At 70.2% G+C, this 54695-nt stretch carries 45 protein-coding genes, 1 tRNA gene, 1 rRNA gene and 2 pseudogenes; 15 read left to right on the top strand and 34 right to left on the bottom strand.

Annotated elements, in window-relative coordinates; translation table 11 throughout:
• Positions 1-135 precede the first annotated feature (135 nt).
• Positions 136-837 (bottom strand): annotated as a pseudogene (gene tcmP / locus IEY61_RS27800) (three-Cys-motif partner protein TcmP); the annotation flags it as partial.
• Between the two features lie 226 nt (positions 838-1063).
• Here tcmP and IEY61_RS27795 point away from each other — a divergent pair.
• The 4 genes from IEY61_RS27795 to IEY61_RS27780 all read left to right on the top strand — a co-directional run bounded on the left by IEY61_RS27795 (position 1064) and on the right by IEY61_RS27780 (position 2931).
• Positions 1064-1447, top strand: coding sequence for a hypothetical protein (locus tag IEY61_RS27795; RefSeq protein ID WP_189049602.1), 384 nt, complete (start codon positions 1064-1066; stop codon positions 1445-1447).
• A gap of 126 nt (positions 1448-1573) precedes the next feature.
• Positions 1574-1870 (top strand): hypothetical protein, encoded by a 297-nt coding sequence (locus tag IEY61_RS27790; RefSeq protein WP_189049600.1) that lies wholly within the window; start codon positions 1574-1576, stop codon positions 1868-1870.
• A 7-nt stretch (positions 1871-1877) separates the two neighbouring features.
• The gene (locus IEY61_RS31595; protein ID WP_229706496.1) at positions 1878-2408 is read left to right on the top strand and encodes a hypothetical protein; all 531 of its coding nucleotides are present in this window, start codon (positions 1878-1880) and stop codon (positions 2406-2408) included.
• A 307-nt stretch (positions 2409-2715) separates the two neighbouring features.
• The gene (locus IEY61_RS27780) at positions 2716-2931 is read left to right on the top strand and encodes a hypothetical protein (protein ID WP_189049598.1); all 216 of its coding nucleotides are present in this window, start codon (positions 2716-2718) and stop codon (positions 2929-2931) included.
• Positions 2932-3228: 297 nt separating this feature from the next.
• Here the strand turns inward: IEY61_RS27780 and IEY61_RS27775 are convergent, their stop codons facing one another.
• Positions 3229-3642: a DUF4913 domain-containing protein gene (locus IEY61_RS27775; RefSeq protein ID WP_189049596.1), complete on the bottom strand. Its 414-nt coding sequence runs from the start codon at positions 3640-3642 to the stop codon at positions 3229-3231.
• Positions 3643-3988: 346 nt separating this feature from the next.
• Here IEY61_RS27775 and IEY61_RS27770 point away from each other — a divergent pair, with 346 nt between their 5' ends.
• Positions 3989-4819, top strand: coding sequence for an IS5 family transposase (locus IEY61_RS27770; RefSeq protein ID WP_189049594.1), 831 nt, complete (start codon positions 3989-3991; stop codon positions 4817-4819).
• Positions 4820-4825: 6 nt separating this feature from the next.
• On the top strand, positions 4826-5233 hold the full coding sequence (locus tag IEY61_RS27765) for a hypothetical protein (protein WP_189049592.1): 408 nt from the start codon (positions 4826-4828) through the stop codon (positions 5231-5233).
• Between the two features lie 265 nt (positions 5234-5498).
• Here the strand turns inward: IEY61_RS27765 and IEY61_RS27760 are convergent, their stop codons facing one another.
• Complete coding sequence (locus tag IEY61_RS27760) at positions 5499-5858, bottom strand: hypothetical protein (RefSeq protein WP_189049590.1); 360 nt, start codon at positions 5856-5858, stop codon at positions 5499-5501.
• Entirely contained in the window at positions 5855-6043 is a 189-nt protein-coding gene (locus tag IEY61_RS31590; RefSeq protein WP_229706495.1) for a hypothetical protein, read from the bottom strand. Before IEY61_RS31590 ends, IEY61_RS27760 begins: the two co-directional genes overlap by 4 nt.
• An 847-nt stretch (positions 6044-6890) precedes the next feature.
• Here IEY61_RS31590 and IEY61_RS27750 point away from each other — a divergent pair.
• Positions 6891-7400 carry a DUF4839 domain-containing protein gene (locus IEY61_RS27750; RefSeq protein WP_189049586.1) on the top strand — a complete coding sequence of 170 codons (510 nt, stop codon included), beginning with the start codon at positions 6891-6893 and terminating at the stop codon, positions 7398-7400.
• Between the two features lie 814 nt (positions 7401-8214).
• Positions 8215-8996: pseudogene (locus IEY61_RS27745) on the top strand (transposase family protein).
• A 548-nt stretch (positions 8997-9544) separates the two neighbouring features.
• On the opposite strand, the gene IEY61_RS27740 reads toward IEY61_RS27745, so the two are convergent.
• The 4 genes from IEY61_RS27740 to IEY61_RS27725 form a co-directional block, all read right to left on the bottom strand.
• A complete protein-coding gene (locus IEY61_RS27740; RefSeq protein WP_229706494.1) occupies positions 9545-14467 on the bottom strand; it encodes an NAD-glutamate dehydrogenase in 4923 nt (1640 codons plus the stop codon).
• 94 nt (positions 14468-14561) lie between these two features.
• Positions 14562-17954 carry a tetratricopeptide repeat protein gene (locus IEY61_RS27735; RefSeq protein WP_189049583.1) on the bottom strand — a complete coding sequence of 1131 codons (3393 nt, stop codon included), beginning with the start codon at positions 17952-17954 and terminating at the stop codon, positions 14562-14564.
• Between the two features lie 29 nt (positions 17955-17983).
• On the bottom strand, positions 17984-18280 hold the full coding sequence (locus IEY61_RS27730; protein WP_229706493.1) for a trypco2 family protein: 297 nt from the start codon (positions 18278-18280) through the stop codon (positions 17984-17986).
• 880 nt (positions 18281-19160) lie between these two features.
• Entirely contained in the window at positions 19161-19673 is a 513-nt protein-coding gene (locus tag IEY61_RS27725; protein ID WP_189049581.1) for a hypothetical protein, read from the bottom strand.
• A 751-nt stretch (positions 19674-20424) separates the two neighbouring features.
• Between IEY61_RS27725 and IEY61_RS27720 the strand changes: the two genes are divergently transcribed.
• Positions 20425-20877: a hypothetical protein gene (locus IEY61_RS27720; protein ID WP_189049579.1), complete on the top strand. Its 453-nt coding sequence runs from the start codon at positions 20425-20427 to the stop codon at positions 20875-20877.
• Entirely contained in the window at positions 20790-22322 is a 1533-nt protein-coding gene (locus IEY61_RS27715) for a relaxase/mobilization nuclease domain-containing protein (RefSeq protein ID WP_229706492.1), read from the top strand. The genes IEY61_RS27720 and IEY61_RS27715 overlap by 88 nt, the downstream gene beginning before the upstream one ends.
• 1203 nt (positions 22323-23525) lie before the next feature.
• On the opposite strand, the gene IEY61_RS27710 is transcribed toward IEY61_RS27715, so the two are convergent.
• Both IEY61_RS27710 and IEY61_RS27705 read right to left on the bottom strand, forming a co-directional pair.
• A tRNA-Pro gene (locus IEY61_RS27710) sits at positions 23526-23602 on the bottom strand.
• A gap of 160 nt (positions 23603-23762) precedes the next feature.
• Entirely contained in the window at positions 23763-24716 is a 954-nt protein-coding gene (locus IEY61_RS27705) for a LysR family transcriptional regulator (protein ID WP_189049577.1), read from the bottom strand.
• An 80-nt stretch (positions 24717-24796) separates the two neighbouring features.
• Here IEY61_RS27705 and IEY61_RS27700 point away from each other — a divergent pair, with 80 nt between their 5' ends.
• Positions 24797-25630 (top strand): NAD(P)-dependent oxidoreductase, encoded by an 834-nt coding sequence (locus tag IEY61_RS27700; RefSeq protein ID WP_189049575.1) that lies wholly within the window; start codon positions 24797-24799, stop codon positions 25628-25630.
• Complete coding sequence (locus IEY61_RS27695) at positions 25627-26049, top strand: RidA family protein (RefSeq protein ID WP_189049573.1); 423 nt, start codon at positions 25627-25629, stop codon at positions 26047-26049. Before IEY61_RS27700 ends, IEY61_RS27695 begins: the two co-directional genes overlap by 4 nt.
• 225 nt (positions 26050-26274) lie before the next feature.
• On the opposite strand, the gene der is transcribed toward IEY61_RS27695, so the two are convergent.
• The 8 genes from der to ald form a co-directional block, all read right to left on the bottom strand.
• The gene (gene der, locus IEY61_RS27690) at positions 26275-27678 is read right to left on the bottom strand and encodes a ribosome biogenesis GTPase Der (RefSeq protein WP_444543361.1); all 1404 of its coding nucleotides are present in this window, start codon (positions 27676-27678) and stop codon (positions 26275-26277) included.
• Positions 27675-28355, bottom strand: coding sequence for a (d)CMP kinase (gene cmk / locus IEY61_RS27685; RefSeq protein WP_189049571.1), 681 nt, complete (start codon positions 28353-28355; stop codon positions 27675-27677). Before cmk ends, der begins: the two co-directional genes overlap by 4 nt.
• A 152-nt stretch (positions 28356-28507) precedes the next feature.
• A complete protein-coding gene (locus IEY61_RS27680) occupies positions 28508-29278 on the bottom strand; it encodes a pseudouridine synthase (protein WP_189049569.1) in 771 nt (256 codons plus the stop codon).
• Entirely contained in the window at positions 29265-30158 is an 894-nt protein-coding gene (gene scpB, locus IEY61_RS27675) for an SMC-Scp complex subunit ScpB (RefSeq protein WP_189049568.1), read from the bottom strand. Before scpB ends, IEY61_RS27680 begins: the two co-directional genes overlap by 14 nt.
• Positions 30155-31105 (bottom strand): segregation and condensation protein A, encoded by a 951-nt coding sequence (locus tag IEY61_RS27670; protein ID WP_189049613.1) that lies wholly within the window; start codon positions 31103-31105, stop codon positions 30155-30157. The genes scpB and IEY61_RS27670 overlap by 4 nt, the downstream gene beginning before the upstream one ends.
• Positions 31106-31218: 113 nt before the next feature.
• Positions 31219-32142 (bottom strand): ParA family protein, encoded by a 924-nt coding sequence (locus IEY61_RS27665; protein ID WP_189049566.1) that lies wholly within the window; start codon positions 32140-32142, stop codon positions 31219-31221.
• Positions 32143-32419: 277 nt separating this feature from the next.
• A complete protein-coding gene (locus IEY61_RS27660) occupies positions 32420-33427 on the bottom strand; it encodes a tyrosine recombinase (RefSeq protein ID WP_189049610.1) in 1008 nt (335 codons plus the stop codon).
• Positions 33424-34539: an alanine dehydrogenase gene (ald, locus tag IEY61_RS27655; protein ID WP_189049564.1), complete on the bottom strand. Its 1116-nt coding sequence runs from the start codon at positions 34537-34539 to the stop codon at positions 33424-33426. Before ald ends, IEY61_RS27660 begins: the two co-directional genes overlap by 4 nt.
• 102 nt (positions 34540-34641) lie before the next feature.
• On the opposite strand from ald, the gene IEY61_RS27650 reads away from it, so the two are divergent.
• Positions 34642-34899 carry a TM2 domain-containing protein gene (locus tag IEY61_RS27650; RefSeq protein ID WP_189049562.1) on the top strand — a complete coding sequence of 86 codons (258 nt, stop codon included), beginning with the start codon at positions 34642-34644 and terminating at the stop codon, positions 34897-34899.
• A 66-nt stretch (positions 34900-34965) separates the two neighbouring features.
• Here the strand turns inward: IEY61_RS27650 and IEY61_RS27645 are convergent, their stop codons facing one another.
• From IEY61_RS27645 to IEY61_RS27585, 13 genes are all read right to left on the bottom strand, one after another.
• On the bottom strand, positions 34966-35571 hold the full coding sequence (locus IEY61_RS27645; RefSeq protein WP_189049560.1) for an NUDIX domain-containing protein: 606 nt from the start codon (positions 35569-35571) through the stop codon (positions 34966-34968).
• A gap of 88 nt (positions 35572-35659) precedes the next feature.
• Positions 35660-37393: a CTP synthase gene (pyrG, locus tag IEY61_RS27640; protein WP_189049558.1), complete on the bottom strand. Its 1734-nt coding sequence runs from the start codon at positions 37391-37393 to the stop codon at positions 35660-35662.
• Positions 37394-37529: 136 nt separating this feature from the next.
• The gene (locus IEY61_RS27635; protein WP_189049556.1) at positions 37530-39812 is read right to left on the bottom strand and encodes a hypothetical protein; all 2283 of its coding nucleotides are present in this window, start codon (positions 39810-39812) and stop codon (positions 37530-37532) included.
• Positions 39812-40957, bottom strand: a complete 1146-nt coding sequence (locus IEY61_RS27630) for a glycosyltransferase family 4 protein (RefSeq protein ID WP_373293226.1) — start codon at positions 40955-40957, stop codon at positions 39812-39814. Before IEY61_RS27630 ends, IEY61_RS27635 begins: the two co-directional genes overlap by 1 nt.
• A 108-nt stretch (positions 40958-41065) precedes the next feature.
• On the bottom strand, positions 41066-42727 hold the full coding sequence (gene murJ / locus IEY61_RS27625) for a murein biosynthesis integral membrane protein MurJ (RefSeq protein ID WP_189049608.1): 1662 nt from the start codon (positions 42725-42727) through the stop codon (positions 41066-41068).
• A gap of 1 nt (position 42728) precedes the next feature.
• Complete coding sequence (locus tag IEY61_RS27620) at positions 42729-43595, bottom strand: hypothetical protein (RefSeq protein ID WP_189049552.1); 867 nt, start codon at positions 43593-43595, stop codon at positions 42729-42731.
• Positions 43596-43652: 57 nt separating this feature from the next.
• Positions 43653-44594 carry a copper transporter gene (locus tag IEY61_RS27615; RefSeq protein ID WP_189049551.1) on the bottom strand — a complete coding sequence of 314 codons (942 nt, stop codon included), beginning with the start codon at positions 44592-44594 and terminating at the stop codon, positions 43653-43655.
• A gap of 27 nt (positions 44595-44621) precedes the next feature.
• A complete protein-coding gene (gene steA / locus IEY61_RS27610; RefSeq protein WP_189049549.1) occupies positions 44622-45800 on the bottom strand; it encodes a putative cytokinetic ring protein SteA in 1179 nt (392 codons plus the stop codon).
• Positions 45801-45922: 122 nt separating this feature from the next.
• Positions 45923-47677 carry a DNA repair protein RecN gene (recN, locus tag IEY61_RS27605; protein WP_189049547.1) on the bottom strand — a complete coding sequence of 585 codons (1755 nt, stop codon included), beginning with the start codon at positions 47675-47677 and terminating at the stop codon, positions 45923-45925.
• A 76-nt stretch (positions 47678-47753) separates the two neighbouring features.
• Positions 47754-48638 carry an NAD kinase gene (locus IEY61_RS27600; RefSeq protein WP_189049545.1) on the bottom strand — a complete coding sequence of 295 codons (885 nt, stop codon included), beginning with the start codon at positions 48636-48638 and terminating at the stop codon, positions 47754-47756.
• 127 nt (positions 48639-48765) lie between these two features.
• Positions 48766-49626: a TlyA family RNA methyltransferase gene (locus IEY61_RS27595; protein ID WP_189049543.1), complete on the bottom strand. Its 861-nt coding sequence runs from the start codon at positions 49624-49626 to the stop codon at positions 48766-48768.
• Positions 49627-49641: 15 nt separating this feature from the next.
• On the bottom strand, positions 49642-49869 hold the full coding sequence (locus IEY61_RS27590; protein ID WP_189049540.1) for a hypothetical protein: 228 nt from the start codon (positions 49867-49869) through the stop codon (positions 49642-49644).
• 58 nt (positions 49870-49927) lie between these two features.
• The gene (locus IEY61_RS27585; protein WP_189049538.1) at positions 49928-50533 is read right to left on the bottom strand and encodes a phasin family protein; all 606 of its coding nucleotides are present in this window, start codon (positions 50531-50533) and stop codon (positions 49928-49930) included.
• Positions 50534-50644: 111 nt separating this feature from the next.
• Here IEY61_RS27585 and IEY61_RS27580 point away from each other — a divergent pair, with 111 nt between their 5' ends.
• Positions 50645-50983: an SCP2 sterol-binding domain-containing protein gene (locus tag IEY61_RS27580; protein WP_189049606.1), complete on the top strand. Its 339-nt coding sequence runs from the start codon at positions 50645-50647 to the stop codon at positions 50981-50983.
• Positions 50984-51000: 17 nt separating this feature from the next.
• Here IEY61_RS27580 and IEY61_RS27575 read toward each other — a convergent pair whose 3' ends face one another.
• Positions 51001-52020: an HAD-IIA family hydrolase gene (locus IEY61_RS27575; protein WP_189049536.1), complete on the bottom strand. Its 1020-nt coding sequence runs from the start codon at positions 52018-52020 to the stop codon at positions 51001-51003.
• Entirely contained in the window at positions 52017-52967 is a 951-nt protein-coding gene (locus IEY61_RS27570; RefSeq protein ID WP_229706497.1) for a tetratricopeptide repeat protein, read from the bottom strand. Before IEY61_RS27570 ends, IEY61_RS27575 begins: the two co-directional genes overlap by 4 nt.
• Here IEY61_RS27570 and IEY61_RS27565 point away from each other — a divergent pair.
• On the top strand, positions 52872-54410 hold the full coding sequence (locus IEY61_RS27565; RefSeq protein ID WP_229706498.1) for a hypothetical protein: 1539 nt from the start codon (positions 52872-52874) through the stop codon (positions 54408-54410). The two genes, IEY61_RS27570 and IEY61_RS27565, sit on opposite strands and share 96 nt — an antisense overlap.
• Before the next feature lie 159 nt (positions 54411-54569).
• Here the strand turns inward: IEY61_RS27565 and rrf are convergent.
• Positions 54570-54686: ribosomal RNA gene (gene rrf / locus IEY61_RS27560) — 5S ribosomal RNA — on the bottom strand.
• Positions 54687-54695: the final 9 nt, after the last annotated feature.

Here is a 54695-nt window from a genome sequence, read left to right as displayed (position 1 = left end):
CGCCACCCTGCGTTCTTACCTGTCCACTGCCGCCAAGCACGGCATGGACGCCCTCGACGTGCTCAAGCAACTATTCACCACCGGGCCGTGGTTGCCCCAAACGGCTACCCCAAGCTGAATACGTACGTACGGGAAGCCGGCCTTCTTCTGCAGCTGCCGCTCGTAGACCGTCTTCAGGTGCGCAATCCGGTCCCCAGTGCCGTCGTAGCCGTCCAGCACCTCCTCGACGCTGAGCCCGAACAAGTCCCGCATGGCTCTCTCCTGGCCGACTCGCTCAATGAACCGCTGCACGTGGCCCACCATGAAGTTGACGAACACCTCGCTGCGGCCGTAGTTGAGCAGCTCAGCTAGCAGATCCATGGGCAAGCCGCTGTACCCGAACGGGTCCACGAAGGCGAACGTGGGCGCCATCCGCCGCTTTTGCTCCCGTAGGCGCTCGATCATGGCCGTGGCCTGCACGTCGAACTTCTCGTTGATCACGATGGGCTTTACGTTGTCCGGCCAGGGGGCCTTCTCGGCCTTCAACGCCGCGATCTCGCGATCCAGCGACGCGGCGTTGTCCTTGTTCGCCTCCACAAGGTAGAAGACGAACTCACGATGACGCATCTGAGAGAAGGCGCGGTGCTCGACCAGATGTCGCAACGCCACCAGCGGGGAGCCCTCCGACCCGTCGGTGTAGCGGCCTCGCCCGGCGAAGCCGTCGAAGTACAACACTCGGCCATTCCAGCTTGCCAAGATCGGGAACCAGCCATTCAAGTACGACGCGAGCATGTCGTGCTTGGCCTTGGTATGCGGTGGACAATCCCACTTCGACGGATCAGCATCACTCCGGCCCATCCACACCCCTCCCCCATAGCTATAACGCTCCGCGTCGATGTTCCCACTCACAGCGACGTAGGGGTAGCGCGACTTGTTCTTGGGAGCGCGGTGAGGACGGTGATCGGGATCCGCAAACATGCGCGTGAGGACGCAGGGTGGCTTACTGGCCCGTCCGTAACTTTCAGCGAAACCAACGCTAGGGTCAGGGCGGACCTGACCCCTGGACCGGTTCGTTGAGCAGGTCATGACGGATGTGCACTACCTGCGGGAGAACCCGGCGCGCTACTACGAGGTGCTGGGACGGGTCATGTCGGCCCTGCGGGAGACCGGCGCCCTCAATGGCGCCTCCCACCTCGACTGGTGGCCCGGCAACGGCGGCCGGACCTGGGAGATCGAGTGGCAGGGCGGCCCCTTCCCGGCCGAGGCCGCCGCACGACTGCTGGGGGCACCGGAGCCTGGAGTCGGCGACGACCAGGGCGATCACGCGGTACGCGGTCTGATCTTGCCCGGCCGGGGTGAGAACGAGCGCGCGCACCTGGTCGTGCTCGATGTGCCGGTGAACCTGCGCGCGATCGACCCGATCGGTACCAGCCAGGCCTGGGCAACCCTCACGCTCACGGAGGGGTAGGGAGTCCGGATCGCGGCGCTGACGCCGAGCCGCCCAGCTCGACACTGACGGACGGCTACCGGCCCGATGCTGCTCCCACAATCGCGGCGCGCTCGCGTGATGACCTGATGCCATAGGGTTACCGGCATGGTCAATGTGGACGATGGACTGGACCACCAGGGTATGGCGATCGAGCTGATCGACGCCTTCACCGAACTCGATGCGGCAGGTCTGGCCGCGCTCGACGTCGCTGGTCGGGCAGCGCAGGTCCAGGCTCGGCAGGCGCTGTACGACTACGTCGACCGGATCTGGGAGGACGCCAAGGCCCGCGGTCTGGACCCGGCGGTCCGGCCGGACTGGAACGTCGTGGCGGGGCTGCGGGACCTGACCAACGCGCTGGTCGAGCAGGCCGGGCAGGCGCAGGCCGACGCCGGCGAGGACTGAGCAGTCGATGACCGACACCGGCTCGCGTGATGCCGAGATCCGGGACCTGGTGGCCAGCACGGCGATGCTCGGCCGGGTGTCCGGGCGTGAACCCTGGCGCGAGCTGCTCCTGCGGTTGACCGGAGGCCGGTGGCCGCGCCGGTCCGGCTGGCCGGTCGTGCCCAGGCTGGCCACGCCGTGGCAGGACACCGTCTCGAACGAGCGGATCGGCTGGCGGATGCGCGCGGCAAACCTACGCGGCCACGCCCCCGATAACGCTTCCGTACGCGATGAGTTCGTGTTCGCGGTCGACTACCAGATATGTCATCGGTGCCGGATCGGCTGGGTCGAGCAGCCGCACACCCTGCCGGCCTACCGCCGCTGCGGCCTGGCCGCCGCCGGTCTCGCGGCGCTGCGCAGGGAAAACCCCTGCTACGCCTGGCACACGCTCGGCGGGCACATCGACGGCTCGTCGGCGTTCTGGGACACCATCGGCGCCGACATCCCGGGCGGCTACCGGCCCCGCCGGGTGTGCGAGCACGTCACCGCCGGCGGCTGATTGGCCAGGACGTCAGAACGGCGCCTGAGGATGTGGACTTCAGCTAGGGGTGGCGGTGGCGACCTGGCCGGCGAGCGATGCCGCGAGATCAGGGGCTACCCGCGGCGGTGCGGTATGCCGGCGGGCCCGAGAGTTTCTTCGAACGTCCCGGGTGGACACGGCGTGTCGGCCGGGTGTTGGCGGCGCTGTGTCGGGTTGCTCGGTTACCGTCGATCTCGTACCGCTGTTGTGACTTGCTGTGGTTTCTCCCGCGCGTCCGGCCTGCTCTTCGGAGCGTTACCGCGCGGTGCTCCGAACCTCGGGGCGGATGGGAGAAAGCACGGTGAAGGAGCAGCAGGGGCAGGACCCTCCACGGGCCACTTCGCGTACCGAGCGTGTGTGGCAGATGGCGAGGCCCGCGCTGGATTTGGTCGCCCTGGTGGCGGCCTACCAACAGCGCGAGGGCCTTGCCGTGGCGGCGAAGGCCCTCGCGGTGCTGGGACAGTCGACGGTGACGTGGTTGGTCGCCAGAACTCACCGATGACGTCCTACTGAGGGAGCGGGCGGGGAGCGAGAGCTTCCCGCCCGTTCTCTTTTACTACGTCATCAACGATAAGACGGATGAGGTTGGGTTCAAGTACCGTCCGATGGTGTGTTGATTTATTCCCTCCGGTGTAGCAGACCGAACCACCGGCCCGTAAATCTCCGTCATCAACGACCGCAGCGTGCTGCGTGAGTTGCCTCCGGAAGGTGCTTCCTGAGAGCGACGGCGATCACCGAGATGGTCGCGGGCAGGGTAAAAGCCCTGCCTGACATGGACGTCCGGGGTGATGCCGAGGAATCAAACGCCGGCTGCGTCGGGAAGCTGGGCCAGCACGTCCGGTGGTGCGGGCTCGACCGGCAGGGGGCGGGGCTCGGTGTGCTTGTCGGGGCCGCACCGGCTGAACGGGCCGTACTCGGCGGCGAGTGCGGCGAGGTGGGGGTCCAGGTGGTCGCGCCACCAGATGCTCATGCCGGTCTGCGGGTCGCTGACCCGCAGGGTCTCCCAGGCCCGCCACAACGCGTAGAGACGGGAGATCGCTTCTGGATGGGCCCACCAGCGTGGGCACCAGTTCATCCCGGAGGTCGGTCCGCTGGCGAGGCGTCGCCCGACGACGTGGGCGAGGTAGTTCCCGACGAACGCCTCGACGTCGTGGAAGACCGGCTCGTTGCCATCCGGCAGAAACCACCGGCGCCGGGTGGGTGAGTGGGTCACCCAAGGGTGGGATCTCCTCGCGCTGGTCCTGGTCCCTCATCGCCCCTACCAGGGATCGCAACGCGGGCCGCCGCCCAGACCGCTACCTGGGGAGCGCGTCCTCATCGCCCGTACCAGGGATCGCATCTGGCTGCACCTGCCAGGCGACACCATCCCGTGCGCGCTCGTCCTCATAGCCCCTACCAGGGATCGCGTCCTGAGAGGGCGGTTACAGAGGTTAAGTTTGATCTATGCGTTCGGTCCGTTTGGAGATCGTTCTGCGGGTTCGCGGTAGATAGTGATCACTCGATGGCATGAAAATGAACATGGGTCGTGTCCTGTTCGTGGGCTTCGGTGTTGGGCCGGTATGAGCCAGCGCAAGCCGTATCCGAGCGATGTCACCGACGAGCAGTGGGCGTTGATCGGCCCGTTCCTGGACGCCTGGCGGGCCAGGCGGGTCTCGGTCGCGGGCCGGCACGGCGAACAGGATCTCCGGGAGATCGTGAACGCGATCTTGTACCAGAACCGGACTGGCTGCCAGTGGGCGTATCTGCCGCACGACCTGCCGCAGAAGCCGGTGACCTACTACTACTTCGCCGCGTGGCGCGACGACGGCACCGATGCCGCGATTCATGACCTGCTGCGCTGCCAGGCCCGGGAGAAGGCCGGCCGTCGTGAGGACCCGTCCGCGGTCGCGGTCGACACTCAGTCGATCAAGGCCGCGAACCATGTCCCTGCCGCCACGACCGGCAAAGATGCGGGTAAACGGGTACCGGGCCGCAAGCGAGGACTGGCCGTGGACGCCCTGGGGTTGATCATCGCGGTCGTGATCACCGCGGCGTCGGTCACCGACAACGCGATCGGTATCCGGCTGCTCGACAAGGTCGCCGAGCATGCCCCGACGGTGACCCATGCCTGGGTCGACGCGGGCTTCAAACAGGACTTCGCCGTGCATGGCGCGGTCCTGGGCATCGACATCGAGGTCGTCAAACGCTCCGACACCCTGCCCGGGTTCGTGCCGGTCAAGAAGCGGTGGATCGTCGAGCAGACGCTCGGCACGCTGATGCTGCACCGGCGGCTGGTCCGCGAGTACGAGATCCGACCCGAATCATCAGTATCACGCACGTTGTGGGCGTCGATGGCGACCATGGTCCGCCGGTTGACCGGCACCAGCACCCGGACCTGGCGAATCCAGTAGGCCACGATGCACCTCGATACGATCCTCGGTCTGATCACCGAACGCGAAACCGCCGCACGCCGCAACGCTGACCAGATCCGCGCCCAGATCACCACACTCACCAGCGAACTGACCCGCATCGACGCCGAACTGACCGACCTGGTGACCACACGCAACACGCTACGCATGCTGGCCGCGACCGAGTTCACCGCCGACAACCCGACCGTGACCAGCTCCGCCTACCAGCAGATCCTCGCCGTCCTGGGAGCGTCTGGCACCGGGATGCGCGCCAAGGACATCTGCCTCGCTCTCGACATCGAGCCGCTACCGAAACACGTCGAAGGCGCCCGCGCCAAGCTGAAACGCCTGGTCAGTCGCAATGTCCTCATCGAAAACGAGCCCGGCATGTTCACTCTCGCCCCGAAAGGGACGTAATCTCCGTAACCGTCCTCTGAGGATGTGAGCTGCGCCAGCTACGGTGGCCGATACGACACTCACCGCTGCTGTAGCTCGACCTGAGGTGCGCCGGGCGGGTATTGCAGCGTACGGCGCAAGCGGGTTGTGTGCGGAGGCGATGGCACGGGCAGTGCCGCCGCTACGCTGTGTCCGCGGACCGTCTGGCGGTCGCAGGGGCTCCGGTTGTAGCGGCTTGGAGTCCCGGTGCTGGCCCGCGCAGCAATGCTCGCGCGGGCCAGCACCCCTACTGTCGATCCAGGTGGACGGCCAGTTCGCACTGCCCGAGCAACTGCTGGTGAAGCCACGTACGGATCAGGTAGCGCCTGACTTCCGCGGCACTCGACAGCTCGGTGGCTTCCACCTCGACGAGCATCAGCGCATCAGCTATCCGGACATACACCGCGACGAGGGCGTCACGGCTGCCCGCGCCATACAGGCGGCGGGTGGATTCGGCGTGGGCGACTGCCCGTACGCTGCCGATCATGAGCCCGGAGTCCGGACGCAGGCTAGTCAGGATGATGTAGGTCGCGGACTGGAAAGTGGGCACCGGGTTGGCCGCTGGGCTCCGCCGGATGCCGCCTTCGCCTGGCAAGTGGCCGGTCACCCTTGATCGCCCTCGCGCTCGGACTTGGCCAAGGATTGCGGTGCCGCAGGCGACGCCATGATGAAGGTCTGTCCTCCGGACAGGTCGAAGACGCTGTTCACGTCCGCCACGACGTTGTAGCGGGTACGACGACCAGCGAGTGCCTGTTTGTCCGTCACCGTGGCGGCGGTCGCGCCGGTCCTCACCCGGCTCGGGTGCCAGACTCCCCGAGTACGGGTCGACGCCTTCGCGGGGTCGTTGGTGATGAGTATCCGATCTCCAGGCTCCAACCTGGTGGTGGTCCTTTTGCCCTGAGCAGTCACGGACATCTCCCTCGTCTGGCAGTTGAAGGCGATGACGTGTGCTGGGTGGTAGCGACACCCGTTCGCGGCACACGTCGATGGATGGCGTCACGAGCAGCAACTCGGCGGCGGTCAGCGGGCGCTGGCCAAGGAAACGATCACCTACCGCCCGCAGCTCGTGCCTTTAATGATACCGCACCAGTCCTGCCTCATCAGCCGATGCCGTCGCCGGGTCTGTCGGTTCTCACCGAACCTTTCCGTACGCCAAGATTCTTTTCAGAGAAGATTGCAGTGCTCCGCCGAGAATTTCACCGAACAGGTCTACCGCCCGATGGGGCACGATTCCGGCCGGTGCGATCGGTCCTGTAACCCGGCCAGACGAGCCTCGTCATAGCGGCAGCCGCGCGTGGACGCTCTGCCGCGTCACCCCGACTCGCGAAACAACCTCGCCGATCCGATCCGGCCACCGTCGCCAGCACCGGCAGCTGACCCGGCTGTCCCGCGGCGCTGGCCCCGTCGACCAGCGCCGCCCGTCCTAGGTCACAGCGCTGAGATGTGCACGCCGAGCGCCAACCTCGGCAGCTGCTTCCACGCCGGCGGCGCCTGGCCGACGTGCTGGGCGCCCACAGCTCATCGAACGCGGCGCGCGCTCTTGTCAGGCACACCGGCCCCGGCGATGGTCAGGTAGCGCTCGGTGCTGGGTAGGGCTCGGTGGTGGCCGGCTGGGCAACAGCTGGCATGCTTCGGCCGCATGAGGAAGAAGGCCGCCCTGGTTGTACCCGTGCTCGCACTGCTCGTCGGCTGCGAGGTTCCGGAAGCCGAACCTACGGACGCGGGAACGGAGAAGGCGACGGCGACGGCGACGGCGCCGAAGACAATCACGGTCGAGAACAACCCCGACTTTGCAGCGCTTCTGGCGGGCCCGCCGCATGGCAAGACGGTCGAAGCGGCCGTTGAGAAGTTCCTGGCGAAGACAGTCGAGTTCGACGGGTTCGTTTCTGACATCTACATCAACCCGCGCGAGGCCAACGGCGCATCAACCATCGACGTGATGGCGGGCGATGCGTCGAACAAAAAGCACACTGGGCCCGTCTTCCAATTGAGTTGGTACGGCCACGAGGACCCGATGGAGAAGTTGGCGAAGGGCACCAACGTGCATGTGAAGGCCCTAGCCGGAGTCATGTACGAGTTCGAGCCGTTCCAGTACTACCTGATTGACGAGGACTCAAACGACTCGGAGTCCCCGCTCACCGCGAGGTGAGATCCGGCCGCGCGTAGACGGCAAGAGGCCCGGCCCCCGAAGGGACCGGGCCTCGATGCTTGTCGCTAGGCGTTGGGCTGATTGAGGGCCTCGAGGGCGTCCTGGGCGTCCTGCAGCCGCGTACCGACGGCCCTCGGCGAGCCGGTCGGCGCGCACCGGGGGCACGCTGGCCGCCGTGCTCGATGGCCTTGACACCGGGGGCTGGTGTCGGTGTCCGGGACGGCTCCGCCGCAGCCGGCGCACAGTGTCGCGTCGTCGTCCTCGTCGCCTTGGTCGTCAACGAACTCCGGCAGTGCAACGCCCGCCGGGCGGAGCGCGGCGGCAAAGTCGTCGAGCATCGCACCGCCGCGCTGTACCCGTCGAATTCCTCGTCCCACCGGGCCGCGACCTCCCGTGCCCGCATCAGCGCGGCCAGTTCCGCGCCAACGGCGGCGCCGATCCGCTCAAGCAGCGTCCGGGCCTCGACGTCGCGTTCTCCGGCGCGCTGCTTGAGGGCGCCGGCGTGGCCACTCCGAGCGGTACCAGCCGCGGCTTGGGGCAGATGGGGTGCGGCGGACCACCAGGCCTCGGCCGGCACCGAACGGAGACCGGTCGCGTATGACCGGTACAACTCCAACTAGTTCCGCGTGACGCCCTAGGCCCGCCGCCGCCACAACGGAGACCAGTCATTTACGGCCGGTGCAGGTAGCCCTTCCCGCTAGACCGGGACCGCCTGTACGCGGCGACGCCCCAACGGAGACCGGCCATGTACGACCGGTGTGACCCTAAGGGACGTCTCGTAACTCCGTGATGGTCCATGGTGGATCATGTCGGGGTGCAGGTGATCTCGGTAGCCCGCCCAGAGTGGATCTTCCCGTTCACCGGGCTGCAGCCCGCCCAGTTCCGCCGCCTGGTCCGGCTGGTCGCCGAACGCGGCGGGGACACGATCGCCGACGGCCGACCGGGCCGGCAGTGGTCTCTCGACCTCGCCGATCGGGTGTTGCTGGTCGCCGCGTACTGGCGCACGAACCTGACGACGCGGCAGATCGGCCCACTGTTCGGGGTGTCGCACTCCGCAGCCCACCGGGTCATCGACACCCTCGGCCCCCTTTCCTGGCCCTGGCGCCGGCGCGCCGGCGTCGGGTCGACCAGATCACCATCGTCGACGGCACCCTGATCCCCACCCGGGACCACCGACTGGCCGCCCCGAGCAAGAACTACCGCTACAGCACGAACCTTCAGATCGCCATCGACGCTCACACCCGCCTCGTCGTGGCCCTCGGCGACCCCCAACCCGGTAACCGCAACGACACCATCGTCTACCGCACCAGCGGCATCGACCAGAAGCTGGCCGGGCGGCCGGTCCTGGCCGACGGCGCCTACCGAGGCAACCCCGAAGTGATCATCCCGTACCGCAAGCCCACCAACGGCAACGAACTACCGGCCTGCAAGGCCCACCTGAACAAGCAACACCGCAGAGTCCGGGCGCAGGTCGAACACGCCCTGGCCCGCATGAAAACCTTCAAAATCCTGCGGGACTACCGTCGCGCCGCCCACACATTGGCCGACACCACTTCCGGCATCGCCAATCTTCACAACATCATCCTGCACGGATGATGCCAACACCGTTGATCAGCAACACCTTCACCGAATTACGAGACGTCCTTTAGCCCAAGCCGCTCATGTCGCCCTATGCCGAAGGCCAAGCTCGTTTTTAGCAGCCGGCCTGCCGGAAGCATGCGCCGAAGCCGTAGCCGCTGACGCGCGACAGTATCTCGCGCTACGCAAAAGGCCATCCGTTCGGGTCGAGGGACGCCCACCGACTGCTGCGCTCGCCACCAGCATCATGGCGATCGTAGCTCCGATCCTTGCTCGACCCACTCGCAGGGCTCTGGACGAGGCCGTCACCGAACTGCTGGAATCAGCCTTCGACCAGCCGGTGAACCATCTTGCGTACGCGCTGGCCCGGATAGACCAACTGTCACCCGACGAACGAGCGGCCTACCATCGAGCTGTCGGACAACTGTGTGTAGCGGCAAAAGGCCCAGTGCCCTCCGTCCAGTTGGGTCGACGATCGAGATGATGCGGGATATGAGCCCGGCTCTGCAGCGACGCAGCGCCGCGTCTGGAGACCACCGCACTGACGTTGCGCAGCCTCAGGGCGTTTATCCTGCGCTCGTCCTGACCAGCGCGCGCACCTGGCGCAATAGCATCGACAAATGGGCTAGATCCTCGCCCTGCTCGCCTGGAGCGTGCGCGTAGTCACGAACCCGCGCTATAGCTGCGGAGTTTGCTTGTTCCCACCGCTGGACTCGTTCCACGACGCCACTGTCGCCTGGCTGGCTCCCGGACACCATGTCATCGGTCAACGCGGTGAGTGCGTCGTAGAGGCCGTACCGCAATGCGGCACGCGACAGGCTGTCCCAGGCGTCGGCCTGCGGCAGTGCCGCGACTCGCGCGAGTAGGTTGTTCAAGTCGATCCGGTCCGCGAGCAGGTAGTACGCCCGGGCCACCTCCGCGATGTCCGCCCCAAGACCGAGGGCGAGGCCAACAATGTCGACGGCGCTGTACCCGTCATCCAGCGCGGCGAGACGATGCGCCAGGGAAGGCGGTATCCCGAGACCTTTGAGCCGCTCGAGCTCCGTCTCTCGATGCGCGTTTCTCACTTCGCTGGACAGGTCTACGAGCGATGCGAGCAGTCCGTGCACCGGTGCGCGAAGCTGCTGCACCTCGGCCGAGACGTCGATCGGAGAGTGACGGTTAACAAGCAGCCATCGGGCGGCCCGGTGTAGCAGGCGGCTGGTGCGGACATGGACTGCCTGCTGAAGATCTTGGGAGACGACTGTCTCGTCTTCATCGGCTTGGCGCCACAGGCCCGGCAGGTCGTAAATGTCACGCGCGGCGGCGTACGCGCGCACAATGTCCTCTGGCTCGCTACCCGTCTCGAGTCGGAGTCGGTGAACGAATGACAGGCCGGCCCGGTCCACCACCTCGCGGGCCACCTCTGCAGCGACAATGTCGCGGCCCAATGGGTGGCCCATGATCTGAGTCCTGATCCGCCTCTGTGCGGGCAACGGGAAATACTGAATCAATGTCTCTGTCGCCCACGCCTCGTCGACGATTGGGCCAGGGACGAGGTCGGCCTTCATCTGGGTCAATACGGCAGCCCGCAGCCCCGCCAACTCCGGTGCGCTTAGCCCCTCTGCGTGTGCCGCGCGGCGGTCCAGGTCGTCGTCGTCAGGGAGCCCGAGGTCGTCGCGAGTAAGTAGCCCCAACGCCTCAAGTTCCTCTATGACTCGGCGGTGCGCCGCGAGCAGTGAGGTGCTCTGGGCCTCTTCGTCGCTGATGGCTCGTACCTGGTCACGGCAAACGCGCAACGCCTGCGCGGCGAGTTGGTCGGCACATTCGGCGAGCATGGCGTGGCCAATGGCTGGATCGAGCCGCCCCGTGTCGACGGCGATGTCTACAGCGACCTGAGTGTTGCGCCGGTGGTCCTCATGGACGAGCGGGCCTGATGCATCGACAAAAGGGGTCCAAACCCTGCCTCCGGCCCGCGCGTACTCCGCGCGGGCTCGTGAAGTGAGTCCGCTACTGCTCTCGCAAATCACCTGGCATCGTAGATCGTGGGCATCTATCCGTATTGTAAGGCGAGCTTGGTCATCAATGTCCTCGTGGCGCTCGGCCGCCGCCTTCACCCAGATGCCTGGGTCCGCAATCCAGAGTAGATCGACCGCGGCCGCGAGGATCACCTTCACAAGGTCCTGGGGGGAGAGCTGCTCGACGTCTTCGTCCAGTCCAAGGGCGTTACGAACTTGTCGGCTCACCGGGACTGACTCGGCCCTCCTCGGGTACACCCCGCCACCAATGGAAATCATCCCCGAGTTGTAGTCGGCCCAGCTGCATTCCGTCAGCTCAGCTAGCCGCCGCCGCTCCTCGGCGCCGGTAACTGGGTCCGGATTGGGGTCTAGAAATATGTTGTGCCGGTCAATGGCGGCCAACAATCGGATCGGCCCGAGCAGCGGTAAGCCGTGTCGCGGGATATCATCCCCGGCGCTGCCGACGACCACGACAGTGCAGTTCCCGGATTCGGCGTCAAGGCCGATGACTCGGAAATGGCGACTGATCGACTCCAACGCTCCCTGGGCCGCAAGAGTGGCCTCGGTTACCGTTCGGCGCGATGAGCTACTAGGGGAGATGTCGCGCAGCCAGAAATTGTGCGCGGCGAAAATCTCGTTGGCGATGTCGGAAAACGTTGGGTTACCCTCGTCGGCCATCACCGCGAGGTACGGGTCGTCGCCGTCGTGCCGGACCACGTCCTCCGGCGGCACGATCTCCCCGCTGACGATGTTGTCGGTGACGTCCAGCAGCGCGCCGACGAACTCCTTGTAGCAGGCCACCGCCTCGTCCCGGTCGCCCGGCTTCTGCTTGAGCACGAAACCGCCCTTGGCACCCGCCGGCACGATCACGGCGTTCTTCACCATCTGCGCCTTGACCAGGCCGAGCACCTCGGTGCGGAAGTCCTCCCGCCGGTCGGACCAGCGCAGCCCGCCCCGGGCCACCGGCCCGTACCGCAAGTGCACGCCCTCGAACCGCAGCGAGTAGACGAAGATCTCGAACTTGGGCCGCGGCGCCGGCAGGTCCGGGATCGCCTGCGGGTCCAGCTTGAACGCCACGTACGACTTGGGCCGCCCCCAGACCGGCCGCTGGTAGAAGCTGGTCCGCAGGGTGGCCCGGATCAACGTCAGGTACGACCGCAGGATCCGCTTCTGATCCAGGCTGACCACGTCGTCCAGCGCTGCACCGATCGCGGCGACCAGCTCGCCGCTGCGCTGCCGCCGCTCGTCCATGGTGACCGCGCCCGGAGCGAACCGGGTCTCGAAGAGCTCCACCAGCAGCGACGCGATCTTCGAGTACGCGATGAACGTCTGCTCCATGTACTCCTGCGAGAAGACGGTGCCGGTCTGCCGCAGGTACTTCGCGTACGCCCGGAGCACCACCACCTGCCGCCAGGTGAGCCCGGCGCGCAGCACCAGCTCGTTGAAGCCGTCCACCTCGGCCTCGCCCCGCCAGGCGGCGGCGAAGGCGTTCTCCGCGTGCGGGCGTACCTCGGCCAGGTCCTGGTGCGCCTCGGGCAGTTGCAGGCCGAAGTCGTACAGCCAGATCCGGCCGTCGACGCGCTCCACCTCGTACGGGTGCTCGTCGACCACCCGAACGCCGAGCGAGTGCAGCACCGGCAGCACCGCCGACAGCATCATCGGCTCGCCGTACCGGTAGACCTTGAACCGGACGTCCATGGCTTCGTCGACGTCCACAGCCCGGTCGCCGTCGTTCACCCGCGGCGCGAGCTGCTTGCGGAACAGGTGCATCTCCAGCTGGCCGGACTCCTCCAGCAGCTCCAGCTTGGCCAGGTCCTTCATCGCCTCGTACGGCGTGTGGGTGTCCTTGTAGCCCTCCGGGAACGCGTCGGCGTACCGGCCGAAGAGGTGCTTGGCCTGCTCGTCGCCGAGCATGCGCTCCAACACCAGCCGGTAGTCGTCGTCCCAGAGCCGGGTGGCGTCGGCCAACTCCTCGGCCAGCAGATCGGCGTCGATCTCCCCGGGCGGGTTGGTCGGGTCGGTCCGGACGGTGAAGTGCACCCGGGCGAGCATCGACCCGGTGACCCGGGTGCTGTAGTCGACCCCCACGCCGTTCAGCTCACGCAGCAGGATGTCCTGCATGCGCAGCCGGTTCTGCGTGGTGAACCGGTCCCGGGGCAGGTAGATCAGACAGGAGATGAACCGGCCGTAGCCGTCCCGGCGCAGGAACACCCGCAGCTGCCGGCGACCCGCCATCCGCAGCACACCGACCGCCGCGTGGTAGAGGTCGTCCGTCTTGATCTGGAACAGCTCGTCACGCGGGTAGGTCTCCAGGATCTGCAGCAGGCCCTTGCCGGAGTGGCTGCGCAGGCTCAGCCCGGAGCGGTCCAGCACCTCGGCGACCTTGCGGCGGACCACCGGCAGCTCCTGCACGCTGGTCCGGTACGCGGCGGTGGAGAACAGGCCCAGGAAGCGCCGCTCGCCGACCACGTCGCCGGCGTCGTTGAAGATCTTGAAGCCGATGTAGTCGAGGTAGGCCGAGCGGTGCACGGTGGCCCGCGAGTTGGCCTTGGTGATGATGAGCAGGCGCTTCTCGAGCACCTTCTCGTGCGCCTCGGGCGTCATCGAGTCGAGCGACCGGGCCTCGGGCGAGTCCGACCGAAGGATGCCCAGCCCGGTGCCGAGGACGGCTTCGAGGGCCTGGCCGCCGTCCGCGCCGTCGGTGTCGACCAGGCGGTACTCCCGGTAGCCGAGGAAGGTGAAGTGGTCGTGCGCCAGCCAGCGCAGCAGCTCAATCGAGTCAATGATGTCGTTATGTGGCACCGGCGGCCGGTTGTCGGAGGTCCGCGCGGCGGCCAGCTCGTCGGCGAGGGCCCGGGCGCGCTGGCGCATCTTGGGCCAGTCCTCGACGGCCTCCCGGACGTCGGTGAGCACCCGCTGCAGATCCTTGCGCAGCTTCTCCCGCTCGGCCGGGTCGCGGACCGGGTCGATCTCAATCCGCATCCAGCACTCGACCAGGTCGCCGGCAACCGCGTCGTCCGGCTCCACGTCGGCGGAGACCTCGGTCAAGCGGCCGAGTGCTTCGCGCCGCACTACCAGGACCGGGTGCACCAGCAGGTACACGTCGAGGTGGTGGGTGTTCAGCAGGGCGGTCACAGAGTCGACCAAAAAGGGCATATCGTCCGTGACGATTTCGATCACAGTGTGGTGCTGGTCAGCGCAGGGCTCGTGGATCCGCAGCTTCAACTCGCCGGGTGCGCGCTGCTCGGCCAGGTCCCGGTGCGCCCGGGCGGCGTCGAGCATCTCCTCGGCGGTGAAGCCGATCAGCTCCTCGTCCGGCGCGAACCGCCAGAAGCGGCTGACCAGGGTCGCCGCGTCGTGGTCGTCCCCGGTCAACGCGACCGCCTCGGCCACCAGGCGCTCCGCGTTGGGTACCGGCTCGTCCAGCTCGGCGTCCTCCGACTCCTCTGCCAGCGCCTTGGCGGGCGGGCCCAGGTCAACGGTGATGTCCATCCCTATGTCGTTGACATGACCACTTTTTGGCTCGGGAGCTGTGGAACTGGCATCCTCGAAGGACTCTTTCGGCTGCCGACGTCGGCCTTTGGAGTCACTCATCCACGTACCCCGCCTCCAGGCGCTCCGACCGGTCGAGTAGGGCCTTCGATTCTTCCAAGAAGCCCCGCTCGCGCTGCCGGTGACCAGCTATCCGCAGCAGTACCGTCAGCTCCGGCGACCACTCCCCTCTGCCTCGGGTCGCCGCCCGGTAGGTGTGCAAGGCGTCCATGACTACGGACGTTGCCTCCCGCTGCCGATGTAGGGCCGCCAGGTACACACTCTGGTTCGCCAGCAGCATTGCCAGGTCGACGGCCCCGGCGTCGTATCGGGGGTGGCGTCGCCTCCTGCACAGTGCGATGGCCTCATCAACGACGACGAGGGCGTCTTCGTGTCGTTGGAGGGCGGCGAGGCAGTTTGCTAGGTTACCCAACGACTGGATGAGCCAAAGTTCTGCAGCTGTATCGCTATGCGCCAAGAGCGTTCGACGAATGTCGACGGCCTCGCGAGCACTCTGCAACGCAAGAATGTGCTGGTTCAGGTCGCTTTGCCGCAGGGCCAGGTTGTTCAGCGCCGTGGCCAGTTCTCCACGCCAGACGGCTGGGTTCACATCCACTAGCCGCCGATAAAGCTCGACAGACTCCGAGCTGGCTGCCGCGGCTTGGTCGTACCGTTCCAGCGCCGCAAGGCGGATACTCAGCCAATTGAGGGCGTTAGCGTGGTCCGGCAGCCATACCGCTGGACTCTCCTCCGCGCTTACACGAGCGAGCCGTTCTGCCTCGACGGAGATCGTCAGAGCCTCCGCCGAAAGTCCTAGTTGGGCAAGCAGATCCCCGAGGGAGTTGAGGGCGGAGATTAGCTCCCCCTTCCAAACTGAAGAGCTGGCCGAGAGCTGACAGTACAGCAGTGTTGCTTCCTCGATCGCGGCCAACGCATCACGGCGCAGGCCGGACGAAGCCTGCTGCACACCCAGGTTATGGAGTGTTGTTACCAGGTGGGGCACCCAGGTCGCTGGGTCCTCGGCGCTCAAAGCCCGGTAGATGGCGACCGCTTGCTCAGCGGTTTGGACTGCCTGATCGTGGATGCCTGTGGCGGCCGACAGTCGAGCCTGCGTGTCTAAGGCCGCCGCTTTTGCGGCCAGCAACTGCACGTCGGGGACACCAGCTGCGTCCGCGCTTATCCGTAACGATCGGCCGGCTTGGGCATAAGCCTCGGTATGCCTGCCCACGGCGGCGAGGCGCAGCGCGAGGTTATTCAAGACGATGGCCAGACGCACGCGGTCCGCTCCGGCGATACCCCCCTCAGTCTCGTCGACGTACCGCTCCAAGCGTGCGGCCCGCTCCCGCTCCACCCTGACGGCCAAATCGAGGAGACCTGTGTGGAACGGCGGAAGGTGCTTCGCCGTACGATCCAATACGTGCAGTTCGACCGGGCGCGTTGCGTCGGCAGCGAGTTCCGACAGCTCCGAGGGGCGGCCGATCGATTCGGCGACCACTACGGCGGCCGGTAGGAACGGGGCTGGCGCTTGCTCGAGTAGTTGCCGGATAATCTCCGTCACTGCTGGGACGGACGACTCGGCAGCCGATGACGCCCGATCGCTGAAGCCTGCGACGCGCGATAGGACGGTGAGCGCGTGAATCGCTGTTTCTTCGCTAGCATTCTTGAAGAGTTCGATGAATTCTCGAGCAGCATTGTCCGTGGTGTCAGCCGATATGATGGTGTGGGCCACCAGCGCCTCGCCGAGGCGGTCGGGCACGATCGCTTGCCAGTAATGTTTGCCGTCGTCTGCTGGATAGAGCACCGCCAAGAGCCGGGTGAGATCGTCTGCGGACGAGGCCAGGGACTGAGGCCCTATCACTTTCTTGACGGCATCGCGTGCGTCGTCGAATGTGCGTGCCGGATGCAGTGTGGGTGTTGCAAGCAAGCGGTCGAGGAGTCTCCTGTGTCGAGGATAGGGCTTCATTCCCTCCTGAAGTAGTGCGAGGCGCCAGTAATTTCGTTCATGAGCAAGTACCGACTCCAGTGGGCTAACCTGCCTTGGCGTCTCGCCTGCGCGTTCGTCTAGGACATGTGCCAAAGCGGCGGCGTGCAGGTCGAGGATCCGCGGACGGGGTAGTTCGGGAGGGTCGGGACACTGCGAGCCATGGTCGCCAAGCAGTTTGTAGCGAAATTCGGCGTAGGCGGTACGGAAAATATCGCCGGCATTATTCAGGTCAACGGTGGTCAGCGAGAACGGCTCAGGGTTCATCATGTTGTGGGCGCTAGCCCCGATCGCGAAGCCGTCCCACCAACGTCCGTGGGAGCGTGCGAGCAATAGAACGCGTACCAGCACCGACCGGAGTGCCGCGAGCCTCGTCAGTAGATCTCTCAGCAGGTCAATGCCTGTCTCTGCATAGTCAATGGCCGCGAAAACGCGCATGCCGTCCTCGGTTGCGGGCCTTAGGTGACGCGTAAAGCTGCCGAGGGCATCTTCATCTGAGATGACGCCGGCGACCCAACCGTACCCTTGGAGAGTTGCAGCAAGTTCAATAGCGAACCGCGTCTTTCCGGTCCCCCCAGGCGCGTAAAGCAACCGGACGGGCGGGGATTCAGCAATGTCGTCCGTGCACCAGTGAAGCATCTCCTCGAACTGGGGCGGGTGAATGAACCGGACGGCGTGGTTGCGCGGATTCAGCCACCAGGAGGGGAGGGGATCGGCGGGTTGGGGAGGGGGCTCCGGCGCCCATGCGCCGAACAGGGTGTTCTGATGGCGCTGCCGCTCTCCAGAAAGGTCATCACAGATGGCATTTAAATCGATCGGGTTGCCAGCATTTGAGAGTAGTTCCAGGCCTGAGAAGCCGTCCATACCGGACGCGGCAAGCGCGTCAGGCAGCAGTGGCCGTGCGCTCAGATAGCCAGGGAGTGATTGTTGTGGCTGCGATACTTGTACCGCGACCACCGCGTGGTGGCAGAAGACGGCCGCTCCCGACATCCCCTGCCAGTAGCTTCCGTCGTCCAGCGATGGGTAGCGTTCGTCGGGCCGGAGTCGGAGCAGCCCGGTTTTCGAGCCGGCGAACTCGGCAAGCCGGATCTCCCCGTGGACCTGCACCGGCTCCCGACGGAGTGCTTCTGGCCCTCCGGCGATGTCACCAGCGCGTGGCCAGCCGTACATCGTGAAGTCGACGCGGGCGGCGCCGGTGTCCGAAGGGAGGGCCCGGATCGGCACCATGGACTCCGGTAGTGCCGCCGGATCGGCCAGCCGCAGAATCGCCAAGTCGACCGCTCGGCTCACCCACGCGGGGGACGAAGGTAGTCGGCGGCCGGCCGTATCGCGCAGGACTACGTCGTAGGTAGCAATGTCTGGCGGCAGGATGTGCGCACACGTGAGCACGAAGCCCCCGCCGATGCTGTATCCCGACCCGTATCCCGGTACAACATCCCCCACCTTCGGGATGGCGAGAACCTCCACCGCGCGTCGATGATCGAACACTGCAGCCTCTAGCCCGGCAGTTGGTGCTCTCCAGTGAGAACCGGACGCCCGTCGGCGCGTATTGGTGTGAGCGGCACGGTGATCCGGTGGGTATGACTACCGGTGCGGGTGTGTTCCCCTCCCGCCTCGACGACCCAGAACTTCAGCCCACCACGCCCACCCGACGTGCGTTCAACGGCGATCTCAAACTCGACGCTCATCTCGCCGACCTTGAAACGGAGTTTTTCCGTCCCTGCCGCCTCGATAGCTGCTGTCAGCTCCTCGCGTAGGGCCGTAATCGCGTCGGCCAGGCCAATCTTTTGCAAGGGCTCCTCCGCGGTTCCCGGTGGTCGACCCAACCCGAGGGGACAGCGGAGGGCCACCGGGGGCCGCTCTAGTGGTGCTGTCGCGACGTGGAAGATCGAGGGATCTCAACCTTAATGCGAATGTCCTTGCTGCCCCAGGTGTAACCATGTCTGGTAGCCGACACGCGTCGCCTGCCCAGCCTGGGCCAACCGCCCGTCGGCAGCCCACCGTTCATAGGTCGCCTATGCGCCTGGCTTGCCGCCTGGGCATATACATCCATGATGAGTGCGCGCCATGCGCCAGTCATCTGGCTGTGCGCCGCCGCGGTGACCAGGCGGCCCACGACGAGACGAGCGAACGCCAACGAAGCGGCTCACCGAGGGCGCCTGACTGGTACGGCCTTCGCTGTGCGCGGCTCTTCAGCGCAGCGGCCCGGGTCTTCGACCGCCGCCGACTCCGTGAGCCGCACGGAGACCGCAGCAGCTGACCGAACCCATGAAACACCTGCGCCAGCGGTGACAGATTGCGCTGTCACCGCCGGCATTGCTGGTTGGTGGCCCCTCGACCAGCAACGAGCTGGCGGTGTGCGTACTGAAAAGTTGAGTGGCTGAAATCCCGGCGTACGGGCTCACCGAGAGATTTCACAGCCCAGGTCACAGGCGATGGTTACTGAAAAGCTCGGAGAGAACCGATAGGGTCGGACCTGAGCTGCGGATACTCAAGGATGTGATCACCAGTCCACAAGATCATTCGCAGTTAACGTCTGCCCCTTGCGGCCCTCAATCAGACAGGGGCTGTCATGCCGGGTCCGCCGGAAGGTTGCGGATGACCGAGGCGAAAATCCTGATCGGAGGCGACAAGACGCCGCGGAGGTAGGTCCTCTGACTCGCCTTCTCGCGTTCAGAGGACGTGCTCGCGCCAGTCCCGGCCTGGTGCGCCGAAGAGGAAGCCGTTCTCGTCGAGCGCGTTGTAGACCGTCAAGTGTCCTGCTGCAAAAGCGAACCCGAGGGCGACGCTGCCGTCGGCCATGGTGCCGTCGGCCCATTGGAGAAGGCTCGCGTGGCGCAGCTCTTGTCCGCGGAGTTCTTCGAGCTGCACGATCGGTTCCGGCCGCCAGGCAAGTTGGAAGTCATCGGAGGTCGGCCAGGTGAGGGGCTGATGCGGGTCAATGCTGCTGAAGGTGATCGACAGATCGTCGGTCTTCTGATGGTTGACCTCGACCTGCTCGCCTCCGAAGTCAAGTAGGACAGGGCAGTCGGCGAACCATTCGTCGGCGCCGAGATCCCAGACCAGCCAGACGTGGCGCAAGGTTCGGCCGGCAAGGCCAGCAAGGCGACGACCGTGCGCGGTACTGACCGTCTTCAGCCCGTGCAGCCAGTGCGGCCGGTAGCCGGCGATGCCGAAGTCAAACACATGATCATTCTGCCATCGCGACCCGTCGAGTGCCGCCTAGCGCCAGGCGAGTCAGTAGTCCGCTGCGGAACGCAGCCAGTTCGGCATGGCGGCGTCGCCCTCCCTGCGGCCAGCTCGTCGAGCATCTCGGTGAGGCTGCTGGGCATGATGTCAGTCTCACCGCCGACATAAAGATCATGCCGGTCGATGCTGTGCTGGTTGGTCTTGGGGATGCTGGGCCGCTGTATCCGCGTTGGTCGCGGTAGGTGGTTCGTGCCGGGCTGGGTGAGCGCCAGCAGTTCGTCGGCGATCCAGATCACCCGCAGACTTTCCCGGATACTCGCAGAGTTTCGCGCGGATGCGACACGTCACGTCCGTACGCTCCTGCGAGCGGACGCTTAAAGCGGCGGAGCAGCTGGCGGGAGCAAGTTGTAGTACCGGTCACCGGACGTGTCGACCGAGCGCGGCCGACACGTCCAGCAACCGAAGTCCACCGACCCTGCGGGGTCAGTGGGCAAAACGAATGGCAGAAACCTTAACTCAGATGCATCGAGCAGCAGCAGGACATCGGCCGAGCCGCATCCACAATGGGATGCAAAAAAGGCGTACAGCAGGCATCGCGACGGCCTGCGTCGGCGGGAGTCAAACCGGAAGCGGAACTGGACTACCCTCCTCTGCTGCTGCACCAGCCCGCTACCCGTAGCGCTTCCGGTAACCCCGTCGCCGCAAGTTCGGTCCAACCGCAGGGACCGGCGAGTGGAGGCGGCCAGCGATGAACTCCCAGACGCGATCGACTACCCCGGGCGCGCCGAAACCCCGGGGCGCTGACCGCCGTCACCGGTTCCCTGGTCGACAGCACCGGATCAACCTCCGGCTCGACGACACCGAGCACCGCGACATCGTCACCGCAGCTGTCCGCACCGGCCTGACCCCCACCGGATTCTGCGCCAACGCCGCGCTCGCCGCCGCCAGGGGCACCACCGCCCCCGGCAGCCTGATCACCGGCACCGGCGTCACCCGAGCAGAGCTTGCCGCCGTACAGCGGGAACTGTTCGCCGCCCGCACCGCGGTCGTGCGGACTGGCACCAACCTCAACCAGGCGACCGCAGCGCTCAACGCCACCGGCGAGGCGCCGCTGTGGCTCAACCACGCCGTCAAACGGTGCGAACGGGCGATCGACAGCCTCGACGCCGTCGTGGCCGATATCCACCAGAGGCTGCGCTGATCCCCGCCATCCACCCTCGCGGCACGAACATCAGCGGCTTGCTTCGCTACCTGTTCGGTCCCGGCAAGAACGAGGAACACGTCAACCCTCGCCTCGTCGCCGCCTGGTCCGGACCTGATTATCTGTCGTCCCTCGCACCCCCACTGCGCCCATCCGGCCGCCACGATGTTCGTAACTTGGCTCGCCTGCTCGAACAGCCGGTCCGCGCCGGCAGGAACCCTCCGCAGAAATTCGTCTGGCACGCCTCGGTCCGCAACCACATCACCGACCGGATCCTCAGCGACAGTCAATGGGCCCACATCGCCACCGAGATGGTCGCCGCCGTCGGCATTGCGCCGCACGGCGACCCGGACGCAGTGCGCTGGGTAGCGGTCCGCCACGCCCACGACCACATTCACATCGTCGCCACCCTCGTCCGCCAGGACGGCGCCACCGTCTGGGCCTGGAACGAACGCCTCAAAGCCCAAACCGCTGCCCGCGACCTCGAACAACGCTACGGCCTCCACCAGGTCGGCCCAGTCGACCGCACCAGCCACCGCCGGCCCACCGCCGCAGAACAGAACAAGACCCGCCGCCAACGCCGCCCCGAAATCCCCCGGGACAGACTCCGCCGCGAGGTACGCGCAACCGCAGCCGCCGCCACCGACGAAAACGACTTCATCAGCCGGCTCCAGGCCGCCGGTGTCCTCGTACGGCTCCGGTACAGCACCATCCACCCGGACGAGGTCACCGGCTACGCCGTCGGCCTGCCCGACCACCGCACCAGCACCGGCGACACCGTCTGGTACGGCGGTGGCAGACTCGCCCCAGACCTCACCCTCCCGCAGCTACGGCGACGTTGGGAACCCGGCCCCGGCACAATGCCGCGCGTCAACGCACAGGACCCAGGGCGTCCGCGGCACCAGTACCGGAGCACCGTTTTCCGCCAGGCGACGGCAGCCGCAGACGAGGGCGCCCATCACCTCGCTGCTCAGCGAGACACCGACGAGGACGGCATCGCTGCCCTCGCCGAAGCCGCAGCCGATGTCTTGGCATCAACAGCGCGCGCGTTCGAAGGCCGTAAAGGCGGGCCGCTCACCAACGCCTCCGAAACCTTCGACCGGGCGGCACGCGAGACACACTGGCGCCACCCCGGCCGTCTTCACCCGGCGACCATCCAACTCCGATCCATGTCCAGACTCATCTCGACGGTTGGCCGGCTCACCAACGAAGACGACGCCGTCGCCGCTCTGCAACTCGTCCTACGCCTGTCGATGATCGCGGACAACCTGGCCAACCTTCGCGATGCCCAGAAGAGAATTCATCAGGCTCAGGCAGCTCGACAAGCCGCAGAAAGCCTCCGCGCAATCACGGAGGCCTCCCGTTCTCTGCCAGCAGTCCAACGCACCGCCGCACCTCCCCCGACGCCGCCAAGACAGGGCTATCCCAAGGGTCGCGCGGTCTAGAACCAATACGGCTTGGCCTCGGTTGATAAAGATTGCGGTCAGCCTGCTGAATACAGATGGTCGAAGCGCGACATGCAACTCGGCCGCTCGGTACGCCTGCCGTTGGCAAGTTGATCGACGCCTCGTACGGCAGGATGCTTGTTTACACGTTCCCGCCCGGCACGAACGGCCAGCGGCAGGAGTGGGGGCGGTCTCAACCTGCGCCCTCGGACATTTTGTGATCTTGGCGGTTGCGGCGACACGCCGGGGTAGATTGCACTACCGGAGGTTCGCTGCAAATTGAGTACGCGACTGGCCAGTCAGAGGGCCCGTGACCAGGGACTTAAGGCTGGGGTCCTCATCGCCCCTACCAGGGATCGCAACCCCCACACGTACGGCTTGCCGATCTCCGCCATGCCGTGTCCTCATCGCCCCTACCAGGGATCGCAACAGGTAGGTCCGGACGGCGGTCCGGTTGGGGTCGCGGTCCTCATCGCCCCTACCAGGGATCGCAACAGCAGCACATGGACGGGTCCGGCCGGTGGGAGGTGGTCCTCATCGCCCCTACTACCAGGGATCGCAACATGTCGCCCTCGTCGCCGTTGGTTCGGTCGGCGTCGAGTCCTTATCGCCCCTACCAGGGAGCGCAACGCGGCGACCACCCACAGGCCGCACGAGAAGCCGTCCTGTCCTCATTGCCCCTACCAGGGATCGCAACTGGCAGCGTCACCGCCTGGACGTGGGATGGGCGCTCGTCCTCATCGCCCCTACCAGGGACGCCACGACCACTCAGCAGGCAAACCTGCGTCGGCTCCGGGTCTCAAGGGTGTTGCAGCTCTGGCCAGAGCTCTCGATCTCGGCGTCTTTTCGCCGGTAGCCCGCTTGGTGTACGTGACGAACCGGCTTCGGGCACCGGTGCATCCTCGAGGGGAGGCCAACCTGCTCCTTGCGCGGCGATTCCGGCACGGCCGCAGCACACGCAGCGCTCGACCGCGCTGCCGGCCAGACACGAGGACCACCCAGCCTCGTGGCTCCTTGCGCCAGACCCGTTTGAACACGATCGGCCGCAGCACGCCCGGCCAACCTAGATCGGTTGATCCGCCTGGGTATCCGCCGTGCCGGTACGTGTCAGCAACTGAGGCTCAGGACGAGCAACAAATGAGCAACAAACGATCAAGAGCCGGTCCCCTGATCTCCAGGAAACCGGCTCTGACCTGCAACTTCTGGTCGGGACGGCCGGATTCGAACCGACGACCCCTTGACCCCCAGTCAAGTGCGCTACCAAACTGCGCCACGTCCCGATGCCGCCGCAAGGTCTCCCGCGGCGGCCGGTACAGCTTAGCGCAGGATCTGTCCCGCGTCGCACAGGCCCCTCTGGCGGACGAACGACCGCACCGACAAGCCGGACACTCGCCAGGCGCAGGCGATCTTGAGGTCGCCGCGTCCTGCTCGGCCACGAGCTCAGCCGAATGCGCGTGCGGCCTGCTGAAGGTGAGTGAGGAATCGGCTGACCGAAGGCGGCCGGGACCGTCCGACGACGGTGGCGGCGAAGATCCGCCGGATGGACTCGTCGCTGGGGTGCAGGCTCAGCAACGTGATGTCGGCGGGTGTTCCCCGTACGGCCAGGGCTGGAACGAGGGCCACGCCGAGCCCGGCCGCGACACAGCCGAGTTTGCCGGTCCATTCTGCGGCGACGATGTCGACGCGCGGTTGGAAGCCGCTGGGCACGCTGGCCCGCAGCAGGTTCTCCTCGTCGGTCGCCGAGCCCACGATGAACGGGTCGTCGGCCAGTTCCGCCAGCCGCACCGTGCGCCGGCGGGCGAGCCGGTGGTCGTGCGAGACCGCGACCAGCAGTCGCTCGTCGACCAGATGGTGCAGGTCGAAGCGCGCGGGATCGATCTGCAGAGCCGGCGACGTACCCGCCGCGAGGGCGTCAACCTGCCCGGCGGATGAGGTCTGGGCCGTCGGTGACGCGCTCACCACGGCGACGTCGGCCTCGCCGGCGGTCAGGCGATCCAGGAGTGCCGGAGTCATCCCCTCCACCAGCGACAACGCAACCTGCGGGTACGCGGTGCGGAACGACGCGAGGGCACGGGGCACCAGTGCCGCGACGGCGGTGGGGAACGCGCCGACGCGCAGCCGGCCGCTGCCCAGGCCGCGTAGTTCGTCGAGGTCTCGTCGGGCGGCCGCGAGCCGGTCGAGTAGCGCCTCCGCGTGCGGCAACAGGATGCGCCCTTCTTCGCTGAGCGTCACGCCCCGCGGTAGTCGGTCGAACAGTCGTGTCCCGATGTCCGCTTCCAGGGCGGCGATCTGCCTCGACACGGCCGATTGGGTGAAGCGCAGCTGGCGGGCGGCGGCGGTGATCGAGCCGTGGCGCGCGACGGCCCGGAACACCTCCAGAAGTTGGGTCTCCACCCTCGGCATGCTAGTGACGCATGGCAGGGATGCGAGACATTCGTTAGTCGCATGCCCGAAGCGGCCCTAACGTTCCCGCTATGACTGACATCGCAGTGCTGGGTGCCGGGCGGATGGGCACGGCGGTCGCGCGCCGGCTGTTGGCGGGCGGCAACCGGGTCACTGTGTGGAACCGCACCCCCGCCAGAACAAGGATGCTGGCCGCGGCGGGAGCCGACGTCGCCGCGACACCGGCCGCTGCGGTGGCCGAGGCCGATCTGGTGCTCACCTTGCTGACGGACGCCGCAGCGGTCGAGGCCACGCTGTTCGGCGTCGACGCCACCCTGGCGGCCCTGCGGCCGGGAGCGATCGTGGTGCAGATGTCCACGATCGCACCCGACGAGGTGAACCGGATAGCCGCACGTCTTCCCGCCTCGGTGTCGTTTCTCGACGCCCCCGTGGGCGGCAGCATCGACGCCGCGACGGCCGGAAAACTGACGATCCTCGCTGGCGGACCGGCTGCCTTCGTGGATCTCGCCGAGCCCGTGCTGCGGCAGCTGGGCAGCATCCGCCGCTGCGGTCCCGTCGGCGCCGGGGCGGCCCTGAAGCTCGTGGTCAACACGGCGTTGGTCACCGCGCTCGGCGCATTGCACGACACGCTCGCCGTCGCCGACGGACTCGGCGTCGACCGGGCGGTGGCGCTCGATGCTCTCGCCGCCGGGCCGCTGGGCGGCGCGGTCCGGCGCGCGACCGCGACCGGCGCATCCTTCGCGATCGCCCTCGCCGCGAAGGACGGCCGGCTGGCGCTCCGCGCGGCGCCAGCCACCCCGGTGACGCCGGCCACCCCGGTGGCGGTCGCCGCGCTGCACCTGCTCGACGCCGCTGCCGACCAGGGCGCGGACGTGTCATCCCTCTTCACCGTGGAGAATCGATGAACCTGACGCTGGACAACCCGCCGACCGTCGCCGCGCCGTTCGGTGACCGCTTCGCTCATGTGGCCCGCCTGGATGTTGAGGGCGGTGCGCTGCTGATGCTCGCCGGGCAGGTCGCCGTGGACGACGCCGGCGAGGTCGTGGCACCTGGCGACGCCGGCGCGCAGGCGGTGCGCATCTTCGAGATCATTCGCGAGGTCCTCGCTGCGCACGGCGCGGCCTTCGCCGACATCCTGCACATCCGCACTTTCATGACCAGCCTGGACGACCTGCCCGCCTACGGGGCGGTACGTCGCAGCCTGTTTCCCGCTGGCGGAAACATCGCCTCCCCGGCCAGCACGACCGTCGAGGTGAGTCGGCTCTTCCTTCCCGGTGCGGTCCTGGAGATCGAAATCACGGCGGCGGTGCGGGCCACGACCTGAGGCACGGCTCGGGGCAGCACGCCGTCTCAGATCGGTCCAAGATGGTGACCCCCACCACCGCTAGAGCATCCTAGGAAGATAGGTTCGGGAGTCGGGGCAGGGCCCGAGCCGGGGGCACAGCCGAGGGCCGATTCAGGGAGACGGGGCCGGACCGAAGGTGGACATGCAGACGGGCAGGGGCCGGGGCGGAGCGGTGTCCACCCCGGCCCTGCCCGGGAACGACGATCAGCCGTGTGCCTTGCCCCGGCCGCCGGGGCCGACGTTCTTGCGCGGGCGTACCGAAATCTCGATCGGAGTGCCCTCGAAGCCAAACTCCTCGCGCAGCTTGCGCTCGACGAAGCGCTGGTAGCCGGCGTCCAGCGGACCGGTGGTGAAGAGCACGAAGCGCGGCGGAGCCACGCCCGCCTGGGTGGCGAACAGGATCCGCGGTGCCCGTCCTCCACGGACCGGGTGCGGGGTGGCCTGCACCAGGGCGGTGAGCCACGCGTTGAGCTGCGCGGTGGGCACCCGCGTCTCCCAGCTGGCCAGCGCCCGGTCCAGGGCGGCGGCGAGCTTGTCCACGGCCCGGCCGGTCTTCGCCGACAGGTTCAGGCGGATCGCCCACGGGATCCGACGTAGTTCCCGCTCGATCTCCTTGTCCAGGTAGTACCGGCGATCCGCGTCGACCAGGTCCCACTTGTTGAAGACGATCACCAACGCCCGACCCGCCTCGGTGACCATGGACAGGATCCGCTGGTCCTGCTCGCTGATCGGCTCGCTGGCGTCGAGCAGCACCACGGCCACCTCGGCCGCCTCGATCGCCGAGGCGGTCCGCAGGCTGGCGTAGTACTCGGTGCCGCTGGCCCTGCCCACCCGCTTGCGCAGGCCGGCGGTGTCCACCAGGTGCCAGGTCTCGCCGCCGATGGAGACCAGGCTGTCCACCGGGTCGACGGTGGTGCCGGCGACCGCGTCGACCACTGCCCGTTCCTCGCCGGAGAAGCGGTTCAGCAGGCTGGACTTGCCGACGTTCGGCCGGCCCACCAGGGCCACTCGGCGGGGCCCGCGCGGGCGGTTCTCCATGATCTTCGGCGCCTCGGGCAGCGCCGCCAGGATGACGTCGAGCAGGTCACCGGAGCCGCGACCGTGCAGCGCCGAGACCGGGTACGGCTCGCCGAGACCGAGCGACCAGAGGGAGGTGGCCTCCACCTCGACGCTGGTGTTGTCGGCCTTGTTGGCCACCAGGATCACCGGCTTGGCGCTGCGGCGCAGCATCTTCACCGCCGCCTCGTCGACGTCGGTGGAGCCGACGGTCGCGTCGACCACGAACAGCACCACGTCGGCGGTGGCCACGGCCGCCTCGGCCTGCGCGGCGATCGCCGCCGCCCGGTCCTTCGCGTCCGGCTCCCAGCCGCCGGTGTCCACCACGGTGAACGCCCGGCCGGACCACTGCGCGTCGTACGGGATCCGGTCCCGGGTCACCCCGGGTACGTCCTCCACCACCGCCTGACGGCGGCCGATGATCCGGTTGACCAGTGTGGACTTGCCGACGTTGGGCCGGCCGACCACGGCCACCACCGGCTGCGGGCCGGTCGGCTCCTCGGTGTCCAGGTCCGGCTCGCGAAGCTCCACCCAACCGTCGTCGTCGATCACGCCACTCCCCGATCGGCGAGCAGCTCACGCAGCCGCGCCACGACCTCGTCGATGCCCAACTCGGTGGTGTCCAGCTCCACGGCGTCGGGCGCCTGGGCGAGCGGGTCGGCCTTGCGGGTCGAGTCCAGCCGGTCGCGGCGGGCCAGGTCGGCGGCGGTGGCCGCCACGTCGGAGGCGTCCTCGGCGCTGCGCCGCGTGGCGCGCGCCGCCGCCGAGGCGGTGAGGTAGACCTTCAGGTCGGCGTCGGGGGCCACCACGGCGCCGATGTCGCGGCCCTCGACCACGATCCGCCCCGCGTTGGCGATCATCTCCCGCTGCCGGGCGACCAGCAGGGCGCGTACCGCCGGCACGGCCGCCACGGCGGAGACCGCGGCGGTCACCTCGGGCCCGCGGATCTCGGCCTCCACGCTCACCCCGTCGGCGGTCACGCCGTAGCCCGCGGGGTCGGTGCCGAGGCGCAGGTCGACCTCGCCGGCCACCTTGGCCACCGCCTCCGCGTCGGTCAGGTCGACGCCGGAACGCAGCACCGCCCAGGTGATCGCCCGGTACATCGCGCCGGTGTCCAGGTACCGGGCGCCCACGCTCGTGGCGAGCCGTCGGGAGACGGTGGACTTACCCGAACCGGACGGCCCGTCCACAGCGACCACGCAGCGCCCGGCCGGTACGTTTTCCTCCACCGTCGTCCTCCTCAGCCCGTACCTCACGATCCGCCGTCATCGGCGGCCGCGAGCGGTTTCCCACCCGTGTCCCATCATGCCCGGCGCCGCGGCGTCGCCGCCGGGCCGGACCGTCAGGGAGCCTACCCTCAGCCGTACCCGCGACCGCGTGGTCAGTCACCCACGGCCTTGAACAGGGCGGCGACCTCCGCGTTGGTCAGGCGCCGGGTGCGCCCGGCGCGCAGGTCGCCCAGCCGGATCGGCCCGATGGAGGTACGCACCAGCCGGCTCACCGGATGCCCGACCTCGGCCAGCAGCCGCCGCACCAGGTGTTTGCGCCCTTCGTGCAGGGTCAGCTCCACCTGGGCGGTACGCCCCAGCGTGTCCACCACCCGGAACGCGTCGGCGGTCGCCGGGCCGTCCTCCAGCTCCACGCCGGCGGCCAGCCGCTTGCCGAGGTTACGCGGGATCGGCCCGGCCACCTCACACAGGTACGTCTTCGGCACCCCGTAGGAGGGATGCATCAGCCGGTGCGCCAGGGTCCCGTCGTTGGTGAGCAGCAACAGGCCCTCGCTGTCCGCGTCGAGCCGCCCGACGTGGTAGACGCGCTGTTCGACCCGGCTGCCGAGGAAATCGCCCAGCGCGGTGCGGCCCTTCTCGTCGGCCATCGTGGAAACCACCCCACGCGGCTTGTTCATCGCCAGGTACACCAGCCGCGTGTCGGCCTGCAGCCGCTCGCCGTCGACGTGGATGACCGCCGTGGTCGGGTCGACCTTGTCGCCGAGCTGCGCGATGCGCCCGTTGACTGTCACCCGCCGCCGGAAGATCAGGTCCTCGCAGGCGCGCCGGGAGCCGACACCGGCGGCGGCGAGCACCTTCTGCAGGCGTTCGGCGCCGGTGTAGACGGGCGCGTCCGGGGACGGGGTGCGGTTATCTCGTGGCATCGGCGAGCTCTTCTACGTCGTCGGGAAGGAACGGGGCCAGTGGCGGCAGGTCGTCGAGGCTGTTCAGGCCGAGCTTCTCCAGGAACAGGACGGTGGTGCGGTACAGGTACGCACCGCTGTCGGCTTCCGTGCCGCACTCCTCGACCAGGCCACGGGAGACCAGGGTACGGATGACCCCGTCGCAGTTGACACCCCGGATGGCGGAGATCCGCGAGCGGGTCACCGGCTGCTTGTACGCCACCACCGCCAGGGTCTCCAGCGCGGCCTGGGTGAGCCGGACCGACTGCCCCTCCAGCACGAACCGTTCGACGTAGCCGGCGTATTCCGGGCGGGTGTAGAGACGCCAACCGCCGGCGGCACGGCGCAGCTCGAACCCGTGCCCGGCGGCGGTGTAGCCGGCCGCAATGTCGTCGAGCATCGGGCCGACCCGCTCGGCGGGCTGTTCGAGCACCTGGGCCAGGGTCAACTCACTGACCGGCTCGTCCACCACCAGCAGGATCGCCTCCAGCGCGCCGCGCAGCTCCGCGTCGTCGAGCACCGGCGCCGGCTCCGGCACCGGCCTGCCACGCCCCGCCCGCTGCTTACGCGCCGGCGCCTCGGCGGCGCCCGCCTGCGCCGCCTCGACCTGCCCTGGGCCCGCCTCGGCGACCTGCCCTCCAGCTGCCCCCGCGCCCTCCTGCGGATCGGCAGCCTGCGCATCGACCTCCTGCGGATCGACCGTCTCGGAGATCGTGGGCTCGGCGCGCCCCTGCGAGGGCACCTTCGCACCACGATCCACGGCGTCGGCGTCGGCGTCGGTGGGCGGGGCGGGGCGCTGCCACGGGGGGATCCAGGCAGCGGCCTGGTCGGCCAGGGACTGCGGGCGTTCCTCGTTGCTCATCCGGCCTGCTGCTCCTCGGTTGTTGCCGTGCCACCCGCACCGGTTCCGGCGGCCGGGCTCGGCTCGGCGGGGGTGCCGGCGTACTCGTCGACGGTCAGGGCCGGGCCGCCGTCGGCGGGACCGGTCCAGCGTACGGTCAACTCCTCCAACGCCTGCTCCTGGACGAAGGCCACCACACCCTGCCGGTACAGCTCCAGCAGGGCGAGGAACCGGGCGACCACCTCCAGGGTGGCCTCGCAGTCGGCACAGAGCAGCGAGAAGGTGGCGGTGCCGACCCGACGCAGCCGTTCGGCGATGACCCCCGCGTGTTCCCGAACGCTGACCCGGACCATGTGCACGTGGGCGATGGAGACCTCGGGCACCGGCTTCGGAGTCATCGCCCTGACCGCCAGCTTGAGCAGCCGCTGCGGGCCGATGCCGAGCACGAGGTCCGGCAGCGCCTCGGCGTAGCGGGGCTCCAGGGTGACCGCCCGCGGGTAGCGGCGTCCCCCGACCTCCTCCAGCGCGGCGATGTGCGCCGCCGCTTCCTTGTACGCCTTGTACTGCAACAGCCGGGCGAAGAGCAGGTCCCGCGCCTCCAGCAGGGCGAGGTCCTCCTCGTTCTCCACCTCGGCGGCAGGCAGCAGCCGGGCCGCCTTCAGGTCCAGCAGGGTGGCGGCGATCAGCAGGAACTCACTCGCCTCGTCCAGGTCCCAGTCGTCGCCCATCGCCCGGATGTACGCGATGAACTCGTCGGTCACCTGATGCAGCGCGACCTCGGTGACGTCGAGCTTGTGTTTGCCGATCAGTTGCAGCAACAGGTCGAACGGGCCGGTGAAGTTGGCCAGCCGCACGGTGAACCTGCCGCCGTCCGCCAGCTCCGCACCGTCCGCCGTCACGTCGCCCTCGACGGCCGCGCCCGCCTCCGCCGCCGCGCCCGCCTCCGCCCCGACGGCTTCCGCCGGCATACCGGCGGGGTCAGCCACCGGGGGCGGGTCGCCCGCCGCGGCGGACGGGTCGGGGGGCGGCGCGCTCACACCGACGACCGTAGTCCACGGCCTGGTCACCAGGGGTTACCGGCCTACCGCGCCGCCTGGGCGGCGATCACCTCGCGCGCCAGCTGACGGTAGTTGCGGGCGCCGGAGGAGGCCGGGTCGAGGGTGGTGATCGGGGCGCCGGCGACGGTGGACTCGGGGAACTTCACCGTCTTGGTGATCACCGTCTGGTAGACCTTGTCGCCGAAGGCCTCCACCACCCGCTGGAGCACCTGCCGGCAGTGGGTGGTGCGGCTGTCGTACATGGTGGCGAGGATGCCCTCGAGCTCCAGGTCGAAGTTGAGCCGCTCGCGCACCTTGTCGATGGTGTCCAGCAGCAGGGCCACACCGCGCAGGCTGAAGAACTCGCACTCCAGTGGGATGAGTACGCCGTGCGCCACGGTCAACGCGTTGATCGCCAGCAGGCCGAGCGAGGGCTGGCAGTCGATCAGGACGTAGTCGTACTCCTTGCGGATGCTCTTGAGCACCCGGGCCAGGGCCATCTCCCGGGCCACCTCGTTGACCAGCTGTATTTCGGCGGCGGAGAGGTCGATGTTGGCCGGTAGCAGGTGCAGACCGGCGACATCGGTCTTGATCAGCACGTCGTCGGCGGTGACGTCGTCCTGCATCAGCAGGTTGTACACCGACAGGTCCAGATTGTGCGGGTTGACCCCCAGCCCGACCGAGAGCGCGCCCTGTGGGTCGAAGTCGACCAGGAGCACCTTGCGGCCGTACTCGGCCAGCGCGGCACCGAGATTGATGGTCGTGGTGGTCTTGCCGACCCCGCCCTTCTGGTTGGCCATCGCGATGATCCGGGCCGGGCCGTGCCGGTCGGTCGGCATCGGCTCGGGGATCGGCTTGCGCGTCGTGTAGGCCGCCGGGTCGGCCGGGCCGAGGTCGGCGCTGAGGGAATTCTGCTGCTCACGGAGCTCCGACGTCCAGGTCTCGGCACGGTCACCGTTGCCAGCCATGTCCTCGTTGCCCCCTCCCGACGACCATCCGGCGTCGGAGCCGCCCGACGTCCTTGCGGCGCCGCTGCGCGCCCCGGTCATCTCACCGCCAGGCCGCGCCGATGCCGACTGTACGCCACCGGCCAGCAGGCCGTTCGGCACCCGCTCGGCGTGTCGGCCGGCGGCATTGGCCAGGTCCGGTCGCCCCCGGCCACCGGTGCGGCAGGGCGGGGCGCTGCACCCCGGCCGCCGTCGAGACTAACGGATCACTCGGCCCGGCCACGCCGCACGGCGTCGCTCACCCGCGGGCGCGTGGGTGCGCGGTGGCGTAGACCTCGCGCAGCCGGTCCACGGTGACCAGCGTGTAGACCTGGGTGGTGGTGACCGAGGCGTGCCCGAGCAACTCCTGCACCACCCGCACGTCCGCCCCACCGTCGAGCAGATGCGTGGCGTACGAGTGACGCAACGTGTGCGGTGACACGGCGTGTGGCCCGTCGACCGGCAGGCCGGCGCGCTGCGCCGCCCGGCGCAGGATGGTCCAGGCGCCCTGCCGGGTCAACCCGCCACCGCGGGCGTTGAGGAAGAGCGCCGGGGTGCCCCGACCGGCGGCGGCCAACCCGGGCCGGGCGCGCACCCGGTACGCGGACAACGCCCGCAGCGCGTACCCGCCGATCGGCACCAGGCGACTGCGTCCGCCCTTGCCGCGCAGCAGCACCACCCCGTCGTCGACGTCCAGGTCGTCCACGGCGGCGCCGACCGCCTCGGAGATGCGCGCCCCGGTGCCGTACAGGAACTCCAGCAGTGCCCGGTCGCGCAGCGCCAGCGGCGCGGCGTCCCCGGCGGCCTGCACCGCTGCGGCGGTCTCCAGCAGCCGGACCACGTCGTCGACCGGCAGTGCCCGGGGCAGCCGGCGCGGCGGAACGGGCGGTCGCACGTCGCGGCTCGGATCGGCACCGGCCAGGCCCTCGCGTAGCGCGAAGCGGTGCAGGCCGCGCACCGCGCTGGCCGCCCGGGCCGCGGAGGAGGCCGCCAGCGGCGGGTGATCCTCGTCGCCGGCGCGCAACCGGGCCAGGTGGCCCTCGATCTCGCCGGTCGAGACCGCCGCCAGATCGCTCACCCCGGCGGCGGCCAGCGAGGCGAGGTAGCGCTCCAGGTCCCGGCGGTACGACGCGAGCGTGTTCGCGGCGAGTCCACGCTCGACGGTGAGGTGATCCAGGTAGCCGCGCACGGCACGGCTCAGGGCCGGCGCGGGCGGTCGGGCCGCGCCGGCGGTGTCCGCTGCCGCGGTCGGCGCCCGGCCGGTCAGGCCAGCACCTCGGCCAGGGGCAGGGTGGGCAGGTCGTGCGCCTGAGCGACCGGGCCGTAGACGACGTGCCCGTCGTGGGTGTTCAGGCCCAGCGCCAGCGCGGGGTCGCGGCGCAGCGCCGCACGCCAGCCGTGGTTGGCCAGTTCCAGGGCGTACGGCAGGGTGACGTTGGTCAGGGCGTAGGTGCTGGTGTTCGGCACCGCGCCCGGCATGTTCGCCACGCAGTAGAAGATCGACTCATGCACCCGGTAGACCGGGTCGGCGTGCGTGGTGGGTCGGGAGTCCTCGAAGCAGCCACCCTGGTCGATGGCGATGTCGACGAACACGCTGCCGGCCTTCATCCGGGAGACCAACTCGTTGGAGATCAGCTTCGGGGCCTTCGCGCCGGGCACCAGCACCGCGCCGATGACCAGGTCCGCGTCCAGCACCGCCCGCTCGATCTCGTACGCGTTGGAGGCGATGGTCTGCAGGTGGCCCCGGTAGATCGCGTCGGCCTGCCGCAACCGGGCGATGTTCTTGTCCAGCAGCAGCACCTCGGACTGCAGACCGAGGGCGATGGCGGCGGCGTTCATGCCGGAGACACCGGCGCCGATGACGACGGTCTTGGCCGCGTACACGCCGGAGACGCCACCGGGCAGCACGCCCCGGCCACCGCCGGTGCGCATCAGGTAGAAGGCGCCGACCTGCGGCGCGAGCCGACCGGCCACCTCGGACATCGGGGCGAGCAGCGGCAGCGACCGGTCGGGCAGTTCGACCGTCTCGTACGCGATCGCGGTGACGTTGCGGTCGAGCAGCGCCTGGGTGCAGTCCCGGGACGCGGCCAGGTGCAGGTAGGCGAAGAGCACCTGGCCGGCGCGCATCCGGTGACGCTCCCCGGCGACCGGTTCCTTGACCTTGAGCACCAGTTCCGCGGCGTCCCACACCTCGTCGGCGCTCTCCAGGATCTTGGCGCCGGCCGCGACGAACTCCTCGTCGGTGATGCTCGACCCGATCCCGGCGCCGGCCTCGATGAAGACCTGGTGGCCGCTGCGGGTGAACTCGTTGACGCCCGCGGGTGTGATCGCGACCCGGTACTCGTGGTTCGTGACCTCGCGGGGGATGCCGACCTTCACGATGACGCCGCCTCAGCCGTCAGGACAGTGTTCGACCATCATCGTGCCACTTTGGCATACCGGTGCCGACAGCGGCGTAATGGATCACTATTGTGACGGCTCATGACCACTCCTCCTATGCAGCCCGGGTATCCCCAGGGCGTTTCTGACAAGAGCAAGGTCGTCGCGGGTGTCCTGCAGATTCTGCTGGGCGCCTTCGGCGTCGGCCGTTTCTACATGGGTGACACCAAGACCGGTGTCATCCAGCTGATCGTCACCCTGGTCACCTGCGGCTTCGGCGGCATCTGGGGCTTCGTCGACGGCATCCTGATCCTGGTCAAGGGCGGCGTCGACGGGCAGGGGCGCCCGCTGCGCGACTGACCGACCCCGATCGACGCGGGGGCCGTGCGACGTGCGCCGTACGGCCCCTGCGTCGTCTCCGCCGCCTCAGCCCGGCAGCGGGGTGTCCGGGCGGCGCAGCACCGACCAGCCGGCGTCGCGGGCGCGGGCGGCGGCCAGCAGCCCGGCCACACAGGACGCGTTGGTGATCTCGCCGGCCAGCACCATGCCGACCGCCTCGTCCAGGTCGATCCGGACGATCTGCAGGTCCGCCTCCTCGTCGTGCCGGTCGTGTCGCTGTTCCGCCGGAACGTCGCCGAGGTCACGGGCGAGGAAGACCCGGACCAGCTCGTCGGTGAACCCCGGCGAGCTGTGCAAATCGACCAGCACGTCCAGCCGGCCGGCGGTGAGGTCGACCTCCTCGGCCAGCTCGCGCATCGCCGTCGTGGCGGGATCCTCCCCGGTGACGTCGGTCAGCCCGGCCGGCAACTCCCACAGGCGCCGGCCGACCGGCTGCCGGTACTGCCGGATGAGCACCACCTGACCGGCGTCGTCCAGCGCCACCACCGCCACCGCCCCGACATGCCGGACCAGGTCACGCGCCGCGGTCCCGCCGCCCGGCATGCTCACCTCCTCGGTGACCACCTCGAAGATCCGGCCGCGGTAGCGCACCTCACGAGAGCGCACCTCGTAGCGGTGCTCCACCGCGCTCACCGGACCGCCCCGCGCCGTCTGCGCACTGCCGCCCCGCGCCACTGCCGGCGTGCTGCCACGCGGCCGGCACCCCGGTCGTCGCGCCCGCTCACGACGTCGCCGTCGTGGCGGCGCCGTTGTGGGCGGCCCGCTGCGCCGTCGCGGCGTCCAGGTCGACCGGAAGCTGGTCGGCCTGCGAGTACGCCACGGTGGCCCGCACGAAGGCGGCGAAGAGCGGGTGCGGCCGGGTCGGGCGGCTCTTGAGCTCCGGGTGCGCCTGGGTGGCCACGAAGAACGGGTGCAGTTCGCGATCCAGCTCGACGAACTCGACCAGCCGCCCGTCCGGCGAGGTACCGGAGACCCGGAGCCCGGCCTTGGTCAACTGGTCACGGTAGGCGTTGTTCACCTCGTACCGGTGCCGGTGCCGCTCGCTGATCTCGGTGCTGCCGTACGCCTCGGCGACGATGGAGCCCTCGACGAGCCTCGCCGGGTACGCGCCGAGTCGCATGGTGCCGCCCAGGTCGCCCCGCCCGGCGACGATGTCCTCCTGGTCGGCCATGGTGGCGATGACCGGGTGCACGGCCTCGGCGTCGAACTCCAGCGAGTTGGCGCCGTCCAGGCCGGCCAGGTGCCGGGCCACCTCGATGGTCATGCACTGCAGCCCGAGGCAGAGCCCGAGCAGCGGGATGCCGTTCTCCCGGGCGTACCGGGCGGTGCCGATCTTGCCCTCTATGCCGCGGATGCCGAACCCGCCGGGGATGACGATGCCGTCGACACCCGCCAGCGCCGCCGCCGCACCGGACGCGGTGACGCAGTCGTCGCTGCGCACCCAGCGCAGCTGCACCCGGGCCCGGTTGCCGAACCCGGCCGCCCGGATCGCCTCGCTGACCGACAGGTACGCGTCCGGCAGGTCGACGTACTTGCCGACCAGCGCGACGGTGACCGTGCGCTGCGGCTGGTGCACCCGCTCCAGCAGGTCGTCCCAGCCCTCCCAGTCGACGTCCCGGAAGGAGAGCCCGAGCCGGCGCACCACGTACGCGTCGAGCCCCTCCCGGTGCAGCACCTTGGGAATGTCGTAAATACTGGGCGAGTCCGGCGCGGCGACGACCGCCTCGGCGTCCACGTCGCAGTAGAGCGACAGCTTGTGCTTGAGCTTGTCCGGGATGTCCCGGTCGGAGCGGCAGACGATGGCATCCGGCTGGATACCTATGCTGCGCAACTGCGCCACCGAGTGCTGAGTCGGCTTGGTCTTCAGCTCGCCGGAGGGGGCCAGATACGGCACCAACGAGACGTGCAGGTAGAAGCAGTTGTCCCGGCCCAGGTCGTGACGGACCTGACGGATCGCCTCCAGGAACGGCAGCGACTCGATGTCACCGACCGTGCCGCCGACCTCGGTGATCACCACATCCGGCGTACGACCGTCGTCGTCGGGGTCGGCCATGGCCCGGATCCGCGACTTGATCTCGTTGGTGATGTGCGGGATCACCTGGACGGTGTCGCCCAGGTACTCGCCGCGCCGCTCCTTGGCGATCACGTCGGAGTAGATCTGGCCGGTGGTCACGTTCGCCTTGCCGGAGAGCGCCCGGTCCAGGAACCGCTCGTAGTGGCCGACGTCGAGGTCGCACTCGGCACCGTCCTCGGTGACGAAGACCTCACCGTGCTGGAACGGGTTCATCGTGCCCGGGTCGACGTTGAGGTAGGGGTCGAGCTTCTGCATCACCACCCGCAGCCCCCGGGCGGTCAGCAGATGGCCGAGGCTGGAGGCGGTGAGCCCCTTGCCCAGCGAGGAGGCCACGCCCCCGGTGACGAAAATGTGCCTGGTCGTCCGTGCTGTAGGGGCCAACGCCTGCTCCCGTGTCGTCCGTCGCGGTCGTGCAGACCGCCGAGCCGATCAGCGAAGTGATCACGCGATCCACGGGATTCCACGGTAACACCTTCCCGGCGGGGCACCAGTGCCGCACCCGGGGTCCCGTCCCCGATCACCCGGTCGCGACCTCGGCCGACGACCGCACGGTGCGGCCGTGTCCCGCGCCGGCCTCCGGGCCGCCCTGTGCCGGTGCGGCACCGGCGTCCACCGCCGCACCGGCGGCACCGGGCCCGCCATCGCCGTCGTGGCGGGCCACCGGGCCGTCCGGCCACCCCGCGTCCCCCGGCCGGTCCCCGGCGGGCCGGGTCCGGTCCGCAGCGTGGTCGAGCACCCGCAGCGCGGACAGGGCCGCCATCGGCACCACCAGGGCCGCCGCCGCGCCGGCGACGTCCAGGGCCGCGCCGCCCAGCACCCCACCGATCACCACGGCCACCCCGGTGCCGGCCATCGCCGCGCGGATCGCCGGGTAGATCCCGAACAGCCGCATCAACCCGCCCCACGGCCGCAGCAGCGCGAACCAGACCAGCAGGGCCCCCGCCAGGGCCAGCACGGTCAGCGGACTGTTGACCAGCGTCTCGAAGTTGGACGTGCTGGAACGCTGCACGGTCAGCCCGCCGGTGCCGTCGCCCAGCGCCGCCAGGAACCGGCCCAGGCTGCCCCGCTCGGCCGGCAACCGACCCATGTCCACCACCGCGAACCCGACCGTCACGGCCAGTCCGGCCATCGCCGCCCAGGCCAGCCGGGTCAGGGTCAGCCAACCACCCGCACTGATCGCCGCGGCGACGCTCACCCCTGCCGTCAACGCGATCGCGCCGATCGAGTCGGCACCGAGGTACGGGCTGCCGACCACCACCACGGCGATCCCGCCCATGGCCACCATGACCACCGGCCGCCAGCCACGAGGAACCCGCTGGGCGAGCCAACCCGCGGTCAGCAGCGCGGCGGCGACGAACACCCCGAGCCCCACGGTGCCGAGCCCGGCGTACCGGCCGCCCTCCAGCGCGGAGTAGCCGACCACACCGTTGAGTTGCAGCCGGGCACCGGTGATCACGTCCAGGCCGATGGCCAGCGTGGTCAACCCGGCCACCGCGCCGAGCGGGCCGAGGGTGCTGCGGTAGCCCGGCACGAGCCGCACCAGCAGCGTCGCGGCGGCCAGCAGCACGCCGGTCAACCCGGCGAAGGAGACCGCCGGATGGGCGTAGCGCCACCACGGCGCGGCCTCGGCGAGCAGGGCCGCCGGCATCGCCAGGGCGGCGGCGACGAGCAGCACCTCCACGATCGCCACCAGCCGTGGGGACACCGGCTTCGGACCGTGCGGCCCGGCGTGCCGGCGGGCGCGGCGCAGCAGCGGCAGCACCGCCACGGCGAGCGCCACCTGCACAGCGGCCAGCACCGTGAAGAACCCGCCGGCCACCTCCTGCTGCGCGGCGGCCTCCCGATCGGCGTCCGCGGGCTCGGCGATCGCGGCCGGCAGGTCCGCCGGCCGGCCACCGACCGACTCGGCGGGCCGACCGAGAAACGCCCGGTCCGGCATCGGACGGCCCAACGCGGCCAACGCGGTCGGCGCGAGGTCGACCAGTTGCAGATAGCCCTGGCGGGCGGTACTGGGCGAAGTCAGCCAGCCGTTCTCCCACCCCGGTCCGTCGGCGATCGCCACGTGCAGCCGCGACGGCCGTTCGGTGTCGGCGACCCCGGCGACGATCACCAGCGAGTGCGGCGGCCGGCCCGCCAGCACCCGGGCGAGCTGCGTGTCGGCCTCGCGAGCGGCCGCCGCGCGCGCCGCCGGGTCCGTGCCGGCGACCGTGCCGAGATCGACGATGCTGAGCACGCAGGAGCCGAGCAGCTCGGTCGGGTCCTCGGGCAGCGTCGGTGCGTACCGGTCGACCCGCCCGAACGGTCGGGCCGCGGCCACCGCCGCCCCTGGCCCGACCGCCACCGAACAGCGCACCGACTCCGACAACGCGCCCGGCACCGTGCCCCACGGCAGCCGGTCCTGGTTGTGCAGCACCACGCTGTCCTGCTCCGGCAGGTACGCCCCGATGCCGTCCGGCCGCTCCACCGTCACCTCGTCGGCCGGGCACAACCCGTCCGGCCGGCTGCCGGTCCACGCCGCGAAGCTGCCCGCGCCGAGGGTCAGCCAGCCGTCCAACGGGCAGGTGGGCCGATGCACCGATCGCACCGACAGCGACCCGATCGAACCCTCCTGGGCCATCCGCCACAGCGTCGGAGTGCGCTGCGGGTCGACGTCGTCCCAGCGCAGTCCGGCCACCCCGACCAGCACCACGAAGTCGGCGCTCGGCCGCGGCGACGGCGCGTACGGACGGGCCGCCAACGCCGTGACGCCGAGCACCACCACGAGCAGTGTCAGCAGGATCGGAGCGACTCGACGCAGCATCAGCGGCGTCCCGTCGACCGCGTGTCGGCGTCCGGCGCGGCCGGACCGCGGGCCAGCTCCGCGTAGAGCGCGACCAACTGGGCCAGGGTCTCCGCCTCGGTGGGCCAGGCCGCCGCCCGCGCCGCACCACGCCGAGCCAACCCGGCCCGGCCCGGCCCGTCGTCGAGCAGCGCCCGCACCGCCGCGTCGACCGCGTCGACGTCACCCGGCGGCACCAGCACCGCGGCGTCGCCGACCAGCTCCGGCAGGCCACCCACCGCGGTCGCCACCAGCGGTACGCCGGCACGCATCGCCTCCTGGGCGAACAGTTGGCGAGCCTCCCAGTCACTGGTCACCACCGCCAGGTCCGCCCCGGCGAGCAGGTCAGCGACGTCGGTGCGGTGCCCGAGCAACGTGACCGGGGCACGGGCGGCGCTGATCCGAGCCGCCAGCGGCAGGTAGGCCGGCCCGCTGCCGGCGATCAGCACCACCGGCGCGGGAGACCGCTCCCGCCATCGGGCGGCGGCGTCCACCAGCACGTCGTACCGTTTCTGCGGGTGCAGCCGGCCCACCGACAGCACCAGCGGCTGGTCGACGACGACGCCGAACTCCGCCCGTACGGCGGCCCGGCGCCGGCCCGGCACGGCCAACGCCGGCGCGGCGACCGGAGCGAGTCGAGCGTCCCTGGCACCCAGCGCGGCGGCCCGCTCGACCAGGTCCGCGGAGGCACCGAGGGTCACCTGGGCGCCCCGGGCCACGACCCGCTCGACCAGCCGGGACAGGCCACCGCGCAGCCCACCGGCGAGCACCGCGTTGTGCCAGGTCACCACGAGCGGAGCGGCGGGCCGGGCGAGCACCGCGACCAACCCGGCGCGCAACCCGTGCGCGTGCACGACACCGACCTGTTCGGCGGCGAGCACCCGACGCAACACGACGACCGCCCGGGCATCGGCGGGAGTGGGAGTGGCCGGGATCTCCACCGGCGCGAACCGGGCCCCGGCGGCGACGAAATCGAACTGGTCCTGGGTCGCCGCCGGCCCGCAGACCAGCACCGACTCCCCGGCGGCGGCCAGCCCGCGAGCCAACCCCCGCACGTGCTGCCCCACGCCGCCGGTGCTGGAGGCGAGCACCAGCACCACCACACCCCGCCGATCAGACGCGCTCACCAAGCTGGCCTTCCGTTCGCGACTGCGGGGCTCGCAAGCTCACTCCTCGCGCTCACCAAGCTCGCCTTTCGTTCGCGGCTGCGGGGCTCGCAAGCTCACTCCTCGCGCTCACCGGGACACCGTCTCCTTCCCGTCGCCCCGCTCCGGGGTGTCGCCGCCCTGCTGCCCACGCCGGCGCAGGCGCCGCCGCAGCCCGGCCAGCAGCGGTTGCAGGTCCCGCCGGTCGACCAGCCAGACCACGCCGAGGAACACGACGCCCACCACGACTCCGGACAGCATGCCCTGCACCAGCGCCATCCACCGCGCCGGGGTGCCGTCCCCGACAGGCAACAACCGCAGCAGCGCCAGCGCGGCGAGGGCCGCCGTCGTGCCGGCCAGCACACCGGCGGCGCCGGCCCGGGCCGCGCCGTCGAGCGCCTGCCGCCCGGCCACCCGCAGCACCGCGATCAGCAGCAGCCCGCCGAGCAGCAGCATCCCCGCCGAGTTGGCCAGCGCCACGGCGAGCACCCGGTCGGCCACCGGGAGCAGGGCCGCCAGCGGCAGCGTGGCCAGCAGCACCGCCAGCCAGCCGGCGCTGATGGCGGCGGTGGCCGCCCGGGTCGCTCCCCGGGCGTACAGTGCGCGGGAAAGCACCGCGAACAGCCCGTACCCGAGCAGGCCGGGCGCGAACCCGGCGACGGCGGCGGCGGTGGCGTCGGCGTTGAGCGGGAACAACCGTCCGATCGGTCCGGCCGCGCCGACCAGCACCGCCGCGCCGAGGAAGCTGAGCAGCAGCACCCCCCGCAGGGCCGCCGACAGGGTGTCCCGGTAGGTCCGCTCGTCCCCGCCCGCCGCCGCTGCGGCCAAGGTGGGATACGCGGCGGTGGCCAGCGGCACCGCCAGCACCGCCCAGGGCAGCAGATAGAACGTCAGCGCCAGGTTGAACACCTGGGGTGCCTCGGTGGGGCCGGCGGAAAGCCGGTTGAGCATCACCAGCAGCGCCACCTGCTGAGCGGTGACCGTCACCACGCCCGCCACGGCCAGCCCACCCACCCGGGCCCGGGCGTCGGCCGGGAACGCGTACCCGGGACGCAGCGTCAGCCGCAGCCGGCGCAGCGGGATCAGCAGCGACAGCGACAGCACCACCACGCCGGCGGTGGTGCCCGCCGACAGGATCAACTCCGCGCCGCGGCCCGCCTGCGCCACGCTCGCCCCCGTCCCCGCGACGCCGGCGAAGCAGAGATACGCCACGATCACGGTGAGGCTGGACAGCAGCGGCGCGATCACCGGCCACGCGAACCGGCGGTGCGCCTGAAGCACGCCGGCGAGCACGATGCCGATGCCGTACAGCGGCAACTGCGGCGCGAAGACCCGCAGCATCCGGGCGCCCGCCGCCAACTCCTCCGGCGACCGGTCGTCGCCGATCAGGGCGATGGCCGGGCCGGCGCCCAGCGCCAGCAGCACCGCCAGCGGCACCAGCAGGGTCACCGTCCAGGTGAGCAGCGCGCCGGTGGTCGCCGTCACCGCCCGCCGGTCACCGGTCGCGACCGGGCCGGCGAGCAGCGGTACGACCAGGCTGGCCAGCGCCCCACCGGCGACGATCTCGAAGACGATGTTGGGCAGGGTGTTCGCGATGACGTACATCGCGCCCAGGTCGCTATCCTGCACCACCCAGGTGAACACGGCGGTACGCCCGAACCCGGCCAGCCGGCTGAGCACGGTGAGTACGGCGATGAGCGCGGCCGCTCCGGCCACTCGGCCGGCGCCGGCGAGGGGTGCCGGTGTGGTCACGTCAGTCGGCGCGGCGGCCCAGCGCGTCGAGTTCACGCAGCCCCGGAGTGTTCGCGATGACCCGGGTGAAGCTGACCTTCTCGCTGGCCGCGGTCAGCCCGGCCAGCACCGCGAGCAGCCCGGCCCGACCGACCGGGCCGGTCCGGGCGGCCAACGCCACTCCCAGCACGGCGCCGAGGGCGTTCGCGCCGCTGTCGCCGATCATCACGTCCTCGCCGAGGTCGGCGGGGAGCAGCCCGGCCGCGGCGCCGGCCGCGCCGGCGGCGATCCCGCCCGCGGCGCCACCGACCAGCGGCGCGCCGAGCAGCAGGCCGGACTTCAACGCCCGCCCCGGCCGCAGATCGAGCAGGTTGATCAGGTTCGCGGTGCCGGCCACGACACCCGCACCGAGCAGCACGTCGACGCCCCGGCCGAGCGCGCCCTGCCGCCGTCGACCGGGATGCGCGGCCACCCGCGGGTCGGCGGCGAGCAGCGCCGCGGCGCCCAGGCCGGCCGCACCCACCCCGACGATCTTGACCAGGCCGGCGGTGATCCTTCCCTGCCGCAGCGCGGCGAGGTGCCCGGCGAAGCCCTTGTCCGCCTTCTGCTCCGGTCGGGCGCCCACCACGTCGTCGTAGAGCCCGACGGCGCCGGCGCCGAGCCCGGCCACCACCGTCGCCGCCCCGGCGGGCACGCTCGCCGCGCCACCGGCCGCCGCGCCGCAGGCACCCAACGCGAGCGCCGGCCCGGCGGCCAGGGTGACCGTACGCCCGCGGAAGTTGCTGCGTTCCAACGCCGGTCCGGCGGGGGAGGTACGCACCTGACGCAGCGCGTACCGGGCGGCGGCCGCCCCGAGGCCCGCCACCACCAGTCGACCGAGCACGCTCATGCCGGCACTCCGCATCGTCGGAAATCGCCCACCGGACGCGTCAGGCCCGTCGGTGGCTCACTGGGGCAGTCTAGGCAGCAGCGAGCCGGCGTTGTCGCCGACGCCGTACTGGCCGGCCTTGCGCTCGGTGAGCTGCTGCACGAGCGCCAGCGTGGTGACCAACTGACCCTGCACGGTGTTGGCGTTGTCGATGGTCGAGATGGTCTGGACCAGCACGGCGTCACCCCGGACGAAGGCCACCAGGTTGCCGCCGGCGGAACCGTTGCCGGCCACCACGATCGCCCCGGTCCGGTCGAACTGCTCGGCGATCTTGACCACCGACTCGTCCTTCTTGGCGGAGTCCTTGTCCACGTACGGCTGCCCGCTGACGATCACCACCGCCTCGGCCGGCGCGGCGACCCGGTCGGCGGTGGTCAGGTAGTTGGCGTTGCTGTACGCGGCCAGCACGGCCCGCCGGTCGGTCTCCGTCACCGGTTCCGCACCGGCCGGCCGGTCCAGCAGCACGGCCGCCAGCAGGGCGCTGGAGGTCTCCACGCCGTGACCGTTGCCGGGCAGCCCGGCGGTCGGCGCGCCGGTCGGCCGGGCGGCGGTCACCGCCAACTCCAGCAGGTTGTTGTTGTTCTCCGGGTTGATGAACTTGTCCTGCAGGTCGACCAGACCGGTGATGTCGGCACCGGCGAGCCGGAGCATCTGCTGCACGCCCTCGGCGTGATCACGGCCGGTCGGCGTGGTCATCACCAGCACCCGCTTGCCGCTCAGCTTGCCGGGCAGCATGACCTGGGCCATCTCGGCCGCGAACTCCTCCTCCAGCTCCAACTCCCGCTGCATGTTCTGCATCGTCTGACGCATCTGCTGGTTGTCCTTGCGCAGCGAGTTGACGGTGTTGTTGAGCGAGTCCGCGACCGGCCCGTTGAGGGCGGCTGTGCCGACGACCAGGCCGATCGCCAGCGCCAGGAAGACCGCAGTCAGGGACACCACGTGGTACCGGAAGTTGATCACGCCTACAGCCTCTTGATCGATCGGGAGCTAGAAGAGCTGGCCGAGCTGGAACACAAAATTGTCCCACCACTCGGAGACCACACCCAGATACGCCTTACCGACGGTGGAGACGGCCACCGCCGAGGCCATGGCCGCGACCGCCGAGAGCACCAGCAGCAACAGCGAGGAACCCGAGATGCCCTGCCGGTAGAGCCGGCTGACACCCTTGGCGTCGACCAGCTTGCCGCCGACCTTGAGCCGGGTGAGGAACGTCGAGGCCATGCCGCCGCGCCCCTTGTCGAGGAACTCCACCAGCGTGGCGTGCGTGCCCACGGCCACGATCAGCGAGGCGCCTTTCTCGTCCGCCAGCAGCATGGCGAGGTCCTCGCTGGTCGCGGCGGCGGGGAAGGTCACCGCCGGCACCCCCAGGGCGTTGACCCGCGGCAGTCCCGGGGCCCGCCCGTCGGGGTAGGCGTGCACGATCACCTCGGCGCCGCAGCGCAACACGTCGTCGGTGACCGAGTCCATGTCGCCGATGATCATGTCCGGCGTGTAGCCCGCCTCGACCAGAGCGTCCGCGCCGCCGTCCACGCCGATCAACACCGGCTTGAACTCCCGGATGTACGGGCGCAGCACGTCCAGGTCGGCCTTGTAGTCGTAACCCCGTACGACGATCAGGCAGTGCCGACCCTGGATCTCGGTGGCGATCGCCGGCACACCGACCCCGTCGAGCAGCAGGTCCCGCTCCTGCCTGAGGTAGTCCATGGTGTTGGCGGCGAATGCCTCCAACTGCACCGACAGGCCCTCCCGGGCGTCGGTCATCGCCTTGGCGACGCTCTCCACGTCCTGCAGGCTGCCGTGTGCCACCGCATCGTCGCCCAGGTAGACCGTGTTGCCCTCGATGCGCACCGTGTCGCCCTCACGGATGCGCTCGAAGACGCCCTCGCCGAGGTCGTCCAGCAGCGGAATGCCCGCCGAGAGCAGCACCTCCGGGCCGAGGTTCGGATACCGGCCGGAGACCGACGGCTTGGCGTTGATCACCGCGCCGACACCGACCGCCACCAGCGAATCGGCCGCGACGCGGTCCAGATCGACGTGGTCGATCACCGCGATGTCACCGGGACGGAGCCGGCCGACGAGTCGCTTCGTACGGCGATCGAGGCGCGCGGTGCCGAGGATCTGTCCCGGTTCCGCGTTTCGGATCCGGCGCAACGTGGGTAGACGCATCGTGACCATCCTGGCATGTGAGGCAGGCGAATCTGTCGCGACATGCCTGAGCAGGGCCGCCTATCCAGGGAAACACATGACGGCGAAGGCCGGTGTGCCTCCGCTCACAATCGGCGCTCTCACTACCGCCGCTCCCTGGCCGCCACGGCCAGCAGCTCCTCGGCGTGGGCGATACCCAGATCCGAATCGGGCAAACCCGCCAGCATCCGGGCCAGTTCCCGGGCCCGCTCGGTGTCCTCCACCACCCGAACCCCACTGGTGGTCACCGCGCCCCCGGTGTCCTTGGCCACCACCAGGTGCCGGTCGGCGAAGGCCGCAACCTGGGGCAGATGGGTCACCACCAGCACCTGGTGACTGCGGGCCAGCCGGGCCAACCGCCGGCCGATCTCCACCGCGGCCTGCCCGCCGACACCCGCGTCGACCTCGTCGAAGACCAGGGTCGGCGGCCCGCCGGAACCGGCGAAGACCACCTCGATCGCGAGCATCACCCGGGACAGCTCGCCACCGGAGGCACCCCGCTGCAACGGCAGCGCTGGAGCGCCGGGGTGGGCCAACAGGCGCAGCTCGACCTCGTCGCCACCGTCCGGCCCGACGCCGACCTGCGCCCCGTTGACCGGCAACGTCGGCTCGGCCCGCCCGGCCGGCCGGGGCAGCACCGCCACCTCGACCCGGGCGTGCGGCATGGCCAGCCCGGCCAACTCGACGGTGACCTGCTCGGCGAAGCGTCCGGCGGCCTCCTGCCGGGACACCGACAACCGGCCGGCCAACTCAGCCACCTCGCCGGCCAGGCGGGAGGCCTCCCGGTCCAGCTCGTCGAGAAGCTCGTCGGAGGTGTCGAGCTCCGACAGCCGGTTCCTGGCCCGTTCCGCCCAGGCGATCACACCGTCGATGTCGTCGGCGTACTTGCGGGTCAGCGCCCGCAACTCCGCCCGACGCTCGTAGACCGCCTGCAGCCGGGCCGGGTCGGCATCCAACCCGGCCAGGTACGTCGACAGCTCCACCGAGACGTCGGCCACCAGGGTGGCCGCCTCCTCCAGCCGGGCCGCCAGTTCACCCAGGGCCGGATCCGTGCCGGCCTGCGCCTCCAACGTCCGCCGGGCGGTGCCCAGCAGCGTCGAGACGTCCGGCGTGTCGTCGACGGCCTCCAGCCCCCCGGCCACGCACTGATGAGCCAGCTGCGCCGCGGTCCGCAGGCCCTCGGCGTGCTCCAGCCGCTGCGCCTCCGCCTTCATCTCGTCGTCCTCACCGGGCTGCGGGTCGACCCGGGTGATCTCGTCGAGACCGAGCCGCAGCAGATCCGCCTCCTGGTGGCGTTCCCGCGCGTTGCGCCGCCGGTCGGCCAGGTCGTCGACCACCCGCCGCCACTGCGTGTACGCCTCCCGCACGGCGTCGAGCAGCTTCTCGTGCTCCGGGCCGGCGAACCGGTCCAGCGCGGCGCGCTGCTCGGCGGGGCGCAGCAGCCGCAGCTGGTCGGACTGGCCGTGCACGGCCACCACCTGCTCGCCCACCTCACCCAGCATCGACACCGGCATCCCGCGCCCGCCCAGGTGCGCCCGGGAGCGCCCCTCCACCGTGACCGTACGGCTCAGCAGCACCGCGCCGTCCTCATCGGGCTCACCGCCGGCGTCGGTGATGCGGGCGTGCACCGTCTCGGCCGCCCGGCCGGTCAACCGCAGCCGGCCCTCGACCACGGCCCGGCCGGGCACCGCGCGCACCCGACCGGCATCGGCCCGACCGCCGAAGAGCAGGCCCAGACCGGTCACCACCATCGTCTTGCCGGCACCGGTCTCGCCGGTGATGACGTTCATACCGCCGGTCAGCGGCAACGTCGTGTCCTCGATGACGCCCAGTCCGGTGATGCGTAGCTCCTCCAGCACAGCAACCGACAGTAGACGCGCGGCCCGACACTTGACCAGCCGGCGCGGCGCCACGCCCGGTCGACGCGGGCTGCGGTCACCGCCGGTTGCCCCGCCAGCCGTGCACCGGCAGACCGAACTTGGCCACCAGCCGGTCGGTGAACGGCCGGTCCCGCAGCCGCACGATCCGCACCGGCAGCGCGCCCCGCCGTACGGTGACCCGCGCACCCGGCGGCAGGTCGTACACCCGGCGTCCGTCACAGGAGAGCACCGCGAGAGTGGTGAACGGGTCGACGGTGATCGAGAAGGTCGAGGTGGGTGCGGTCACCAGCGGCCGGCTGAACAACGCGTGCGCGCTGATCGGCACCAACAGCAACGCTTCCACCGCGGGCCAGACCACCGGGCCACCACCGGAGAACGCGTACGCCGTGGAACCGGTGGGGGTGGCACACACCACTCCGTCACAGCCGTACCGGGACAGCGGTCGCCCGTCGACGTCGACGAGCAGCTCCAGCATCTGGGCCCGCTCCCCCTTCTCGACGCTGATCTCGTTGAGCGCCCACGACTCGATCGTCGGCCCGCCGTCGAACTCCGCGGTGACGTCGAGGGTGAGCCGTTCGTCGACGGCGTAGTTGCGGCCCACCACGTCCCGCACCGCGACATCGAGATCGTCGATCTCCGCCTCGGCGAGGAAGCCGACCTTGCCGAGATTGATGCCGAGCAGCGGCACCTTCGCGGGCCGGGCCAGCTCGGCGGCGCGCAGGAAGGTGCCATCACCGCCGAGCGCGATCACGATCTCCGCGCCCTCGGCGGTCTGCGGACCGGCCACCGGCACCACGCCCGGCAGGTCGAGGTCCTCGGCCTCCTCGGCCACCACCCGGACCTCGAAACCGGCGGCGATGAGATCGGCGGCGACCGTCCGGGCGTGCTCGGTGCTGCGGCGGCGGCCCGTGTGGGTCACCAACAGGGCGGTGCGGTTCACCGCACGACCCGCCCGGTGCCGGCCGTCCGCCGCACCGAGCCACCCCGCCGCTCCGCCCTCGTCGGGGCGCTCGGCGCCGGCCTGAGCGTCCTCCGTCTCGTGGTGATGCCTCGGCCGCTGCTTACGGTCACCCGGCCACCTCCTCCGTCACCTCGTCCGTCGTCTCGTCGGACGTCGTCGGGCCCTGCGGTCCGGCCGCCACCACGGTGCGGACCCGTTCCGGGTCGGCCGGTGGCGCGTCCCGGCGTAACCATACGAAGAACTCGACGTTGCCGCTCGGCCCCGGCAGCGGGCTCGCGGCCAGATCCGCCAGCCCCAGTCCCAGCGCCGCGGCCGCCGCGGCGACATCGAGCACCGCCTCGGCCCGCAGCGCCGGCTCGCGCACCACGCCCCCGGCACCGACCCGCTCCTTGCCGACCTCGAACTGTGGCTTGACCATGAGCGCCAGATCGCCGTCGGTCCGGGTGCAGGCGGCCAGGGCCGGCAACACCAGGCGCAGCGAAATGAAGGACAGGTCGGCGACGGTCAGCTCGACCGGGCCGCCGATCGCCTCGGAGGTCAACGTCCGGACGTTGGTGCGCTCGAACACCCGTACCCGCTCGTCCGTCCGCAGCGACCAGGCGAGCTGCCCGTAGCCGACATCGACCGCGACCACCTCGGCCGCGCCGGCGCGCAGCAGCACGTCGGTGAAGCCACCGGTGGACGCGCCGGCGTCGAGGCACCGCCGACCGGCCACCATCAACCCGCCCGAAGCGAACGCGGCGAGCGCACCGGCCAGCTTGTGACCGCCCCGGGAGACGTACTCCGAAACGGGATCGGCACCGGTCACCAGCAGCGGGTCGGCGGGGTCGACCATCGCCGCGGCCTTGCGTGCCGGCACCCCCCGCAACTGGACCCGACCGGCCTGCACCAGCGCGACGGCCTGCTCGCGGGAGCGGGCCAGGCCACGGCGGACGAGTTCGGCGTCCAACCGGTTACGACGTGCCATGGTGGGGCGGCCTCCTCAGGCCTGGTCGATGGTGGCGAGCGTTTCCCGCAACGTCTGATACGCGGCCTCGTACTGGGCGATCTGGTCCGCCGGGGCCAGGGTGGCGGCGTTGGCCATCGCCTGGATCGCGGCGTCCACCGCCGGATGGCCACCGCCGTCGGCTTCCATGCCGGACCACCGGCTGGGCGGCGGCCCCGGTGTTCCCGGTCGCGGCCCCGGTGGCCCCGGGCGCGGGCCGGTCACGCTGTCGCTCCCGATTTCCGCGCGCCGCGCCGGAACGCCCCGAGTCGGCTCCCCTCGCTCATGCGGACCCCTCCGGCCTCGACCGCCGCGCCGAACCGCCCTGCGGCGGCCGGTTCGCCGGGTCGTGGTCGGCGGTACGGGCCACGGTCCCCGGCCCTCTCTTGGCCACCGCCTTCTTCGCGACCGCCTTCTTCGCGATCGCCTTCTTCGCGATCGCCTCCTTGGCCACCGCCTTCTTCGCCGTCGCCCCGGCGGGGGTGGCCCCTTCCGCCTGGCTCGGCGTCGCGTCCGGCGGCGCGGCCGCGGCCGTCGCGGGCATACCGACCGACGGCACATCGGCGGGAGCATCCGGCTCGGCAGCGCCGCCCCCAGCACGCAGCCGGCGTTCCAACTCGCGGACCCGGCTCTCCAGCTCGGCGACCTCGTCGGCGGTGGCCAGGCCCACCGCGCCGAGCGCCCGCTCGACCTCGAACCGCACGAGCTTGGTCAGCGCCTCCCGATTGGCCGCACCGGTCGAGCGCAGCTCCTCGGCGAGCGCCGAAAGTTGGGCGGCGGTCGCCCCCGTCGAGCCCATCACCCGACGCACCGCGTCCTGCGCCTTCTTCCGGGGCGCCTCCGTCAGGCCCATGGCCAGTTCGAGGTAGGCGCGCCACGCGTCCTGCATGCCTGAGTCCTTTCACCCGGCGGCTGGTGCAGGTGTCACGCTACCGGGCCGCCGGACGCACCCCGTGCGGTACGGTGCCGAGGTATGACGCGGCGTGGCGAGGAGGCGATGGTGGCCACGGTGGACGAGTGCCGGCAGGCGTTGCGGGATCTGGCCGACCGGCTGGAACGCAACGCGGAGACCGTCCGCGACCGGGTCGACCTGGACCGCACGCTGGCCTGCCGGGTCACCGACCTGGAAACCGCCTTCCACGGCCGCATCACCGGCGGACGGTTGGTCGAGCTGGCCGACGGCGACGACCCGAAAGCAAAGATCGCCATGAGCACCACCAGCGACGATCTGGTCGCGCTGGTTCGCGGTGACCTCGACGTCACTCGCGCGGTGGCCAGCAAGCGGGTATCGATCAAGGCCAACCCGTTCGATCTGATGAAGCTCCGCAAGCTGCTCTGAGCAGGCCGGGCCGTCGGTCAGGTAGGCAGTCCGAGCGCGTCCAGCGCCTGCGCCGCCGCCGGCGAGGCAGGCGTTGGCAGTCCCGCCGGACGGTGCCACCAGGCCACCGCGCAGAGCGCCGCCAGCGCGTCCAACGGTCGTCCCGCCCCGGACAGCTGCCAGCCGCCGGCACCGGTGACGACGTGCCAGCCACCGCTGTCTCCCGAGGCCGCCGGCACCCGCACCACCTCGGCGGGGTCGAAAAGTCCGGCCAGGTTCCGGGACACGTGCGTGGGCCTGCGGTGCGACGGCGCGGCCAGCAGCTCCGGCACATCGCTGACGCCGGTGAGGACCAGCAGGCTGTCCAGACCGGCCCGGTTGGCCCCCTCGATGTCGGTGTCCAGCCGGTCGCCGACGACGAGGGTCCGGCCCTCGCCCGCCCGACGGGCGGCGGTGGCGAAGAGTTCCGGCGCGGGCTTGCCCACCACCTCGTCCGGTTGCCGGCCGAGCGCGGTCGCCAGCGCGGCGACCAACGCGCCGTTGCCCGGCAGCGGTCCACGCCCGCTGGGCAGGGTCCGGTCGGTGTTGGTGGCGATCCAGGCCGCGCCCGCGCGGACCGCCACCGCCGCCTCGGCCAGGTCGGCCCAGCCCACCTGAGGGCCGTAGCCCTGGATCACCGCGACCGGTGAGTCCTCCGCGCGGGACACCGGGTTCAGCCCGACCGCGCGCACCTCGGATCGCAATGCCTCCGCGCCGACCACCAGCACGGGCACCCCGGCGGGAAGTCGCTCGGCCAGCAGTTGGGCGGCAGCGGCCGCGCTGGTCAGCACCTCTTCCGGCCGCGCCGGTACGCCCATCCCGGTGAGCAGGTCGGCGACCTCACTCGCCCGGCGTGAGGCGTTGTTCGTCGCATAGGCCACGGCCCGGCCCTCGTCGTGCAGCCGCACGACGGCCTCGACCGCGCCGGGGATCGGCCGGTCGATCAGGTAGACCACTCCGTCCAGGTCGAAGACGACCAAGGCGTAATCGTCGACCAGCCGCTCCCCGGTGTCGCTCATCGCTGCCGCGCCTCCGGCTCCTGCGCCCCCTCGGCCTCGGGGCGGTCCGCCGCGACCGCGACCTCCGGTGCCGCGTCCGCAACCGGCTCGTCCGCGACGGCCTCGGACTCGGACTCGGACTCGACCTCGACCGCGTCGGCGTCGGCGTCGGCGTCGGCGTCGGCGTGAACCGCATCGGCGTCGACGGCCTCGTCCTCGGTCAGGGCCTGGTCCGCGAGATCGGTCTCGATCGGCTCGTCGGCCTCGTCATCGGTGCGGTCGGTGTCCGGCCGGGCCGGCACGGTGCCCGGGGCACCCGGGCCGGCGGTCAGTTCCTCAGCCGCCTCGTCATCGTCGTCGCCCTCGATCACCACTCCGTCGAGTTCGAGCAGCCGCTCCGCCGCGTCGGTCTCCGCGTCGACGTCCACCTCGGCCGCACGGGAGAACCACTCCCGAGCCTCCGCACGCCGCTCGACGGCCAGCAGCGCGTCGGCGTACGCGTACCGCAGCCGAGCCGTCCACGGCTCGGTCGCCTCGGTGGTCAGTTCGGGGACCTGGAGCATGGCCACGGCCGCATCCCGCTGGCCGAGATCACCCCGGGCCCCGGCTGCCACGATCAGCAACTCGATCGCGACGGCCCGGTCCAGCTTCTCCTGGTCCGCGCCGCGGAACAGGTCGATGGCCCGCTCGGGCCGGCCCAGTGCCCGCTCACAGTCCGCGATGACCGCCAGGTGGCTCTGCACGCCGCTCATCCGGTGGTACGTCCGCAGTTCCGCGAGCGCGGTCTGCCAATCCCGGGCGTGGTACGCGGCCAGCCCGACCGCCTCCCGGACCGCGGCGATCCGCGCCGCGAGCCGGCGCGCGGCCAGTGCGTGCGCAAGCGCCTCGGCCGGATCCTCGTCGATCAGCTGTCCCGTCGCCACGAGGTGACGGGCGACGGTCTCCGCGACCGGCTTCGCCAGGGACAGGAGTTCGGCGCGGACATCCTTGTCGAGATCGGCCGCGACGATTTCATCGGGAAGCTCCGGGGCCGGGGTAGCGCCTGCGGCCTCCTCCGTCCGGTGGTCCCTCGCTGCCGGGCGGCGCTCCCGGTCGTCGCGGAAGCCGCGATCGCGGCGCTCGCCACCCCGCTCGTCGGTCCCTCGATGGAAGCCGCCTTCACGGCGGTCACCGCCACGGAAACCGCCCTCACGGCGCTCACCGCCACGGAAGCCACCCTCACGGCGCTCACCATCGCGGAAACCGCCCTCACGACGGTCACCGCCACGGAAGCCACCCTCACGGCGCTCACCGCCACGGAAACCGCCCTCACGACGGTCACCATCACGGGAGCCACCCTCACCGCCACGGAAGCCACCTTCACGACGGTCACCGCCACGGAAACCGCCCTCACGACGGTCACCGCCACGGAAACCGCCCTCACGACGGTCACCGCCACGGAAACCGCCCTCACGACGGTCACCGCCACGGAAACCGCCCTCACGGCGCTCACCGCCACGGAAACCGCCCTCACGACGGTCACCGCCACGGAAGCCACCCTCACGGCGCTCACCATCGCGGAAACCGCCCTCACGACGGTCACCATCACGGGAGCCACCCTCACCGCCACGGAAGCCACCTTCACGACGGTCACCGCCACGGAAGCCACCCTCGCGGCGCTCACCGCCACGGAAACCGCCCTCACGACGGTCACCATCACGGGAGCCACCCTCACCGCCACGGAAGCCACCTTCACGACGGTCACCGCCACGGAAGCCACCATCACGGCGCTCACCGCCACGGAAACCGCCCTCGCGGCGCTCACCGCCACGGAAGCCACCCTCACGGCGCTCACCATCGCGGAAACCGCCCTCACGACGGTCACCATCACGGGAGCCACCCTCACCGCCACGGAAGCCACCATCACGGCGCTCACCGCCACGGAAGCCACCCTCGCGGCGCTCACCGCCACGGAAGCCACCCTCGCGGCGCTCACCGCCACGGAAACCGCCCTCACGACGATCACCGCCACGGAAACCGCCCTCACGACGATCACCGCCACGGAAGCCACCCTCACGGCGCTCGCTGTCACGGAAACCACCTACGCGACGCTCACCGCCGCCAGAGCTGCCGTCCCGACGGTCACCAGCTCGGGAGTCGCCCTCGCGGCGGTCACCATCGCGGAAGCCACCCTCACGACGGTCCCCATCGCGGAAGCCACCCGGCCGTCGGTCACCGCCACCGGAGCTGCCTTCTCTACGGTCACCAGCGTGACCGCCCTCGCGGCGCTCACCCCGAACGCCGCCCTCGCGGCGGTCATCATCCCGGCGGGGTCCGCCGGACCAGCGGCCCTCGGCGCCGTAGCCGCGGTCGCGGGAGCCACGCTCCCGGTCGCGGTCGTCGCGGTACGACGGGCGGTCGCTCCGACGTGAACCGGCGTCACGGTCGCCGGGTCGCCCGTCGTGCCCCCGAGGACGGTCTCCGCCCTGAGGTCCTGAACTCACAGGTACATCCTTCCTAAGTACGCCGTTCAACGGCGCAACGCAGTCGAGGGCCAGCCCGATTCCGGGCGGCCCTCGACTGTGACGTGTGTCCGGCGGTGTCCTACTCTCCCACACCCTCCCGAGTGCAGTACCATCGGCGCTGGAGGGCTTAGCTTCCGGGTTCGGAATGTAACCGGGCGTTTCCCCTCCGCCATAACCGCCGTAACCTTATCA

Source organism: Micromonospora sonchi, assembly GCF_014646235.1.
Taxonomy (GTDB): domain Bacteria; phylum Actinomycetota; class Actinomycetes; order Mycobacteriales; family Micromonosporaceae; genus Micromonospora; species Micromonospora sonchi.
Note: the sequence above shows the minus strand (reverse complement) of the source record. Positions and strands in the feature narration are given on the sequence as shown.

What these genes read in the sequence shown, in the direction of transcription:
- IEY61_RS27795 (WP_189049602.1), top strand. Translation starts at nt 1,064, where the DNA reads ATGACGGATGTGCACTACCTGCGGGAGAACCCGGCGCGCTACTACGAG.
- IEY61_RS27790 (WP_189049600.1), top strand. Translation starts at nt 1,574, where the DNA reads ATGGTCAATGTGGACGATGGACTGGACCACCAGGGTATGGCGATCGAG.
- IEY61_RS31595 (WP_229706496.1), top strand. Translation starts at nt 1,878, where the DNA reads ATGACCGACACCGGCTCGCGTGATGCCGAGATCCGGGACCTGGTGGCC.
- IEY61_RS27780 (WP_189049598.1), top strand. Translation starts at nt 2,716, where the DNA reads ATGGGAGAAAGCACGGTGAAGGAGCAGCAGGGGCAGGACCCTCCACGG.
- IEY61_RS27770 (WP_189049594.1), top strand. Translation starts at nt 3,989, where the DNA reads ATGAGCCAGCGCAAGCCGTATCCGAGCGATGTCACCGACGAGCAGTGG.
- IEY61_RS27765 (WP_189049592.1), top strand. Translation starts at nt 4,826, where the DNA reads ATGCACCTCGATACGATCCTCGGTCTGATCACCGAACGCGAAACCGCC.
- IEY61_RS27750 (WP_189049586.1), top strand. Translation starts at nt 6,891, where the DNA reads ATGAGGAAGAAGGCCGCCCTGGTTGTACCCGTGCTCGCACTGCTCGTC.
- IEY61_RS27740 (WP_229706494.1), bottom strand. Translation starts at nt 14,467, where the DNA reads ATGGACATCACCGTTGACCTGGGCCCGCCCGCCAAGGCGCTGGCAGAG.
- IEY61_RS27720 (WP_189049579.1), top strand. Translation starts at nt 20,425, where the DNA reads ATGAACTCCCAGACGCGATCGACTACCCCGGGCGCGCCGAAACCCCGG.
- IEY61_RS27700 (WP_189049575.1), top strand. Translation starts at nt 24,797, where the DNA reads ATGACTGACATCGCAGTGCTGGGTGCCGGGCGGATGGGCACGGCGGTC.
- IEY61_RS27695 (WP_189049573.1), top strand. Translation starts at nt 25,627, where the DNA reads ATGAACCTGACGCTGGACAACCCGCCGACCGTCGCCGCGCCGTTCGGT.
- IEY61_RS27680 (WP_189049569.1), bottom strand. Translation starts at nt 29,278, where the DNA reads ATGCCACGAGATAACCGCACCCCGTCCCCGGACGCGCCCGTCTACACC.
- scpB (WP_189049568.1), bottom strand. Translation starts at nt 30,158, where the DNA reads ATGAGCAACGAGGAACGCCCGCAGTCCCTGGCCGACCAGGCCGCTGCC.
- IEY61_RS27670 (WP_189049613.1), bottom strand. Translation starts at nt 31,105, where the DNA reads ATGCCGGCGGAAGCCGTCGGGGCGGAGGCGGGCGCGGCGGCGGAGGCG.
- IEY61_RS27665 (WP_189049566.1), bottom strand. Translation starts at nt 32,142, where the DNA reads ATGGCTGGCAACGGTGACCGTGCCGAGACCTGGACGTCGGAGCTCCGT.
- IEY61_RS27650 (WP_189049562.1), top strand. Translation starts at nt 34,642, where the DNA reads ATGACCACTCCTCCTATGCAGCCCGGGTATCCCCAGGGCGTTTCTGAC.
- IEY61_RS27635 (WP_189049556.1), bottom strand. Translation starts at nt 39,812, where the DNA reads ATGCTGCGTCGAGTCGCTCCGATCCTGCTGACACTGCTCGTGGTGGTG.
- IEY61_RS27620 (WP_189049552.1), bottom strand. Translation starts at nt 43,595, where the DNA reads ATGAGCGTGCTCGGTCGACTGGTGGTGGCGGGCCTCGGGGCGGCCGCC.
- steA (WP_189049549.1), bottom strand. Translation starts at nt 45,800, where the DNA reads ATGCGTCTACCCACGTTGCGCCGGATCCGAAACGCGGAACCGGGACAG.
- IEY61_RS27595 (WP_189049543.1), bottom strand. Translation starts at nt 49,626, where the DNA reads ATGGCACGTCGTAACCGGTTGGACGCCGAACTCGTCCGCCGTGGCCTG.
- IEY61_RS27585 (WP_189049538.1), bottom strand. Translation starts at nt 50,533, where the DNA reads ATGCAGGACGCGTGGCGCGCCTACCTCGAACTGGCCATGGGCCTGACG.
- IEY61_RS27575 (WP_189049536.1), bottom strand. Translation starts at nt 52,020, where the DNA reads ATGAGCGACACCGGGGAGCGGCTGGTCGACGATTACGCCTTGGTCGTC.